Origin of the sequence: Nonomuraea sp. LP-02, from assembly GCF_036289125.1 — a bacterium.
GTDB classification, from domain to species: Bacteria; Actinomycetota; Actinomycetes; order Streptosporangiales; family Streptosporangiaceae; genus Nonomuraea; species Nonomuraea bangladeshensis.
This window is the reverse complement of record NZ_JAXCLK010000001.1, coordinates 7,617,223-7,673,591: the sequence shown is the minus strand read 5'-3', so window position 1 is coordinate 7,673,591 and position 56,369 is coordinate 7,617,223. Positions and strand designations below refer to the sequence as shown.

The 56,369-nt window shown below is 71.9% G+C and carries 54 protein-coding genes and 1 tRNA gene (2 of these 55 only partly in view); 27 read left to right on the top strand and 28 right to left on the bottom strand.

Features of this window, described 5'->3' with window-relative positions; all coding sequences use genetic code 11:
- Window positions 1–879: the 5' portion of a hypothetical protein gene (locus SMD20_RS36020; RefSeq protein WP_329589861.1), read on the bottom strand. It extends 273 nt beyond the left edge of the window; only the first 879 of its 1,152 coding nucleotides appear in the window; the start codon lies at window positions 877–879; the stop codon falls past the left edge of the window.
- Between the two features lie 89 nt (window positions 880–968).
- Between SMD20_RS36020 and SMD20_RS36015 the strand changes: the two genes are divergently transcribed.
- Window positions 969–2,969, top strand: a complete 2,001-nt coding sequence (locus SMD20_RS36015) for a thioredoxin domain-containing protein (protein WP_329589860.1) — start codon at window positions 969–971, stop codon at window positions 2,967–2,969.
- A 66-nt stretch (window positions 2,970–3,035) separates the two neighbouring features.
- On the opposite strand, the gene SMD20_RS36010 is transcribed toward SMD20_RS36015, so the two are convergent.
- Both SMD20_RS36010 and SMD20_RS36005 read right to left on the bottom strand, forming a co-directional pair.
- Window positions 3,036–5,120: a transglycosylase domain-containing protein gene (locus SMD20_RS36010; RefSeq protein WP_329589858.1), complete on the bottom strand. Its 2,085-nt coding sequence runs from the start codon at window positions 5,118–5,120 to the stop codon at window positions 3,036–3,038.
- 198 nt (window positions 5,121–5,318) lie between these two features.
- The gene (locus SMD20_RS36005; RefSeq protein ID WP_091087113.1) at window positions 5,319–5,807 is read right to left on the bottom strand and encodes an Lrp/AsnC family transcriptional regulator; all 489 of its coding nucleotides are present in this window, start codon (window positions 5,805–5,807) and stop codon (window positions 5,319–5,321) included.
- Between the two features lie 103 nt (window positions 5,808–5,910).
- Between SMD20_RS36005 and hppD the strand changes: the two genes are divergently transcribed.
- From hppD to SMD20_RS35985, 4 genes are all read left to right on the top strand, one after another.
- Window positions 5,911–7,020 carry a 4-hydroxyphenylpyruvate dioxygenase gene (gene hppD / locus SMD20_RS36000; protein ID WP_329589854.1) on the top strand — a complete coding sequence of 370 codons (1,110 nt, stop codon included), beginning with the start codon at window positions 5,911–5,913 and terminating at the stop codon, window positions 7,018–7,020.
- Window positions 7,021–7,231: 211 nt separating this feature from the next.
- Complete coding sequence (locus SMD20_RS35995) at window positions 7,232–8,650, top strand: M1 family metallopeptidase (protein ID WP_329589852.1); 1,419 nt, start codon at window positions 7,232–7,234, stop codon at window positions 8,648–8,650.
- Window positions 8,651–8,726: 76 nt separating this feature from the next.
- A complete protein-coding gene (locus SMD20_RS35990; protein WP_329589850.1) occupies window positions 8,727–9,272 on the top strand; it encodes an RNA polymerase sigma factor in 546 nt (181 codons plus the stop codon).
- Window positions 9,269–9,991 carry a hypothetical protein gene (locus SMD20_RS35985; RefSeq protein ID WP_329589848.1) on the top strand — a complete coding sequence of 241 codons (723 nt, stop codon included), beginning with the start codon at window positions 9,269–9,271 and terminating at the stop codon, window positions 9,989–9,991. The genes SMD20_RS35990 and SMD20_RS35985 overlap by 4 nt, the downstream gene beginning before the upstream one ends.
- Before the next feature lie 68 nt (window positions 9,992–10,059).
- Here the strand turns inward: SMD20_RS35985 and SMD20_RS35980 are convergent, their stop codons facing one another.
- Window positions 10,060–11,235 (bottom strand): FIST signal transduction protein, encoded by a 1,176-nt coding sequence (locus SMD20_RS35980; protein ID WP_329589846.1) that lies wholly within the window; start codon window positions 11,233–11,235, stop codon window positions 10,060–10,062.
- 172 nt (window positions 11,236–11,407) lie between these two features.
- Between SMD20_RS35980 and SMD20_RS35975 the strand changes: the two genes are divergently transcribed.
- The 4 genes from SMD20_RS35975 (at window position 11,408) to SMD20_RS35960 (ending at window position 16,127) form a co-directional block, all read left to right on the top strand.
- Window positions 11,408–12,805, top strand: coding sequence for a sigma 54-interacting transcriptional regulator (locus SMD20_RS35975; protein WP_329589844.1), 1,398 nt, complete (start codon window positions 11,408–11,410; stop codon window positions 12,803–12,805).
- Between the two features lie 62 nt (window positions 12,806–12,867).
- The gene (locus SMD20_RS35970) at window positions 12,868–13,629 is read left to right on the top strand and encodes a hypothetical protein (RefSeq protein WP_329589842.1); all 762 of its coding nucleotides are present in this window, start codon (window positions 12,868–12,870) and stop codon (window positions 13,627–13,629) included.
- Window positions 13,630–13,678: 49 nt separating this feature from the next.
- Window positions 13,679–15,637 (top strand): vWA domain-containing protein, encoded by a 1,959-nt coding sequence (locus SMD20_RS35965; RefSeq protein ID WP_329589840.1) that lies wholly within the window; start codon window positions 13,679–13,681, stop codon window positions 15,635–15,637.
- 34 nt (window positions 15,638–15,671) lie between these two features.
- Window positions 15,672–16,127 (top strand): GNAT family N-acetyltransferase, encoded by a 456-nt coding sequence (locus SMD20_RS35960; protein ID WP_329589839.1) that lies wholly within the window; start codon window positions 15,672–15,674, stop codon window positions 16,125–16,127.
- Here SMD20_RS35960 and SMD20_RS35955 read toward each other — a convergent pair.
- Complete coding sequence (locus tag SMD20_RS35955; RefSeq protein WP_329589838.1) at window positions 16,102–16,788, bottom strand: hypothetical protein; 687 nt, start codon at window positions 16,786–16,788, stop codon at window positions 16,102–16,104. The genes SMD20_RS35960 and SMD20_RS35955 overlap by 26 nt on opposite strands.
- Window positions 16,789–16,940: 152 nt before the next feature.
- On the opposite strand from SMD20_RS35955, the gene SMD20_RS35950 reads away from it, so the two are divergent.
- Genes SMD20_RS35950 through SMD20_RS35940 form a run of 3 tightly spaced genes read left to right on the top strand, consistent with a single transcriptional unit; the run spans window position 16,941 to window position 20,086 of the window.
- The gene (locus SMD20_RS35950) at window positions 16,941–18,164 is read left to right on the top strand and encodes a sensor histidine kinase (RefSeq protein ID WP_329589836.1); all 1,224 of its coding nucleotides are present in this window, start codon (window positions 16,941–16,943) and stop codon (window positions 18,162–18,164) included.
- Complete coding sequence (locus SMD20_RS35945; RefSeq protein WP_329589834.1) at window positions 18,161–18,859, top strand: response regulator transcription factor; 699 nt, start codon at window positions 18,161–18,163, stop codon at window positions 18,857–18,859. The genes SMD20_RS35950 and SMD20_RS35945 overlap by 4 nt, the downstream gene beginning before the upstream one ends.
- A 57-nt stretch (window positions 18,860–18,916) precedes the next feature.
- Complete coding sequence (locus SMD20_RS35940; RefSeq protein ID WP_329589832.1) at window positions 18,917–20,086, top strand: epoxide hydrolase family protein; 1,170 nt, start codon at window positions 18,917–18,919, stop codon at window positions 20,084–20,086.
- Between the two features lies 1 nt (window position 20,087).
- On the opposite strand, the gene SMD20_RS35935 is transcribed toward SMD20_RS35940, so the two are convergent.
- The gene (locus tag SMD20_RS35935) at window positions 20,088–20,510 is read right to left on the bottom strand and encodes a DUF6292 family protein (RefSeq protein WP_329589831.1); all 423 of its coding nucleotides are present in this window, start codon (window positions 20,508–20,510) and stop codon (window positions 20,088–20,090) included.
- 139 nt (window positions 20,511–20,649) lie between these two features.
- Here SMD20_RS35935 and SMD20_RS35930 point away from each other — a divergent pair, with 139 nt between their 5' ends.
- Window positions 20,650–20,775, top strand: a complete 126-nt coding sequence (locus tag SMD20_RS35930; protein ID WP_329589830.1) for a hypothetical protein — start codon at window positions 20,650–20,652, stop codon at window positions 20,773–20,775.
- A 10-nt stretch (window positions 20,776–20,785) separates the two neighbouring features.
- Window positions 20,786–21,217, top strand: coding sequence for a hypothetical protein (locus tag SMD20_RS35925; RefSeq protein ID WP_329589829.1), 432 nt, complete (start codon window positions 20,786–20,788; stop codon window positions 21,215–21,217).
- Between the two features lie 13 nt (window positions 21,218–21,230).
- On the opposite strand, the gene SMD20_RS35920 is transcribed toward SMD20_RS35925, so the two are convergent.
- Complete coding sequence (locus tag SMD20_RS35920; protein ID WP_329589828.1) at window positions 21,231–22,373, bottom strand: cystathionine gamma-synthase; 1,143 nt, start codon at window positions 22,371–22,373, stop codon at window positions 21,231–21,233.
- Window positions 22,374–22,688: 315 nt separating this feature from the next.
- Here SMD20_RS35920 and SMD20_RS35915 point away from each other — a divergent pair, with 315 nt between their 5' ends.
- Window positions 22,689–23,831 carry a sensor histidine kinase gene (locus SMD20_RS35915; protein WP_329589827.1) on the top strand — a complete coding sequence of 381 codons (1,143 nt, stop codon included), beginning with the start codon at window positions 22,689–22,691 and terminating at the stop codon, window positions 23,829–23,831.
- Between the two features lie 61 nt (window positions 23,832–23,892).
- Here the strand turns inward: SMD20_RS35915 and SMD20_RS35910 are convergent, their stop codons facing one another.
- Window positions 23,893–25,263 carry a cystathionine beta-synthase gene (locus tag SMD20_RS35910; protein ID WP_329589826.1) on the bottom strand — a complete coding sequence of 457 codons (1,371 nt, stop codon included), beginning with the start codon at window positions 25,261–25,263 and terminating at the stop codon, window positions 23,893–23,895.
- Window positions 25,264–25,390: 127 nt separating this feature from the next.
- Here SMD20_RS35910 and SMD20_RS35905 point away from each other — a divergent pair, with 127 nt between their 5' ends.
- From SMD20_RS35905 to SMD20_RS35895, 3 genes are all read left to right on the top strand, one after another.
- The gene (locus SMD20_RS35905; RefSeq protein WP_329589824.1) at window positions 25,391–26,374 is read left to right on the top strand and encodes an SGNH/GDSL hydrolase family protein; all 984 of its coding nucleotides are present in this window, start codon (window positions 25,391–25,393) and stop codon (window positions 26,372–26,374) included.
- A gap of 145 nt (window positions 26,375–26,519) precedes the next feature.
- Window positions 26,520–27,866 (top strand): outer membrane protein assembly factor BamB family protein, encoded by a 1,347-nt coding sequence (locus SMD20_RS35900; RefSeq protein WP_329589822.1) that lies wholly within the window; start codon window positions 26,520–26,522, stop codon window positions 27,864–27,866.
- A gap of 78 nt (window positions 27,867–27,944) precedes the next feature.
- A complete protein-coding gene (locus tag SMD20_RS35895; protein ID WP_329589820.1) occupies window positions 27,945–29,162 on the top strand; it encodes an acetyl-CoA C-acetyltransferase in 1,218 nt (405 codons plus the stop codon).
- 44 nt (window positions 29,163–29,206) lie between these two features.
- Here SMD20_RS35895 and SMD20_RS35890 read toward each other — a convergent pair whose 3' ends face one another.
- The 19 genes from SMD20_RS35890 to SMD20_RS35800 form a co-directional block, all read right to left on the bottom strand.
- Window positions 29,207–29,614, bottom strand: coding sequence for a PPOX class F420-dependent oxidoreductase (locus SMD20_RS35890; protein ID WP_329589818.1), 408 nt, complete (start codon window positions 29,612–29,614; stop codon window positions 29,207–29,209).
- A gap of 64 nt (window positions 29,615–29,678) precedes the next feature.
- Window positions 29,679–29,912 carry a DUF4287 domain-containing protein gene (locus tag SMD20_RS35885; protein ID WP_080045101.1) on the bottom strand — a complete coding sequence of 78 codons (234 nt, stop codon included), beginning with the start codon at window positions 29,910–29,912 and terminating at the stop codon, window positions 29,679–29,681.
- A gap of 166 nt (window positions 29,913–30,078) precedes the next feature.
- A complete protein-coding gene (locus SMD20_RS35880) occupies window positions 30,079–30,873 on the bottom strand; it encodes a Bax inhibitor-1/YccA family protein (RefSeq protein WP_329589814.1) in 795 nt (264 codons plus the stop codon).
- 170 nt (window positions 30,874–31,043) lie between these two features.
- Window positions 31,044–31,116 (bottom strand) — tRNA-Leu (locus tag SMD20_RS35875).
- A gap of 49 nt (window positions 31,117–31,165) precedes the next feature.
- Window positions 31,166–31,708 carry a peptide deformylase gene (locus SMD20_RS35870; RefSeq protein ID WP_329589812.1) on the bottom strand — a complete coding sequence of 181 codons (543 nt, stop codon included), beginning with the start codon at window positions 31,706–31,708 and terminating at the stop codon, window positions 31,166–31,168.
- Window positions 31,705–32,217, bottom strand: coding sequence for a glycine cleavage system protein R (locus SMD20_RS35865; RefSeq protein WP_329589811.1), 513 nt, complete (start codon window positions 32,215–32,217; stop codon window positions 31,705–31,707). The genes SMD20_RS35870 and SMD20_RS35865 overlap by 4 nt, the downstream gene beginning before the upstream one ends.
- A gap of 79 nt (window positions 32,218–32,296) precedes the next feature.
- Window positions 32,297–33,613, bottom strand: coding sequence for an NAD(P)/FAD-dependent oxidoreductase (locus SMD20_RS35860; protein ID WP_329589809.1), 1,317 nt, complete (start codon window positions 33,611–33,613; stop codon window positions 32,297–32,299).
- Window positions 33,614–33,705: 92 nt separating this feature from the next.
- Window positions 33,706–34,500, bottom strand: coding sequence for a uracil-DNA glycosylase (locus SMD20_RS35855; protein ID WP_329589808.1), 795 nt, complete (start codon window positions 34,498–34,500; stop codon window positions 33,706–33,708).
- 18 nt (window positions 34,501–34,518) lie between these two features.
- On the bottom strand, window positions 34,519–35,385 hold the full coding sequence (locus SMD20_RS35850; RefSeq protein ID WP_329589806.1) for a hypothetical protein: 867 nt from the start codon (window positions 35,383–35,385) through the stop codon (window positions 34,519–34,521).
- The gene (locus SMD20_RS35845; protein WP_329589802.1) at window positions 35,382–35,708 is read right to left on the bottom strand and encodes a PadR family transcriptional regulator; all 327 of its coding nucleotides are present in this window, start codon (window positions 35,706–35,708) and stop codon (window positions 35,382–35,384) included. Before SMD20_RS35845 ends, SMD20_RS35850 begins: the two co-directional genes overlap by 4 nt.
- 100 nt (window positions 35,709–35,808) lie before the next feature.
- Window positions 35,809–36,975 (bottom strand): hypothetical protein, encoded by a 1,167-nt coding sequence (locus SMD20_RS35840; RefSeq protein ID WP_329589800.1) that lies wholly within the window; start codon window positions 36,973–36,975, stop codon window positions 35,809–35,811.
- A gap of 177 nt (window positions 36,976–37,152) precedes the next feature.
- A complete protein-coding gene (locus SMD20_RS35835) occupies window positions 37,153–38,100 on the bottom strand; it encodes a Ppx/GppA phosphatase family protein (protein ID WP_329589798.1) in 948 nt (315 codons plus the stop codon).
- Window positions 38,091–38,579: a DUF501 domain-containing protein gene (locus SMD20_RS35830; RefSeq protein WP_329589796.1), complete on the bottom strand. Its 489-nt coding sequence runs from the start codon at window positions 38,577–38,579 to the stop codon at window positions 38,091–38,093. Before SMD20_RS35830 ends, SMD20_RS35835 begins: the two co-directional genes overlap by 10 nt.
- Window positions 38,569–39,078, bottom strand: a complete 510-nt coding sequence (locus tag SMD20_RS35825; protein ID WP_329589794.1) for an FtsB family cell division protein — start codon at window positions 39,076–39,078, stop codon at window positions 38,569–38,571. Before SMD20_RS35825 ends, SMD20_RS35830 begins: the two co-directional genes overlap by 11 nt.
- 60 nt (window positions 39,079–39,138) lie before the next feature.
- Complete coding sequence (gene eno / locus SMD20_RS35820) at window positions 39,139–40,416, bottom strand: phosphopyruvate hydratase (protein ID WP_329589792.1); 1,278 nt, start codon at window positions 40,414–40,416, stop codon at window positions 39,139–39,141.
- A 208-nt stretch (window positions 40,417–40,624) separates the two neighbouring features.
- On the bottom strand, window positions 40,625–41,566 hold the full coding sequence (locus SMD20_RS35815) for a MazG family protein (RefSeq protein WP_329589790.1): 942 nt from the start codon (window positions 41,564–41,566) through the stop codon (window positions 40,625–40,627).
- Window positions 41,567–41,569: 3 nt separating this feature from the next.
- Window positions 41,570–42,172 (bottom strand): SurA N-terminal domain-containing protein, encoded by a 603-nt coding sequence (locus SMD20_RS35810; RefSeq protein ID WP_329589788.1) that lies wholly within the window; start codon window positions 42,170–42,172, stop codon window positions 41,570–41,572.
- A gap of 30 nt (window positions 42,173–42,202) precedes the next feature.
- A complete protein-coding gene (gene mfd / locus SMD20_RS35805; RefSeq protein WP_329589786.1) occupies window positions 42,203–45,691 on the bottom strand; it encodes a transcription-repair coupling factor in 3,489 nt (1,162 codons plus the stop codon).
- A gap of 113 nt (window positions 45,692–45,804) precedes the next feature.
- Entirely contained in the window at window positions 45,805–46,167 is a 363-nt protein-coding gene (locus SMD20_RS35800; protein ID WP_329589784.1) for a signal peptidase I, read from the bottom strand.
- A gap of 62 nt (window positions 46,168–46,229) precedes the next feature.
- On the opposite strand from SMD20_RS35800, the gene SMD20_RS35795 reads away from it, so the two are divergent.
- The 3 genes from SMD20_RS35795 to SMD20_RS35785 all read left to right on the top strand — a co-directional run bounded on the left by SMD20_RS35795 (window position 46,230) and on the right by SMD20_RS35785 (window position 49,115).
- Window positions 46,230–46,949 (top strand): class I SAM-dependent methyltransferase, encoded by a 720-nt coding sequence (locus SMD20_RS35795; RefSeq protein WP_329589783.1) that lies wholly within the window; start codon window positions 46,230–46,232, stop codon window positions 46,947–46,949.
- A gap of 70 nt (window positions 46,950–47,019) precedes the next feature.
- Window positions 47,020–48,234: an adenylyl-sulfate kinase gene (gene cysC, locus SMD20_RS35790; RefSeq protein WP_329589781.1), complete on the top strand. Its 1,215-nt coding sequence runs from the start codon at window positions 47,020–47,022 to the stop codon at window positions 48,232–48,234.
- Complete coding sequence (locus SMD20_RS35785) at window positions 48,231–49,115, top strand: sulfite exporter TauE/SafE family protein (RefSeq protein ID WP_329589779.1); 885 nt, start codon at window positions 48,231–48,233, stop codon at window positions 49,113–49,115. The genes cysC and SMD20_RS35785 overlap by 4 nt, the downstream gene beginning before the upstream one ends.
- Here the strand turns inward: SMD20_RS35785 and SMD20_RS35780 are convergent.
- Window positions 49,112–50,206 (bottom strand): glycoside hydrolase family 26 protein, encoded by a 1,095-nt coding sequence (locus SMD20_RS35780; RefSeq protein WP_329589777.1) that lies wholly within the window; start codon window positions 50,204–50,206, stop codon window positions 49,112–49,114. The genes SMD20_RS35785 and SMD20_RS35780 overlap by 4 nt on opposite strands.
- 348 nt (window positions 50,207–50,554) lie before the next feature.
- Here SMD20_RS35780 and SMD20_RS35775 point away from each other — a divergent pair, with 348 nt between their 5' ends.
- The 6 genes in view from SMD20_RS35775 to SMD20_RS35750 are tightly spaced (each overlapping or abutting the next) and all read left to right on the top strand, a layout consistent with a single transcriptional unit that may run on beyond the window.
- Window positions 50,555–51,937 (top strand): hypothetical protein, encoded by a 1,383-nt coding sequence (locus SMD20_RS35775; protein ID WP_329589775.1) that lies wholly within the window; start codon window positions 50,555–50,557, stop codon window positions 51,935–51,937.
- Window positions 51,934–53,214 carry a hypothetical protein gene (locus SMD20_RS35770; RefSeq protein WP_329589773.1) on the top strand — a complete coding sequence of 427 codons (1,281 nt, stop codon included), beginning with the start codon at window positions 51,934–51,936 and terminating at the stop codon, window positions 53,212–53,214. Before SMD20_RS35775 ends, SMD20_RS35770 begins: the two co-directional genes overlap by 4 nt.
- Complete coding sequence (locus SMD20_RS35765; protein WP_329589771.1) at window positions 53,211–54,125, top strand: hypothetical protein; 915 nt, start codon at window positions 53,211–53,213, stop codon at window positions 54,123–54,125. The genes SMD20_RS35770 and SMD20_RS35765 overlap by 4 nt, the downstream gene beginning before the upstream one ends.
- Entirely contained in the window at window positions 54,122–54,976 is an 855-nt protein-coding gene (locus SMD20_RS35760) for a sulfotransferase domain-containing protein (RefSeq protein WP_329589769.1), read from the top strand. The genes SMD20_RS35765 and SMD20_RS35760 overlap by 4 nt, the downstream gene beginning before the upstream one ends.
- Window positions 54,964–56,256, top strand: coding sequence for a lipopolysaccharide biosynthesis protein (locus tag SMD20_RS35755; protein WP_329589767.1), 1,293 nt, complete (start codon window positions 54,964–54,966; stop codon window positions 56,254–56,256). Before SMD20_RS35760 ends, SMD20_RS35755 begins: the two co-directional genes overlap by 13 nt.
- Window positions 56,253–56,369: the 5' end (the start) of a sulfotransferase gene (locus tag SMD20_RS35750; protein ID WP_329589765.1), read on the top strand. It continues 768 nt past the right edge of the window; 117 of the gene's 885 nt are visible here — the first part of the coding sequence; its start codon is at window positions 56,253–56,255; its stop codon lies off the right edge, out of view. The genes SMD20_RS35755 and SMD20_RS35750 overlap by 4 nt, the downstream gene beginning before the upstream one ends.

Genomic DNA, 56,369 nt, shown 5'->3' with positions numbered 1-56,369 from the left:
GTGCTGGATGGCGCACAGGTTGGCGAGGGTGAGGTCCTCCTCGCTGAGCCGCCGTTCGAGGTCGGCGAACTCCACCAGCTCGTCCCCGCTCTCCGGCAGGTCCGAGATCGGGCCCGCGACGCCGGCCGCCACCGCCAGCCACAGCTCGCGGTCGTCGCGGGGCATCGGCCGGTCGTCGAGCCCCGCGCAGGCGCGCAGCACGTTCGCCGGGTAGCCGGGCTCGGCCAGCAGCTCGCGCAGGCGCGCCCCGGCCGCGTCCAGCTCGGCGGCGGGCGGCTCGGGCCGGCGCGGCAGGTCGCCGAGTATGCGGCGCAGCTCCGCCAGCGCGAACGCCTCCTCCTCGTCCCAGGCGGCGAACAGCTCCTCGTCCTGCTCGTCGTTGACCGCCTGCTCGGGGGTCCGGCCGTCGGGCAGCGGCGTGGCCAGCCAGCGCTCCTGCAGTTCCTCGTACGCCGCCCGCGCCTCGGGATCGCCCCCGGCCAGCGCGTCGGGGTCGATCTCGCCGGCCGCGACCCGCTCCTCCAGGTGGGCGACCAGCCGCCGGTGCATCTCGGCCGCCACCGGCCCGCGTTCGTCCTCCTCGGGCCAGACGAAGTAGCCGGGCGTCATCAGGATCGGTTCGGTGCCCGTGGACTCCAGCCAGCGCTGCACGTCGCCGACCGTGGCCACACCCGTCTCGATCGAGCCGAGCGCCGCCTTGGCGGACTCCCAGAACGCCCGTGACAGCGGGTTGCCGGCCGCGAGCATCGCCCGCCGCAGATCGGGCAGCGCCACCAGCGCCACGCCCGAGGGCACGGCGAGCAGCGCTCTGGCGACGTCCCTGCGCGTCAGGCCGCCCGCCGGCCGGTGGGCGAGCGCGCAGACGAAATCCACATCCACCCTCCGTAACCTACGCCGCCCGGGGCCACGGCGCTGGCGGTCACCGGAGTCCTCGGGCCCGCGGTTTAGGGTGGTCCGAGGAGGTCGTGATGAACCACTTGGCAGGCTCCACCAGCCCCTACCTGCTCCAGCACGCCGGCAACCCGGTCGACTGGTGGCCGTGGGGCGAGGAGGCGTTCGCGGAGGCCCGGCGGCGGGACGTGCCGCTGCTCATCAGCGTCGGCTACTCGGCCTGCCACTGGTGCCACGTGATGGCCCATGAGAGCTTCGAGGACCCCGGCACCGCGCGGCTCATGAACGAGCACTTCGTCAACGTCAAGGTCGACCGCGAGGAGCGGCCGGACGTCGACGCCGTCTACATGGGCGCCACGCAGGCCATGACCCGCCAGGGCGGCTGGCCGATGACGGTGTTCGCGACGCCGGACGGTCATCCGTTCTACTGCGGCACCTACTTCCCGCGCCCCCACTTCCAGCGCCTGCTGCAGGAGGTCCACAGGGTGTGGACGGGCGACCGGGAGTCGGTGCTCAGCCAGGGGGCGAAGGTCGTCGAGGCGCTCAACGACAACACCGCCCTGCCCTCCGGCCCGCTGCCCGGCGCGGAGACGCTCGCGCGGGCGATGGACAACCTGCGGGAGTCGTTCGACCCGGTCCGTGGTGGTTTCGGCGGCGCGCCGAAGTTCCCGCCGTCCATGGTGCTGGAGTTCCTGCTGCGCTCGGGCGAGCGCGAGATGAGCGCGCGGACGCTGGAGGCCATGGCCCGCGGCGGCATCTACGACCAGCTCGGCGGCGGCTTCGCCCGCTACAGCGTGGACGCCGGCTGGGTCGTCCCCCACTTCGAGAAGATGCTGTACGACAACGCGCTCCTGCTGCGCGTCTACACCCACTGGTGGAAGGCGGGCGGCGGCGACCTCGCCCGGCGCGTGGCACTGGAGACGGCCGACTGGCTGCTGCGCGAGATGACCACCCCCGAGGGCGGCTTCGCCTCGGCGCTCGACGCCGACAGCGAGGGCGTCGAGGGCAGGTTCTACGTCTGGACGCCCGACCAGCTCGGCGAGGTCCTGGGCGCGGACGACGGGCGATGGGCGACCGGGCTGTTCGAGGTCACCGGCACCTTCGAGCACGGCACGTCGGTGCTGCAGCTCCCGCGCGACCCCGACGACCCCGCGCGCTACGAGCGCGTACGCGAGCGGCTGCTGGCGGCCAGGGATCGCCGCGTGCGCCCCGGCCGCGACGACAAGGTCGTGGCCTCCTGGAACGGCCTGGCCATCGCGGCGCTCGCCGAGACAGGCGTGGTGTTCGAGCGGCCCGACCTGGTGGCCGCCGCAGAACGCGCGGCGGAGCTGCTGGCCCGCGTCCACGTGGTGGACGGCCGGCTGCTGCGCACGTCCAGGGACGGCCGGGCGGGAGCGAACGCCGGGGTGCTGGAGGACCACGCCAACCTGGCCGAGGGCCTGATCGCCCTCTACGGCGTCACCGGCGAGGCCCGGTGGCTGCGGCTGGCGGGCACGCTGCTCGACGTCGTGCTCGATCGCTTCGCCGACGGCAAGGGCGGCTTCTACGACACGGCGGACGACGCCGAGCGGCTGTTCCAGCGGCCCCAGGACCCGACGGACAACGCCACCCCGTCCGGCCAGTTCGCGGCGGCCGGCGCCCTGCTGTCGTACGCGGCGCTGACCGGCTCGGCCCGGCACCGTCAGGCCGCCGAGGCGGCGCTCGGCACGGTGTCGGTGCTGGCCCCGGGGCACGCGCGCTTCGCCGGCTGGGGCCTCGCCGTGGCGCGGGCGGCGCTGGACGGGCCAGCGGAGGTGGCGATCGTGGGCGCGCCCGACGATCCCCGGCGCGCGGCGCTGCACCGGGCGGCGCTGCTGGCCGACGTGCCGGGGCTGGTGGTCGCGCTCGGCGACGGCGACGCCCCCATGCGGGGCGGCACGGGCGAGGCGCTGGCCCCCGCCGAGGGCGTGTTCCCCGCCCTGCTGGAGGGGCGCGGCCCGATCGACGAGGCGCCCGCGGCCTACGTGTGCCGCGGCTTCACCTGCCGCCTCCCGGTGACCACCGTGGACGACCTGCGCGCCCAGCTGACAGGCGACTGACCCCGGCCGCATGGCCACCGCCGGCACCGCAGCAGCGGCCCAGGCCCGCTCAGCCGCCGGGCGTGCTCAGTTGTCGGGCGTGCTCGGTTGTCGGGGGACCGTGCGGTCGGAGCCGTTGCCGGGGGTCTGGTCGTTGCGGGTGAAGGGCTGGTCGGACTCCTGGGAGGACGGCGGGTCCGACTGCTCGGACTGGTCGCCGCGTCTGCCGAAGTCGTTCTGGCCGTTCTGGTCGTTGCGGCCGTCCTGGACGCTGTCGCCGGGGCTCTCGCCGGTCGGCCAGCCGTCGGAGGACGGCTCGTCAGGCTCGGTCGACGGGATGGTCCAGCCGTCGTCGGACGGCGGCGAAATGTCCTGCTGCGGCTCGTCCCCCCGGTCGTCACGGAAGGGGGAGTAGTCGTCCCAGCCGTAGTCGGACGGCTCGGGGAACTCCTCGACCGGCTTGCCCGCCATCGCCTCGGTCATGAACGCCCGCCAGATCTGCGCGGGGAGCTGCCCGCCGAACTGGGTGCCGTAGCCGGGGACCGTCACGGTCTTGTTGTCGTCGCGGAACATGTTGACCGCGACCGCGAGCTGCGGCGTGAACCCGTTGAACCAGACCGAGCGGGAGTCGTCCGTGGTGCCGGTCTTGCCGGCCACCGGACGGTCGTAGAGGCGGGCGGCGGTGCCGGTGCCGTATTTGACGACCTGCTGCATCGCGTACGTCGTGTCGGCCGCGGCCTGCTCGCCGATCACCTTCGTCGAGACCGGCTCGACGACCTCCTTGTGCCCCTCGCCGTCGGTGACCGACTTGAGCACGTGCGCCTCCACGTGCACGCCCTTGTTGGCGAACGTGGAGAAGCCGGAGGCGTTCTGGACGGCGCTGACCGAGGAGACGCCGAGCGGGAAGGAGGCCGCGTCCTTCTGGGTGAGCTGGGCGGCCGGGATGCCGGCCTTCTCGGCGGTCTGGGCCACCTTGTCCAGGCCGACCTTCTGCCCGAGGTCCACGAACGCGGTGTTGACCGAGTTCTGGGTGGCCTGGACCAGGTCGATGCGCCCGTAGGAGCGCCCGCTGTCGTTGGGGATGGGCTTGTCGGCCGAGGCCACCCGCAGCGGCGAGTTGCCGTCGACCTGGGTGGACAGGTCGAAGCCGTTGTCGAGCGCGGCGGCCAGGGTGTACGGCTTGAACGTCGAGCCCGCCATGACCTTGGCCGAGAAGGCGTTGTCGTAGGAGTAGCGCTCGGGGTCGCCACCGTAGAAGGCGACCACCTCGCCGGTCGCGGGATCGACGGCGGCCAGCCCGGTGCGCACCTTCTGTGAGGTGCCGTCCGGGATCGTCGCCTTGACCGCCCGCTCGGCGGCCGTCATGAGCTTCTTGTCGAAGGTCGAGACGATCTTCAGCCCGCCGCTGTTGATCTCCTCGTCGGTGTAGCCGCGCCGGTTGAGCTCGTCGGTGACCTGCTGGAGCATGTAGCGGGCCTGGCCCTTGAGCTCGAACGGCTTCTTCGGCGCGACCAGCTCGGGGAACTTCTGGGCGGCAGCCTCCGCGGCGCTCAGCGCGCCGGTATCGCGCATGGCGTCGATCACCGACTTCCAGCGGTAGCGCGCCGCCTGCAGGTCGGCGCCCTCGGGGTCGGCGAAACGGCTGGGCTGCTGGATGACGGCGGCCAGGTAGGCGCCCTCGGCCACGTCGAGGTCCTCGACGTCCTTGCCGAAGTAGGCGCGGGCGGCCGACTGCACGCCGTTGGCGCCGCGGCCGAAGTAGATCGTGTTGAGATACTGCTCCAGCACCCAGTCCTTCGGCTTGGACTGATCGACCTTCATCGCGATCAGGATCTCTTTGAACTTGCGGGTGACCGAGCGTTCCTGGCTGAGGCCGCTGTAGTAGTTGCGGACGAGCTGCTGGGTGATGGTCGAGCCGCCCTGGAGCTGCTGCCCGGTCACGGTGGACCACAGGGCGCGCGCGGTGCCCTTGGCCGAGACGCCGCCGTCCTCGTAGAACGAGCGGTTCTCGGCCGCGATGACGGCCTCGCGCACGTGCTGCGGCACCTTGTCCAGCTCGACCACCTTGCGGTCGACGCCCTGCCGGGCGAGGACGGTCTTGCCGTCGCGGTAATAGATCACCGAGCCCTGCGCGGTGGCCTGTTTCTGGGTGGTGTCGGGAATAGGAGTCATGGCCCACGCGACGGCGAAAAGGCCGACGAGTACGAGGATTCCCGCTCCCGAACAAATCAGCAGAAGCCGAAGTATCCGCTTTTTCGGCATTCCGCCTCCTCCACCGCTCCGCACCTTCGACCCCCTAGTCGCAAGCCTGCAAGCTGGGCGAATGCCAAGGGTAAACGATCGATTTCGGTGCCCCGTCCCACAGCGATACTACGTCGAACGGCTCTCGCGACGCGGAACATCGGCGACCAAGGGCAGCACTCGGTAAGGAACCGGGGTGTCCAGGGCAATGATCGAATTAGTCCGCAACACGCCTTGGACATCCACTATTTGATCGATAACTCGCTGCAGATCCGCATTCGTCCGTGCGACCACCCGGCAGAGCAGATCGCTGGCGCCGGTGATCGTGTGCACCTCCAGCACCTCGGGGATGCGCGCCAGCCGGTCGGCGACCGGATCGTGCCCGGAGACCTGGCGGATCTCCATCGTGACGAAGGCGGTGACGCCGTAGCCGAGCGCGGCGGGCGACACGTCGGGGCCGAAACCGGTGATCACCCCGCGGGCGGCCAGCCGGTCGAGCCGGGCCTGTACGGTGCCGCGGGCCACCCCGAGGCGGCGCGAGCACTCCAGCACGCCCAGGCGGGGCTCGGCGGTCAGCAGGGCGATGAGCCGGGCGTCGAGGTCGTCGATCGTCGTCATGCTGTACAGAAGTAGCGGACAACTCCGCTCAACGCTAGGCAGATTGTCCACTCTTTCAAGTAACTCTTGCGCAACTCGTCCAGACATATCGAGAGTTGGGGGCATGAGCGATGTTTTTCCGGTCAACGGCATGGACGCCGTCGTGTTCGCGGTGGGCAACGCCCGCCAGGCGGCCCACTACTACTCCACCGCGTTCGGGATGAAGCTGGTGGCCTATCGGGGGCCGGAGAACGGCAGCCCCGAGACGGCCGCGTACGTGCTCACCTCGGGCAGCGCCACCTTCGAGTTCCGCGCCTCGATCCGGCCGGGCACCGATCTGGCGCGCCACGTGGCCGAGCACGGCGACGGGGTGATCGACCTGGCCATCCAGGTGCCCGACGTGGAGGCCGCCTACCTGCACGCCGTCGAGCAGGGGGCGAAGGGGCTGGAGGAGCCGTACACGCTGGAGGACGAGCACGGCAAGGTGATGCTGGCGGCCATCGCGACGTACGGCGAGACGCGGCACACGCTCGTCGACCGCGCCAACTACAGCGGCCCCTACCTGCCCGGCTATGTCCCCGCCGAGCCGCTGGTCGCCCCGCCCGCGACCCGGACCGGCCGGCTCTTCCAGGCGGTCGACCACTGCGTCGGCAACGTCGAGCTGGGCAAGATGGACGAGTGGGTGGAGTTCTACCGCAAGGTCATGGGCTTCACCAACATGGCCGAGTTCATCGGCGACGACATCGCGACCGAGTACTCCGCGCTCATGTCGAAGGTCGTGGCCGACGGCACCCGCAAGGTCAAGTTCCCGCTCAACGAGCCGGCCGTCAGCCGCAAGAAGTCGCAGATCGACGAGTACCTCGAGTTCTACGGCGGCCCCGGCGTGCAGCACATCGCGCTCGCCACCAACGACATCATCACCACGGTCGACCACATGAGGGCGGCCGGGGTGCGCTTCCTCGACACGCCGGACTCGTACTACGACGACCCCGAGCTGCGCGAGCGCATCGGGCAGGTGCGGGCGCCGATCGAGGAGCTGAAGAAGCGCCGCATCCTGGTGGACCGCGACGAGGACGGCTACCTGCTGCAGATCTTCACCCAGCCGGTGCAGGACCGGCCCACCGTGTTCTTCGAGCTGATCGAGCGGCACGGCTCGCTCGGGTTCGGCAAGGGCAACTTCAAGGCCCTCTTCGAGGCCATCGAGCGCGAGCAGGAACGCAGGGGCAACCTTTAGTTTGTCGCGACGTGTCCCGGGCGATCAGAAGACCATGGGACCGTCGCCACCGTTAGGCCCGAGGACGCCGCCGCATGTCCGTGCGGCGGCGTCCTCGTCACGTACCCCGTTGAACCCTCCCGTACGAGAACCCGCAGACCAGGCCCTGTCGCAGCCAGTGCCTTACGGAGCGTAATATTCTGGTCACGGATCGAAGGGGGCTGATTCGGGGATGCGTTACGATAGGCGCTCACTCGCGGTCTTGATGGCGCTGGCCGGCGCGCTCGCCTGCACAGCGGCCGACCAGCCGCCCCCGTCCACCGACCCCACGGCCGCCGCGATCGCCGACGGCCGCGCGGGCGCCCCCGGCATCGGCGACCCCGCCTTCCCCCTGGACGGCAACGGCGGCTACGACGTCGCCCACTACGCCATCGCCATCGACTACACACCCGCCGACAGGCAACTGCGCGGCGTCACCACCGTCACCGCCGCCGCCACCCAGGACCTGTCCAGCTTCGACCTCGACCTGACCGGCTACAACGTCAGCGGTGTCACCGTCGACGACGAGGCCGCCACCTTCAGCCGGCAGGGCCAGGAGCTCAGGATCCGGCCGGCACGCCCGATCTCCGACGACGACCGCTTCACCGTCCGGGTGTCCTACGCCGGCACCCCGCAGCCGGTCGTCAACTCCGCCAACCTCGGCACCTACGGCTTCATCCCGACCCGCGACGGCGCGTTCGTCACCGCCGAGCCCGACGGCGCCAAGACCTGGTTCCCGTCCAACGACCACCCCGCCGACAAGGCCACCTTCGACTTCGCGATCACCGTGCCCGCCGGGCTCACCGCCCTGGCCAACGGCGAGCTGAGCGGCCGGCCCACCACCGTCGGCGGCAAGACCACGTGGCGCTGGCACGAGAGGCAGCCGATGGCCACCTATCTCGCCACGGCCACGCTCGGCACGTTCGACCTGCGCGAGGGCCGCACCGCCGCCGGCATCCCGCTGCTGGCCGCCGTCGATCCGGCGTTCAAGAGCTCGCTCGACAAGCTCTACACCGTCTCCGGCGAGGTCACCGACTACTGGTCCACGGTCTTCGGCCCCTATCCGTTCGGCTCGACCGGCGGCGTCGTCGACGACTTCTCCACCGGCTACGCCCTGGAAAATCAGACCAAGCCGATGTACGGCGGCTTCGCCCCCGACGAGGCCATCATCGCCCACGAGCTGGCCCACCAGTGGTTCGGCGACAGCCTCAGCATCCGGCGCTGGAAGGACATCTGGCTCAACGAGGGCTTCGCCACCTACGCCGAGTGGCTGTGGGCCGAGCACAAGGGCACGGGCACCGCCGAGGCCATCTTCCAGCGCAATCACGCCCGCCCGGCCGGCGACCCGATCTGGGCCTACCCGCCGGGAAACGCCAAGCCCGACGACCTGTTCAACCAGTCCGTCTACACGCGCGGCGCGATGACCCTGCACGCCCTGCGCAAGGCCATCGGCGACGAGACGTTCTTCAAGCTGCTGCGCGCCTGGACCGCCGAGCACCGCTACGGCAACGTCACGACCGAGCAGTTCATCGCGCTCGCCGAGAAGATGTCGGGCAAGGACCTCGGCCCGCTCTTCGACGCCTGGCTCTTCCAGGCCCGCCGCCCCGCCTGACCAGGGCGGCAACGCTTTCCGTCGCCCGGCCCAAGTAAAGGTGTAAGGCGAACGACGGAAAAGGAAGTGGCGGGCCATGCGCCTCAACGAGGACCCCGCGGCCTTCGAGGCCTTCTACCGCCGCCATGTGGACGCGGTGCTGAGGTTCGTGACCAGACGGGTGAGCGACCCGCACCTGGCCGCCGACCTCACGGCCGACATCTTCGTGGCGGTGCTGGACTCCGCGCACACCTACGTTCCCGGCCGCGGCAGCGAGGCCGCCTGGCTGTACGGCATCGCGCGCAACGTCGTGTCGGCCCAGCACCGGCGGGCGGCCCGGGAGTCCCGGGCCGGCAGCCGGCTGGCCGGTCGGCGGCTGATGGACGACGACGACCTCACCCGGATGGAGGAGCGGATCGACGCCGGGCGCCGGATGCGCCACGCCTGGGAGGCCCTGGCCGGGCTGCCCGAGGGCGAGCGCGCGGTGCTGGAGCTCGTCGCGATCGACCAGCTCAGCCTCAAGGAGGCCGCCGCGGCACTCGGGATCCGTCAGGTGACCGCCCGGGTCAGGTTGCACCGGGCCAGACGAGCCCTGCGAGACGTCGCTTCGCCGGCATCCGTGTACCTGGAAGGACAGGCATGAGCAGCTTCGAGGAGCGCCTTCTCAGTGCACTCAAGACGGAGATCACCACGAGAACGGCGGACGACATGATGACGAGCACTCCCCCCGCCCGGAGCGAGCGGCGGCACGGACGGCGGCTGGCGGTGGCCGTCGCGGGTGTGGCGGCGGCGGCCGCCGCGGTCGTGACGCTGAACGCGACCGTGTTCCAAGGGCCCGCGTACGCGGTCACCCAGGCGCCGGACGGGACGGTCAGCGTCCGGATCAGCGCCTTCACCGACCCCGGCGGGCTGGAGGCCGAGCTGGGCCGCCACGGCGTCAAGGCGGTCGTGGACTACCTGCCCGAGGGGCAGACGTGCCGGCCGGAACGCGGCCGGCCGGGCGGCCCGCACGGCCGCTTCAGCAGCGACATCCGGCGGGACGGGGACGCGATCTCCTTCTCCATCACGGAGGGTCAGGTGCCGGCCGGGTCGACGCTCGTCCTGGCCGTGACCAAGGGCCCCGACGGCGACCGTGGCATGCCGTCCGCGACCTCGCTCCAGGTGGTCGAGGGTGAGGTCGCGCCCTGCGCGGCCACCTCCCTGCCGCTGCCGTCACCCGGACCGGGCGGCACGGACGACGGCGCCGGCTTCACCACGCGCGAGGACGACGGCTCCGGCCCCACGACCCGTGAGGACGGCGGCTCCGGCCTCGTCACACGCGAGAACGACGGCTCCGACGATCCGGCCCAGCGCACCGAGTGAGACCCTCACCGCCGCTCCGGCCCCGCCGGGGCGGCGGTCAGGCCGGGCCGGCCCCGCCGGGGCGGCGGTCAGGCCGGGCCGGACGTGCTGGAGAAGACCAGGACGGAGGCGGTGAACCCGTGGACGTGGTTGTGCCCGGCGACCGGCCCGACCTCCCCGGCCGCGAAGAAACCCGCCACCCCGATCGGCCCGAGCGTGTCGCGCAGCGCGACGGGGTCGTGGTCGGCGGTGCCGAACATGGCCGAGCCGCGCCCGTTGCAGGAGAACAGCAGCGCCCCGTCGACCCGGCCGAGCTGCTCGCGGTGGGCGTCCAGGACGTCGTACAGGTCCTCGTCGGCGGTGGCGGCGTCACGCACCTGGAAGCGTACGGTCCGGCCGACCTCCACGATGTCGCCGATGGCGACGGCCTCGCGTTCGGGGTCGATGCCGATCACACCGCGGATGAGGAAGTCGCCGCGTTCGTGGCGCTCGGCGTACTCGTCCATGGCGATGCCGATCTGCAGCCCGGCGGCGACGAGCTCGCGGTCGTCCTCGTCTAGGTCGCTGACGATGTCCTCAAGCCGGGCCAGCGCGGGCTGCCCGGCCAGTTCGAGCAGCAGGTTCTCCTCGGACGCGGTCACCACCATGCTGGGGCCGATCGGCCGGCAGCCCTGGCTGACGACGGTGCTGACCTGCAGCGGCCCGCCGAGCAGGACGCCGATCGCGCCTTCCAGATAGACCTTGCCGTCCGCGAACAACCTGACCGAGCCCCGCCCCTGCAGGCCGTTGGCCAGCCCGCCGATGAGCGGGAGGTCTCCCAGCACGTCCACCGAACGTTCGACGAAGGCGTCAGTAGGAAAGCTGTACGGGTCGGCCAGCAGGATCGCCACATGGTCGTCGGCGCTGCGCTCGGGCACCCCGACGACCACGAACTTGTCCTCGGCCGCCAGCGTGTCCAGCGCGAACGTGGTGAGTCTCGCCCCTTCCAAGGTCGCCGCCCAGGCGCTCACGGCGGGCGTCAGTTCCACCCCCTGCCCGTCACCGATCACCCCCGTGGCGCTGCAACCGATCACGTGCGCACCGGGCGCGAGCTCCATCGCGGCCTGTCCGGCCCTCGCGACGTCGTCGGGATCGTCGCCGCAGATGAAGAAGCAGACCAGGTCGGCTTGGCCGCTGAGCCTCGACAGGGCCCGGCCGACGGCGTTCTGCGCGGCCACCACCAGGTCGGAACCCACGGCGAGGCCGTCGGCGAAGCGACTCGTCATCAAGGCCACACGTCTCGCCTCCCTCAACATGTCCAAGTTCCCTAGGTCCGGATTCTCCCCACTAAAGGGACAAGCACGCACACGAACCGTCACTCAATAGTCAAGATCCGAAATCTCCCCTGGTTGTGGAAGGCCCTGCCACATTCCCCTCAAGGGACGTAGTCTCGATCCCGTGCATCAGCCACAGCCACGAATTCTCCGCGAGCTGCGGGAGAGCGGACACGTCCACCGCACCGTGAAAGCCGAGGTCAGGGCGAACCTGCTGGCCAAGCTGCGGGCGGGCGAGCCACGGTTCCCCGGCATCGTCGGCTTCGACGAAACGGTCCTGCCGCATCTGGAGCGGGCCCTTCTCGCCGGACACGACCTGGTCCTCCTGGGCGAGCGCGGCCAGGGCAAGACCCGGCTCATCCGCACCGTCACCGGGCTGCTCGACGAATGGACGCCGGTGGTCGAGGGGTGCGAGATCAACGACCATCCGTACGCGCCGGTCTGCACGCGCTGCCGGACGATGGCGCGGGAGCTGGGCGAGGAGCTGCCGATCGCCTGGAAGCACCGCGACGAGCGCTACGGCGAGAAGCTGGCCACGCCCGACACCAGCGTGGGCGACCTGATCGGCGACATCGACCCCATCAAGATCGCCGAAGGCCGCACCCTCGGCGACCCCGAGACCGTCCACTACGGGCTCGTGCCACGTACCAACCGGGGCGTCTTCTCCGTCAACGAGCTGCCCGACCTGGCGGAACGCATCCAGGTGTCGCTGCTCAACGTGCTGGAGGAGCGCGACATCCAGGTCCGCGGCTACAACCTGCGCCTGCCGCTCGACATCCTGCTCATCGCCAGCGCCAACCCCGAGGACTACACCAACCGCGGCCGGATCATCACCCCGCTGAAGGACCGCTTCGGCGCCGAGATCCGCACCCACTACCCGCTGACCGTCGAGGACGAGCTCACGCTCATCCGCCAGGAGTCCGTCCCTGACATCGGGGCCGACATCCCCGAGCACCTGGTCGAGGTGATCGCCCGCTTCACCCGCCTCGTACGCGAGTCCACCGCCGTGGACGCCCGTTCCGGCGTCTCCGCGCGCTTCTCGATCGCCGCCGCCGAGACGGCCGCCGCCTCCGCGGTGCGCCGGTCGGCCATCGCGGGCGAGGAGCAGGCCGTCACCCGCGTGGTCGACCTGGCCTGCGTGGTCCACAGCCTGCGCGGCAAGGTGGAGTTCGAGGTCAGCGAGGAGGGCAGGGAGACCGAGATCCTGGCCCACCTGCTGCGCCGGGCGACGGCGGAGACGTTCCGCAACCGGCTGGGCGGCGCGGACCTGTCGGCGGTGACCGACAAGTTCGCCGAGGGCGGCCAGGTGGAGTCCGGCGAGCTGGTCCCGGCCGGCGAGCTGCTGCACCGCATGGGTCCGGTGACCGGCCTCGCCAAGATCATGTCGAGGCTGGGCATGGGCGCGGGCGAGGAGTCCCCCGGGCACGCGGCGGCGGCGCTGGAGTTCGCGCTGGAGGGGCTCTACCTCATGCGGCGCCTGTCGAAGGAGGACCTCGACGGAACGGCCGTCTATCGCACGTGAACACGGGCGCGTTTTCCCGCGTCAAAATGGGTGACTGATCGTTCCTGACGGGGGAGCCACCCATGCGCCGTTCGCTTGCCTGCGCCACCGCCGCCGTACTCACCGCGGGCGCCTTCGCCGTGCCCGCGCGGGCCACCACGCCCAGCACCTCGCCCAAGGTCGCGTACGGCTACGCCTGGCCCGACGGCAAGGGTCACCTCCGGATCGTGCCGAAGTCGGCCGCGCTCGTGAAGCAGCAGGGCTTCCTCGGCTACCGGCTCACGACGCTCGCCGGGGCCAAGGAGGTCCGGCTCGACTACACCAGGGCCGCCGTCGGCCGGGTGACCGTGGCCTGCGACCTGAAGGAGACCGAGGGGCAGGTCGCGCTCGACGCGAAGGGGCTCGGCCGCACCCGGTGCAAGCCTGCCGACCTGGCCGCCTCGCTGGGGCGCGGGGCGACGCCGATGCGCGTGGAGTACCAGGACGGGCGGGCCGTGCGGGTCAACGAGATCCTGATCTCCAACTGGCCGAACTCGCGCACCGCGCGCGGCACGATCGAGCGGGTGGACGACCGTACGGTGCTGTTCGCTACGGGCGGGAAGACGTACAAACTGGGTTACTCCTACATGACGTACTTCTACCGGACCACGGCCCGCTGCAAGGACGGCTGGCTGGCGGGGCGGCCGGTCAACGCCGACCGCAACGGTCTGGGCAAGCGGGCGTGCGGCCCGGACGACCTGGCCAGAGCCCTGCGCTCGGTCGAGCACCCCGTGCTCGCGAAGCTGCGCTTCTCGCCGGAGGTCGGCGGCGTCGACGAGGTCTGGGAGGTCTACGGGGACGCGTAGGACCGACCCCGCAGCGAAAACGGGCATTCCGGGTTAGCGTGGTGGGGTGATGGCCTACCGCTATGGCGAGTACCACGACGGCCCCGACCCTCTCGCTCCCCCCTACGACGTACGGGCGGCGCTGGACGAGATGGGCGACGCGATCCTGTCGGGCTCGACGCCGGTTCACGCCCTGCGCGACCTGCTCAAGCGCGGCCTGCCCGGCGCGCAGGACCGGCGCGGCCTCGACGACATGCTCAGGGAGGTCCGGCGGCGCCGCCGTGACCTGCGCGAGCGCGGGCGGCTGGACGGCACGCTGGAGAAGGCGCGGGCGCTGCTGGACAAGGCCATCGGGCAGGAACGGGCCGAGCTGTTCCCCGACCCGTCCGACGACGCGCGGATGCGGGAGGCGGGGCTCGACGCGCTCCCCGACGACACCGCGAGCGCCATCCAGGAGCTGAGCACGTACGACTGGCGCTCCGGCGCCGCCCGCCAGACCTTCGAGGAGCTGCGCGGCCTGCTGCGCCGCGAGGTCCTCGACACCCAGTTCCGCGGGCTCCGCGACGCCCTGGCCAACCCCGACCCGGAGGCCATGGAGCGCGTCCGCCAGATGATGGCGGACCTCAACGACATGCTGGACAGGGACGCCCGCGGCCAGCACACCCAGGCCGACTTCGCCGCGTTCATGGACAAGTACGGCGACCTGTTCCCCGAGAAGCCCCGCAACCTCGAAGAACTGGTCGACATCCTGGCCCGCCGCGCCGCCGCCACGCAGCGCATGCTGGCCTCGATGACGCCGCGCCAGCGCGAGGAGCTGAGCAACCTCATCAACCAGACGCTGGAGCAGGCCGGGCTGTCGGACCAGATGCGCCGCCTCGGCGAGGCCCTGTACGCCCGCCGCCCCGACCTGGCCTGGAACGCCCCCGAACGCCTCACCGGCGAGGAGCCGCTCGGCATGGGCGACGCGGTGACCGCGCTGGAGGAGCTGGCCGACCTGACCCAGCTCGAAACGGCGCTGCGCCAGGACTATCCGGGCGCGCGGCTCGACGACGTCGACGAGGCCGCCGTACGCCGCGCGCTCGGCCGCTCCGCCGTGGACGACCTGGAGGCGCTCAAGCGCATCGAACGCGAGCTGGAGGAGCAGGGCTACCTGCTGCGCCGCCGCGGCAAGCTGGAGCTGACCCCGAAGGCGGTGCGCCGGCTCGGCGAGACCGCGCTGCGCCGGGTGTTCTCCTCGCTGGACGCGGGCCGGCGCGGCGACCACGACCAGCACGACGCCGGCTCGGCGGGAGAGCTCACGGGCTCGTCGCGGCCGTGGCGGTTCGGCGACGAGCAGCCGATCGACGTGGTCCGCACCCTGGTCAACGGCGTACGGCGGGGCGGGGTGGCATCAGGGGGCGGCGCGGCGGTGCGCCTGTCCGTGGACGACTTCGAGGTGGCCGAGACCGAACGCCGGACGGCCGCGGCGGTGTGCCTGCTGGTGGACCTGTCGTACTCGATGGCCCTGCGGGGCACCTGGGCCGCCGCCAAGCAGACCGCACTCGCCCTGCAGGCGCTGGTGGCCTCGAAGTTCCCGCAGGACGCCGTGCAGATCATCGGCTTCTCCAACTACGCGCGGGTGCTGCAGCCGGACGAGCTGGCCGGGCTCGACTGGGACATGGTCCAGGGCACCAACCTGCACCACGCCCTGCTGATCGCCGGCCGCCACCTCGACCGCCATCCCGACTTCGAGCCGGTGGTGCTGGTCGTCACCGACGGCGAGCCGACCGCGCACCTCATGCGCAACGGCCGCTCCGCCTTCGAGTGGCCGCCGTCGCACGAGACGCTGGAGCTCACCCTGGCCGAGATCGACAAGATGACCCGGCGGCGGGCCACGCTCAACGTCTTCATGCTGGCCGCCGACGACCGGCTGAAGGAGTTCGTGGACGAGGTCGCGCGCCGCAACGGCGGCCGGGTGTTCTCGCCGAGCGCCGAGCGGCTGGGCGAGTACGTCGTCAGCGACTTCCTCCGGGTGCGCCGCGCCCGCTGACTTTCTGTCGGTGGCAGCTGCCAGACTCCCGGTCATGACGGACGTACGGCTCAGAGAAGTGGTGGAGGACGACCTGGAGGTGTTCCTGGAGCAGGAGCACGATCCGGAGGCCGTCCGGCGCTCCCGGTTCCCCGCCCGGCCTCGGGAGCGCTTCCTCACCCACTGGCGCACCCGGGTCCTCGGCGACCCGGCCAACCGGGTGCGCGCGATCGAGGTGGACGGCCGGCTCGCCGGCAACCTGGTGGCCTGGTGGGAGGAGGACCGGCGCTTCATCGGCTACTGGATGGGGCGCGAGTTCTGGGGGCGCGGCATCGGCACCCGCGCGCTCGGCCTCTTCCTCGCCGAGGAGCCGGCCCGCCCGCTCTACGCCGACCCGCACGCGGGCAACACCGCCTCGGTGCGCCTGCTCGAACGGCACGGCTTCCAGCGGGAGGGCACGGTCCGGCACGACGACGACGAGCACGTCATGCTCGTGCTGCGCTCGGGGTGACCGCGGCGGGCTGCTCACCCGCCCACTCGGCGTCCGTCATCCGGATCAGCTGCACGCCGGCGTACCCGAAGGCCACCAGCAGGATGACCGGCCCGCCGAGGCCGAGCACCATGTTCCACTGGCTGGCGCCCACCAGCCAGATCACGAGGCCCGCGAGCACCGCGACGGGGAACCACCATCCGGCCCGCCCGCCCCAGGCGTAGGCGACCGCGACCAGCACCAGGCCGAGGAACGAGCCGATCATGCCGGGCAGCTGCCAGGCGAAGATCATCGCCGGCTGCGCGGCGTCCTGCATGAGCTTCTCGGCCTGCTCCACCGGCAGGGCCTGGAAGAGCACGATGTCGAAGAAGTCGGAGATCATCAGGGACGAGAAGTTGATCAGCCCGAGGACCGTCACCGCGCCCGCGAGGTTGGCCAGCACCACGCCCCTGCGCCGGACGAGGTGCACCAGCCCGATCACGCCCGGCACGAACAGCACCCAGCAGTAGTGCAGCAGGGTGGCGCTGACGCCGACGGCGGCGGGGTTGTCGGCGTAGACGAGGGGGTCCTCGACTCCAGGCTCGCTGGGGTCGGTGATCATGCCGAGGAGCAGGCAGAGGGGGGCGAGCAGGAGGCTCACCCCGGCCGCGGTGCGGCGGAAGGCGCTTGCGTTGGTAAGCATGGGGTGGACCGTACGAAGCGGTCGCCCGGCCCGTCGTCAAAGCAGCCTTTGACCGGGGGTCCCCCGCGCGACGGATTCTCGGCACCACCCATTCCCCGTGGCCGGAGGGCCTCCTGGAACGGTGCATCCGGTGCGGCGGTTACCCTCGCCTCATGCTCCGCCGGCTTTCCCGCCCACCTGCCGTCGCCACCGCCCCCGCCGCGCCCCCTGACACTCCCGCGGCCCTCGCGGCGGCCGGCGGAGGGCGGGTCCCGGCGTTCCTTCCCTCCTCGCCCGTCGACTGGCTCGTCGCCGTGGTGGTGGCGCTGTTCGCGGTCGCCGAGGAGCTGAGCGAGCGCGGCATGGCGCCCCAGCGCGAGCAGGCCGCCTGGTGGGCGGTGGCGGGGGTGGTGGCGGCGGCCGGGGTGCTGTTCCGGCGGCGGGCCCCGTTCGCCGTCCTGGCCGGCTACTCCGCCGCGAACGTCGCCCTGTTCACCCTCTCGGCCTCCCCCGCCGCGGCCTGGCAGTTCTACACACAGCTCGTGCTGCTGTTCACCCTCCTGTCGGAGGTGCCGCTCCGCAGCCCCAAGGTCGCCGTCGGCGCGGTCGCGACCGGCGCGTACGTCGTCGGCATGCTGATCCACAGCGTCACCCCGCCCGGCCCCGGCGACTTCGCCGTGGCGCTGGTGATGACCGCCATCGCGGCCGGCGCCGGCCTCGCCGTACGCCGCCACCGGGTGCTCGCCGTCCAGGCCGCCGAGCGCGGCGAGCTGCTGGCCCGCGAGGCCGTCGCCGAGGAACGCGCCCGCCTGGCCCGCGAGCTGCACGACATCGTCGCCCACAGCGTCAGCGTGATGACCATGCAGACCGGCGCGGTACGCCTGATGCTCGCCCCCGGCCAGGACCGCGAGCGCGAGACGCTGACCACGGTCGAGGAGACCGGCCGCGCCGCCCTCGACGAGCTGCGCCGCATGGTCGGCCTGCTCCGCACCGCCGACGACGACCGGCTGAGCCCGCGCGCCGGTCTCGGCCGCCTCGACGACCTCCTCGACCAGGTGCGCGCGGCGGGCCTCGACGTGACCCTGGAGGTACGCGGCGAGCCGGTGCCGCTGGCCGCGGGCCTCGATCTGTCCGCGTACCGCATCGTCCAGGAGGCCCTGACCAACGCGCTCAAGCACGCCGGCCCGACCAGGGCGGCGGTGACGATCGACTACCGTCCCGGCGAGCTGCGCCTGTCCGTCGCCAACGAGGCCCCGGCCCGCAGGCCGCCCAGCACGCCCGGCGGCGGCCACGGGCTGATCGGCATGCGTGAGCGGGCGGCCCTGTTCGACGGCACCCTCACCGCCGCCCCGCTGCCCTCGGGCGGCTTCGAGGTGCGGGCGGTGCTCCCCCTGTGAGTGAGCCGGCCGAGCCGCGGCCGATCGGCGTCCTGATCGCCGACGACCAGGCCATGATCCGCGCCGGGCTCCGGCTGATGCTGGAGACCCAGCCCGACCTCGCCGTCGTGGCCGAGGCCGCCGACGGCCGGCAGGCGGTGGAGCTGGCCCGCGCCCACCGCCCGGACGTCGCGCTCCTCGACATCGCCATGCCCCACGTGAACGGCCTGGAGGCCGCCCGCCGCATCCTGGCCGCGAACCCGGCGCCCCGCGTGATCATGCTCACCATGTACGACACGGACGACAACCTCGACCGTTCCCTCCACGCGGGCGTCAGCGGCTTCCTGCTGAAGGGCTCGCCGCCGGAGCACCTGTTCGCCGCCGTGCGGAGCGCCGCCAGGGGCGAGATCCTGCTCGATCCGGCGGTGACCGGCCGCGTCGTGGACGCCTACCGCCGTACGTCGCCGCCCCCACAGACCCTGCCCCCGCAGACCCCGCCCGGCTCGGCGCTGACCGCCCGCGAGCAGCAGGTGCTCCGGCTGATCGCGCAGGGCCTGTCCAACGCCGAGATCGCCGCCGCTCTCGCCATCGCCGAGGCCACGGTGAGCACCCATCTCAACCGGCTGCTGGCCAAGCTCGGCCTCCGCGACCGCGCCCAGGCGGTGCGCCACGCCTACGAGACGGGCCTTATCCGGCCCGGTGAGCCGCCGGCCTGACCCCCGGGTGCCGAACGAGGAAGCGTCTCGTCCGCGTTCGGGGTGAAGCTGGGAGGCATGAACGATGCGATTCACCCGTTCCGGGTCGACATTCCGCAGGCCGACCTCGACGAGCTCGCCGCCCGCCTGGCGAGCACCCGGTGGCCCGGCGAGCTGCCCGGCGTCGGCTGGTCGTACGGCGTGGCCCAGGGCCACCTCGAAGAGCTGGTGCGCTACTGGCGCACCGGGTACGACTGGCGCCGCCACGAGGCCCGGCTCAACTCCTTCCCCCAGTTCACCACGACGATCGACGGCCAGAACATCCACTTCCTGCACGTACGCTCCCCCGAGCCGGACGCGATCCCGCTGATCATCACGCACGGCTGGCCCAGCACCGTGTACGAGTTCCTCGACCTCATCGGCCCGCTGACCGACCCGCGCGGGCACGGCGCGGGTCGGTCAGCGGGCCAGGCTCCCGCCTTCCACGTCGTCATCCCGTCGGTGCCCGGGTTCGCGTTCTCCGGCCCGACCGGGGAGACCGGCTGGGGCGTGAACCGGGTCGCGCGAGCCTGGGCGGAGCTGATGCGCCGCCTCGGCTACGAGCGCTACGGCGCCCAGGGCGGCGACTTCGGCAGCATGGTCTCGCCCGAGCTCGGCCGCCACGCGCCGGACAAGGTCATCGGCGTGCACGTGAACGCGCTGGCCAACGCCTCGACGCCGACCGACCCCGACGACCTGGACCGGCTGTCGGAGGCCGAGCGGGAGGTCGCCCGCGAGCAGGAGGCGTGGTGGTACACGCACTCCGGCTACGCCACCCAGATGTCGACCCGGCCGCAGACGCTGGCGTACGCGCTCAACGACTCCCCCGCCGGGCAGCTCGCCTGGAACCTGGAGTGGTACGTGGACTGGGACCCGGCGAACAAGGTGCAGACCCCGGTGGACCGCGACGTCCTCCTCACCGACGTGACGATCTTCTGGCTGACCCGGACGACGGGCTCGGCGGCCCGGCTCTACTACGAGGGCGGCGACGAGGGGTGGGGCAAGCGCCCGGCCCCGTCAGGTGTGCCGACGGGAGTGGCCAACTTCCCCGGCGACAAGGCGCTGCGGGGGCTGGCCGAGCTGTCGCACTCGATCGTGCACTGGTCCACGCCGCCGCGCGGCGGCCACTTCGCCTCGGTGCAGGCCCCCGACCTGCTGGTCGAGGACATCCGTACGTTCTTCGCGACCGTGACGGACAGCCGGCGATAGGTCAGGCGTCCACGAGGCGCGTGTAGAAGGCCAGAGCGAGGTCGAAGCCGTCACGGCAGTTGCGGTGGGAGCGGTAGCAGGGGCGCCAGGCCGTGCTGGCGCCCACCCCGGCGCGCGCGTCGGCCAGCGCCCCGGGCACCCGCTCGGGACGCGGCAGCAGGCCGTTGCCGAGATAACGCACGCCCGCCAGCTCCGTGTGGGAGCCACGGCCGCCGGCCACGAAGGCGCCGAGGCGCCAGCCGCTCTCCTCGTCCCACACCAGCGCTTTGCCGTCGGCCAGCTTGAGCGTGGCGTCACGCGGATCGCAGGGGCCCTCCCACCAGTCCGCCACCTCGGCTCCGAGCTGATCGACGACCTGGCGCACGTAACTGACCGGCTGCTCCAGCCACTCGTCGCTGTACGGCTCGACATGCCTGATGGCCACGGACGGCACCCCCTTGTGCCCAAACGGTAAGGAAAAAGGAACGGTTCCCAACCCTACCCGCGCCCAACTTATTCCGTTGCACGGCCGTCTAGTCATTCCGGACGATATTTACGGCGTACACGGGGAAGGAGGCGAACCCATGATTGCCATGATTCTTCTCATCGTCATGATGGCCGTGACGGTAGCGGCCATGGAGCTCATCACGCGCTGTCCGGTCACCGGCAAAGAGAGTGTCGAGTCACCCGCCGAGATCGTCGGCGACTAGTCTCTCCGGCATGTCCACCCTGCTTCTCTGGCTCCACATCGGCTTCGCGATCTTCACCGTCGGCCCGGTGACCGCCGCGACCATGGCCGCGCCCCGCCTCATCCGCACCAAGAACGCACCCGCGCTGCAGAACATCCAGCGCCTGACGCGGGTCTACAGCATCGGCACGCTCGGCGTGTTCGTGTTCGGGCTGGTGCTCGGCATCGTGATGGGCGGAGGTGTGCTCGGCAAGTGGTACATGACGGCCTCGATGACGCTGTTCATCGTGGCGGCGGTGCTGCTGGTGCTGATCGACCGTGACCTCCGCGCCGCCGTACACGCTCTCACGAGCGAGGACCCCGCCGACGACGCGAAGGTGCAGAGCGGACGGATCGCCGCGATCAGCGGAGTGGTGTCCGTGATTTGGCTGGTGATCCTCTTCCTGATGATCGTCCCCACCTGACGGGACGCGCCGCTCAGCCGGCGAGCGCCTGCGAGAGGTCGGCGAGCAGGTCGTCGATCGTCTCGATGCCGACCGACAGCCGCACCAGGTCGGCGGGCACCTCCAGCGGCGAGCCGGCCGCCGACGCGTGCGTCATCCGCCCCGGGTGCTCGATCAGCGACTCGACGCCGCCGAGCGACTCCCCCAGCGTGAACAGCTTGGCCCGGTCGCACACCGCCACGGCCTCCGCCTCGCCCCCGGCCACGCGGAACGACACCATGCCGCCGAACCGCCGCATCTGCTTGGCCGCGATCTCGTGCCCCGGGTGCTCGGGCAGCCCCGGGTAGAGGACCTCGGTCACGCGCGGGTGCGCGAGCAGCAGGTCGACCACGCGCTCGGCGTTGTCGCAGTGGCGGTCCATGCGTACGCCGAGGGTCTTGAGCCCGCGCAACGTCAGCCAGGCGTCGAACGGCCCGGCCACCCCGCCCATGGCGTTCTGGTGGTAGGCGAGCTCCTCGCCGATCCCGGCGTTCGCGGCGACCAGCGCGCCGCCGACCACGTCGGAGTGGCCGCCGACGTACTTGGTGGTGGAGTGCACGACGACGTCGGCGCCGAGGGCGAGCGGCTGCTGCAGGTAAGGCGAGGCGAACGTGTTGTCCACCACCAGCAGCGCCCCGTTGTCGTGGGCGAGCCGCGCGAGCGCGGCGATGTCGGCGACGCCGAGCAGCGGGTTGGTCGGCGTCTCGACCCAGACGACCCGCGTCTTCTGCGTCATGGCGGCGGCCACCGCGTCGAGGTCGTGCAGCGGGACCGGGTCGTAGTGGAGGTCCCAGCGCTCGTGAACCTTCGCGAAGAGCCGGTAGGTGCCGCCGTAGGCGTCGTTGGGAATGATCACGTGGTCCTGCGGCTTGCAGACCGTACGCAGGAGGGTGTCCTCCGCGGCCAGCCCCGACGCGAACGCCAGCCCGCGCGCGCCGCCCTCCACGGCCGCCAGCGCCTCCTCCAGCGCCGTGCGGGTGGGGTTGGCCGAGCGGCTGTACTCGTATCCGGAACGCAGGCCGCCCACGCCGTCCTGCTTGTAGGTGGACGTGGCATATATGGGCGGCACGACCGCGCCGGTCAGCGGGTCGGGCTCCTGACCTGCGTGGATGGCCAGCGTCTCAAAACCGTTGCTCATACGCCAACGGTAACGGACGTTCGGACAGCTCCAGGATGGGCGGCGGGCCAGGGGCCCTGGAGGTCAGGCGGCGTCGTCCGGCTCGCCCTCAAGTCGGGAGATCAGCAAAGGATCGGCCAGCGCGAGCAGCAGCGCGACGACCAGCCCGACCCCCAGCAACGCGAACCCGATGGCAATCATGTCCGTCCCCTTTCGACCTCTCCAGCATCGGCTCCGGCCCCGCCCCGCCGCCTCCGCTGAAGGGCCGGTCCGTGACCCCCGCGCTCGGCCGAACGGTTGATACGGGAGGTCCGACCTGAGACCTAGGCTCGAAGCGTGGGTGAGACGAAACGCCTCCTGTACTGGGTGCGGCGGCTGAGCGAGTTCGCGATGCTCGGCTGGCTCGGCCTGATGCTCCTGCTCGACCTCGCGATCGCCGCCTCCACCGGGGGGCTGCAGTGGCTGGTGCCGGCGTGCGGCGTGGCGGGCATCGTGGCCGTGGCGCTGCGGCGGCGGCACCGCGCCGACGGCTTCGCCGTCGTGCTGGCCCTGTCCTTCGGCGCGTCCATGGCCATCGGGACCACGGACCTCGCCGGCGTGCCCGGCATGGCGGAGACCGGGTCGCTGCTCATCCTCGTCGTCGGCGTACTGCGGCACGTCGAGCCGGTACGCCTGGCGGCCGCCCTCGCCTGCGCCGGGCTGATCGTGCTCATGGCGGAGGCCGTGGGCCGCGACTACCACGGGGCGGGGCTCGCGTTCTCGTTCCTGCTGTTCGCCAGTTGGTCGATGGCCGCCGGAGCGGGCGGTTACCTGCGTTTCCAGCGGGAACGGCGGGCGGAGGCCGTCCACTCGGTACGCCGGGCCGAGCGCCTGGAGCTGGCCAGGGAGCTGCACGACCTGGTCGCCCACCACATCACCGGGATCGTGGTCCAGGCCCAGGCCGCCCGTACGGTCGCCGAGGCCAGCCCGCAGGCGGTGCTGCCCGCCCTGGACGCGATCGCCACGGCCGGGTCGGACGCGCTGACCTCGATGCGGCGCATGGTGACGGTGCTGCGCGCCGAGGAGGAGGCGGGCCGCAGGCCCGGCACGACCCTGGCCGACCTGCGGATGCTGACCGACCGGTTCTCGGCGGACGGTCCGAAGGTGGCCTTCGAGATCGGCCCCGGCCTGGACGACCGGACGCTGCAGCCCGAGGTCATGACGACCCTGCACCGGGTGCTCCAGGAATCGCTGACCAACGTGCGCAAGCACGCCGCGCGGGCCGCCTGGGTGGAGGCGGACCTGCGCCGCCACGAGCGGTCCGTGGTGCTGCGGGTGCGCAACTTCGGCTCGGCGTCGGACCCGCGCGTGTCCCGCTTGGGCGGCGGCTTCGGCCTGGTCGGCATGGCCGAACGGGTGGAGGCCCTGGGCGGCCGGCTCTACGCGGGCCCGTCGAAGGAGGGCGCCTGGGAGGTCGTCGCCGAGTTCCCCCTGACCTGACCAGTGCCCTCAGAGCCACCCTGGGCCGCCCGGTGGCGGGCCCAGGGCGGCAGGGACGGGCTCAGTGGTTGGCGAGGAAGGCGAGCAGGTCCTGGCGGGTGATCAGCCCGGACGGCTTGCCGTCCTCGAGCACGACCGCCGCATCCGCCTTCTCCAGCGCTTCCACCGCACGCGCCACAGGTTCACCACTGCCGATCGTGGGTAGCGGCGCGGACATATGATCGGCGATCGGGTCTTCGGAGGAGAGCCTGCCGTGGTAGAGGGCTTCGAGGAGGTCGCGCTCGACGATGGAGCCGACGACCTCGGCCGCCATGACCGGCGGTTCCTCCTTCATGACCGGGAGCTGCGACACGCTGTACTCGCGCATGATCGAGATGGCCGTGCCGACCGTCTCGTGCGGGTGGGCGTGCACGAACTCCGGCAGGCCCGGCCCCTTGCGCGCCAGCACGTCGGCGACGAGGCCCTCGTCGGAGCTGGTCGTGAGGAAGCCGTAGTCGGCCATCCAGTCGTCGTTGAAGATCTTCGACAGGTAGCCGCGGCCACCGTCGGGCAGCAGCACGACGACGGTGTCGCCCTCCTTGGCCCGCGCCGCCACCTGGAGCGCCGCGACGACGGCCATGCCGCACGAGCCACCGACCAGCAGCCCCTCCTCGCGGGCGAGGCGGCGGGTCATGGTGAAGGAGTCCTTGTCGGAGACCGCGATGATCTCGTCGCAGATCGTGGTGTCGTACGTGGCCGGCCAGATGTCCTCGCCGACGCCTTCCACCAGGTAGGGCCGCCCGCTGCCGCCGGAGTAGACCGAGCCCTCGGGGTCGGCCCCGACGACGCGCACCCGGCCGCCGGAGACCTCCTTGAGGTAGCGGCCGGTGCCGCTGATCGTGCCGCCGGTGCCGATGCCGGCGACGAAGTGGGTGATGCCGCCCTCGGTGTCGGCCCAGATCTCGGGTCCCGTGGAGTGGAAGTGGGACTCGGGGTTGTCGGGGTTGGAGTACTGGTCGGGCTTCCAGGCGTTGGGCACCTCGCGGGCCAGCCGGTCGGAGACCGAGTAGTAGGAGTCGGGGTGGTCGGGCGAGACGGCGGTCGGGCAGACCACGACCTCGGCGCCGTAGGCCCGCAGCACCGCGATCTTGTCCTGGGCGACCTTGTCCGGCACCACGAACAGGCACCGGTAGCCCTTCTGCTGGGCCACGATGGCGAGCCCCACCCCGGTGTTGCCGGAGGTCGGCTCGACGATGACGCCGCCGGGCCGCAGCGCGCCCGACTTCTCCGCGGCCTCGATCATGCGGACCGCGATGCGGTCCTTCACGGATCCGCCCGGGTTGAAGTATTCGACCTTGGCGAGCACCTGGGCCGGCAGGCCCGCGCTCACTTTGTGCAGCCGGACGAGCGGGGTGTTCCCCATGAGGTCGACCAGGGAATCGTAAACGCGCACCGAGGTGTTCACCTTCTTTGCCGAAGCTTGATCAGCTATCCGAAGGCTCAGACCCGGTCGGGGTGGCAGGCCCTCGGTTAGTTTCCTAGCAAACGCTACCGCCGAGTTCGACCAGGGAGGGACGTACGTGGTCTGGGCAGCTGGCATGGCGCGCGCCGCACGCAGGATCGCCACCGCGGCGGCGCTCGGAGGAGGCGGGCTGACGGCACTGGGAGCGACCGCGTACGGGCTGCTGGTCGCCGAGGGACTGCTGGCGCGCAAGGCCATCGGCCGGCCGCACGGCATGGACGGACCCCCTTCCGACGGCACGTACGGCATGTTCCCCGGCAGGGCGATCAAGCTGGCGATGCTGGGTGACTCCACGTCGGTGGGTCTCGGCATGACCGACCCGGCGCAGACGCCCGGCGTGCTGCTCGCCAACGGCCTGGCCGCGGTGTCCGAGCGCCCGGTGCGGCTGCTCGTGGCCGGCCGGTCGGGCGCGTCGTCGGCGGAGCTGGGCGAGCAGGTGGACCGGGCGCTGGCCATGGAGCCGGACGTGGCGGTGATCTTCGTGGGGGCCAACGACATCATCACCCAGACGCCGCCCGCGATCGCCGTGCGTCATCTGACCAAGTCGGTGCGCAGGCTGCGGGAGGCGGGCGTCGAGGTGATCGTGGGCACCTGTCCCGACCTCGGCACAGTGCGTCCCATCGCGCAGCCGCTGCGGTGGGTGACCCGGCGGTGGAGCCGGCAGCTCGCGGCGGCCCAGACGGTGGCGGTGGTGGACGCGGGCGGCCGTACGGTGGCCTTCGCCGACACGCTCGGCCCGGAGTTCGCGACAAATCCGACAGAAATGTTCGGACCCGATCGTTTCCATCCATCTGCCCGAGGTTACGCGCAGGCCGCTTACGCGGTGCTACCGTCAGTGTGCGCTGCGTTGGGGTTGTGGCCTGAGCCGCGCCCCGCACGCGGCGAAGAACTGCAACCGATCTACCTCGCGGCGGCCACGGCCGCGGAGGAGCCCGGCACCGAGGTCACCGCGACCCGGGTCGACGGGCGGGCGACGGGGCTGCACGGCAAGTGGGCCGCGTTGTTCCGCCGGAGGCTCGGCGAGCAGCTCAACGACGCCTGACACTCCCGGTTCAGGCCCGGCGAGCGGCTCGGCGCGCGGCCGGGGCCCGCCCCCGTTCCGGCGTGGCGTGCCCTCGACCGCGCCCCGCGCCGGTCACCTTCCGCGCCCGAGCCGTCACTCGTCGTCCCTTTGGAAGGTATCGCCCGTGCTCCGGCCCCTCTGGAAGCCGTCCGTCGCCCTAGCCGCAACCCTCGCCGTCGCCGGGTGCGCCGGCAGCGACGCGGCCACCACCCCCGCCTTCCCCACCTGGCACAACGCGCAGGTCCACGTCGTCAGCCGGCTGGCCGAGGCGGCCGGGGTGGTGACCACGACCTCGATGAAGCCCGACGGCTCGCTGGAGACGGTGGCCGTCCGGCTGAGCGACGGCCGGCGGCTGTGGGCCTATCCGGCCACGATGGCCGGCCGGCTGCCCGGCATGGGCGTCTCCGCCCCCGCGATCGTCGAGACCGGCGGCGGCGAGGGTGTGGTCGTGGCGCTCGACCCGGCGCGCAAGGGCCGGTGGAAGGCCACGCTGGTGGCCCGCGACGCGCACTCCGGCGTGCAGAAGTGGACCCGGCCGGTCCACTCCACGTTCGGGCCGCAGCGCTGCGGGCCCTACGTCTGCCTGTCGGAGCACACGGCGCTGGCCAAGGCCCGCACGGTGGTGCTCGACCCGGCCAGCGGCAAGCCGGTGTGGAAGCTGCCGGGCATCTCCGAGGTCGAGTGGTCCGACCAGGCGCGGGTGCTGCTGCTGCGGCTGTCGGACGATCCGATGGTGGAGTCGTACGAGCTCAAGACCGGCAAGCTGCAGTGGCAGCAGCCGATCGAGCAGGCGCTCGGGCCGGGCGTCGACCTGTCGGGCGGCTGGGCGTTCGGCGCGGCGGGCGACGACCTGGTCGGCTACGTCGCCCCCTACACCGACCCGAGCACCAGGCGGCTGTCCACGTTCGGGCTGTTCTCGCTGCGCAGGGCCGACGGCACGATCAACTGGATCCGCCCGTCGGTCGTCCGCGTCTACCCCAGCGGCAACCCCGGCTACGCGCCCGTGGTGCGGCCGGTGGACCGCCAGGGCGCCTACGGCGGCTTCGCCCGGCTCGACTCGATGTCGGGGCGGGTGATGGGGCAGGTCGGCGCGGCCGACGTGCCAGGCTCCGGCTGGTGGCTGGCCTTTCCCGAGCGCATGGACAAACTGGGCTTCCTCACCCACGGCGCCAAGGGCTCGGTCTACGACCTGACCTCCGGCAGGCCGGCTCCGGTGGAGGAGGAGCGGAGCTGGTCCTTCTGCGTCACCGATCCCAAGCCGCTGCCGCTGAAGGGCCAGCCGCCGGGCTTCTACTCGACGGCGGCCCTCTGCGAGTACGACCTCGCCACCGGCGAGCGGGTCACCACGGCGGGCCCGCCCCCGGCGTGGTTCACCGGCAGCATGGCGGGCTGGCGGCTGTGGCGCGACGAGAAGGGGGCCCTGCACGCGATCAACGACCACACCGAGAGCGCGCCGGGCATGTACGGGTAATTCCTTCCGGGGGGCGGCGGGGCTTGCGCGAAGAACTGGAATATAGTTCTACTATTAGCCGCCGACAAAGGAGGGGCCATGCCCGAGGCAGTCATCGTCGCAACCGCGCGTTCGCCCATCGGACGAGCCTTCAAGGGGTCGCTCAAGGACATCAGGCCCGACGACCTGACCGTGCAGATGATCCAGGCGGCCCTGGCCAAGGTGCCCCAGCTCGATCCGCACACGATCGACGACATCATGCTGGGGTGCGGCCTGCCCGGCGGCGAGCAGGGCTTCAACATGGCCCGGGTGGTGGCGGTGCTGCTCGGGCTCGACGACGTGCCCGGCACCACCGTGACCCGCTACTGCTCCTCCTCGCTCCAGACCACCCGCATGGCCTTCCACGCCATCAAGGCGGGCGAGGGCGACGTGTTCGTCTCCGCGGGCGTGGAGACCGTCTCGCGCTTCGTCAAGGGCAACTCCGACTCGCTGCCCGACACGCACAACCCGCTCTTCCTGGACGCCCTCGCCCGCACCAAGTCGTTCACGCAGGGCGGCAAGACCTGGCACGACCCGCGCGAGGACGGCGACATCCCCGACGTCTACGTCGCGATGGGCCAGACCGCCGAGAACGTCGCCCAGCTGCGCGGCGTCAGCCGCCAGGAGCAGGACGAGTTCGGCGTGCGCTCCCAGAACCTCGCCGAGAAGGCGCTGGCCGACGGCTTCTGGGCCAAGGACATCACGCCCGTCACGCTGCCCGACGGCACCGTGGTGAGCGGGGACGACGGGCCGCGGCCCGGCACCACGTACGAGAAGGTCGCCGGTCTCCCGCCGGTCTTCCGCCCGGACGGCACGGTCACGGCCGGCAACTGCTGCCCGCTCAACGACGGCGCCGCCGCCGTGGTGATCATGAGCGACGTCAAGGCGGCCGAGCTGGGCATCACGCCGCTGGCCCGGATCATCTCCACCGGCGTCTCCGGCCTGTCGCCGGAGATCATGGGCCTCGGCCCGGTGGACGCCACCCGCCAGGCGCTGGCGCGGGCCGGGATGGCCATCGAGGACGTCGACCTGGTCGAGATCAACGAGGCGTTCGCGGCCCAGGTCATCCCGTCCTACCAGGAGCTGGGCATCGAACTCGACCGGCTCAACGTCAACGGCGGGGCCATCGCGGTCGGCCACCCGTTCGGCATGACCGGCGCCCGGATCACCTCCACGCTCATCAACGGCCTCCAGCACCACGACAAGACCATCGGCCTGGAGACGATGTGCGTGGGCGGCGGCCAGGGCATGGCCATGCTCCTGGAGCGCCTGAGCTGACGTAAGAGCTCCGGCGCCCGGCCGCGGGCCGGGCGCCGGACCGCTCAACCGCTCCGGTCGGGGCCGGCGGAGACCGGCGTGATGCGCAGCAGGACGCGCCGATCGCGGACCATCGCGGCGCGGTAGTCCTCCCAGTCGGGATGCTCGCCCGAGATGTCGCGGTAGTACGTGATCAGCGGCTCCATGGCCTCGGGCAGCGAGAGGACCTCGGCGGTGCCGTCGACCTGGATCCAGTCGCCGTAGAAGGCGCTCGTGAAGGCGCACAGCGACACGTGGGGGTCGTGCCGCACGTTGCGGGTCTTGAACGCCGTCTCGCGCGTGCTGACGACGATGTGCGGCCCCTGCACGCCGACCGTCACCGGCGACATCTGCGGGCGCCCATCGCGATGTCGGGTGAGCAGGACGGCGTTGTGGTTGTCGCGGAGGAAGGCCACTGCCTTGTCGAGGTCCATGACCTCATGGTGACGCATGACGACGCGCCCGCGCTTACGGCACGGGCGCGGGTCGGTGACGGGCTTAGATGAAGCCCATCCGGTTACGGCGGTGCCGCTCGTGCTCGTGAACGATGGCGGCGGCGTAGCCGTGGGTCAGCCCGTGCTCGTCGGCGAGCCAGTTGGCCCGCTCGTCGCACCTCAGGAATGACGGGCCGTTGTCGATGGCTTGGAACCACTCGGGGAGTTCGCGTCCCGTTATCGTGGGGACCCTTGCGATCAGCTTCGTCTGCGTCTCCGGTGAGTGGTTCAAGGACATGGGCACCTCCGCGGATTAAGGTCCTTTGCTTGACACTGCAACACCATCCACCGAAAGGCAAGCCCCTGGCTGCCTGGAATCCGTGACGGCACGTAGATTTTCGGTCGCACAAAGAGAGGGCCCCGCGTGAACGCGGAGCCCTCGGAGGTGACGACGATGCCTACGCTCAGTCACCGTCACTGAAATAGCTGACGAAGCGCAGAACCTCCAGGTAGATCCAGACGAGGCTCAGCGTCAGGCCGAACGCGCACTGCCAGGCGAACTTCTCCGGCGCGCCCTGGCGGACGCCCTGCTCGACCGAGTCGAAGTCGAGCAGCAGGAAGAAGCAGCCGATCAGGATCATGACGATGCTGAACACCCAGCCGATGGGGCTGTCGGTGCGCAGCCCGAGGCCGACGCCGTCGTTGAAGAGGCTGACCAGCAGGTTGACCAGCACGAGGCCCAGGGCCGCCATGGCCGCCGCGATCGTGAACTTCACCAGCTTGGGCGTCACCCGCACGATCCGCAGCGCGTAGACGGCCAGCACGGCGCCGAAGGCGAAGGCCGTGCCGAGCACCGCCTGCAGCACGATGCCGCTGATGGCGCCCTCGAAGAGCTGGCTGATCTTGCCCAGGAAGATGCCCTCGAAGAAGGCGTAGCCCAGGATCAGCGCCGGGTTGGTGCTCTGCGTGAACGAGGCGATCAGGCCCAGGACCAGCGCCACGACCGCGCCGACGATCGCGAACATGGGCGGCACGTTGAGTATCCAGGCCGCCGCGGCGGCGAGGACCAGCGTGCCGAGGGTCAGGAACCCGCGCACCACCACGTCGTCGAGGGTCATGGTGCGGAACGCGGGCCGGCTCGGGGGTGCGTACGACGGGGAGTCGTACATGTTCTGCAGCATGTCAGGAGACGGGGCCGGCCCTGACCATGCTCCCGCCTGTCGGCGGGTCTTGCTGAAAACGGGGTTCTTGCTCTCCATCGCTGCCTCCTGTGTCGCCGAGCCTACGGGGCCTGGCGGCACCTTGGTCAACTCGCGCTCAGATCGGGTTCGTGGGGGACTTCGGCAGCGATGACAACGAACGTGGCCGTCGCGGAGTTCCCAAGGTCATCCACCGTGTCGAAAAACGTATTTCCAATGGTAGAAGCAGGTGCCCCCGGCGGGATTCGAACCCGCACGTCAACCCTTTTAAGGGGTTTGCCTCTGCCATTGGGCTACGGGGGCGCCGCAATCATACGAAACGGACCATGCTTCCGAGGAGCACAACTTCGCATCAAGAGTCACAACTGTGAAGTTCGATGTGAAGTGATAGGGCTCCTGGCACTCTGTCCAAGAAGAGTAGACCGTCCAGATGATCCAGTTGGTGCTGAATGCAGCGGGCTTCGAAGGCATCGGCTTCGATGGTGACGGCCTCCCCCGTGCCTGGCAAATGCGCATGTACGGTGATTCGGGTGGCGCGCAGCACGTCCGCCGTGAGTCCGGCGATCGACGCGCACCCCTCACGCCCATGATCCCAATGAGAGGCCCCGACGAGGCGCGGATTGGCCAGAACGCACTCTCCGGCGTACGAACGGCTCCGGGGGTGCCGTCCGGTGTCGAAGGCGATCAGACGGCGGCTGAGGCCGATCTGAGGGGCCGCGAGCCCCGTCGTGGCCGGCAGGCCGCGCAGGGTGGCGAGGAGATCGGCGGCGGCGGCCACGACGCCGGGGTCGGTCGGGTCCACCGGCGCGGCCACGGCGGACAGGGCGGGGTGAGGCGCCCACAGGAGGTCTTTGGCCGTTCCCCGGGAGCCGAGGTCCGGGGCCGGGCCCGTCACAGCAGGTCCGGTTCTACGGGGCGGAAGGTTATCTCGGCGTCGAGGCCGGCCCCGACGGCCGCGAGCCTGCGCATGAGGGCCGCCACGTCCACCTCCTTCGGCAGCTCGACGTCGGCGATGAGCACATAGAGCCGCCCGGTGAGCCGCGTGCTCATGCCGGTGATGTTGCCGCCGTCGGCGGCGAGCACGGCGCTGACGGCCGAGACGATCCCGGTCCGGTCCGGGCCGTGGACGGTGAGGACGTAACCGAGGCCGTCCCCTTCCTCGCAGAAGTGCCGGCGGGCTTCGATGGCGGAGGCGGTCACCACGAGGTCGGAGGTCCGCAGCCGCTTGAGCACCTCGTCGCAGTCGAGGGCGCCGGAGACCAGGAGCATCATGGCCACATGCCCGCCGAGCAGCGTCATGGTCGAGTCCTGGATGTTCGCCCCGCAGTCGGCGAGCGAACCGGTGACGGCGGCGATCACGCCGGGCCTGTCCACGCCGAGCACGGTCACCGCTGAAAGCCCCACCGGTGCTACCCCTTTCCGCTTGCGCCAGGGGTGCCGGAACGCCCCGGCCGTCGCGGCCGGGGCGCTTGCCGTACCCGGGCTAGCGGCGCATCGTCGCGACGGCGGCCCTGAAGCCCTCGCGCGGGTGCTCCATCTCACCGAGGGAGATCGTCTCGCGCTTGAAGAACAGGGCCAGGGTCCAGTCGACGACGACGCGGACCTTGCGGTTCAGCGTAGGCACCCGCGACAGATGGTAGGTGCGGTGCATGAACCATGCAGGGAATCCGCGAAGCTTGACGCCATAGACATTGGCGACACCCTGATGCAGGCCGAGGCCGGCGACCGATCCGACATACTTGTGGCGGTATTCCGCCAATTCCTGGCCGCGCAGGTGGCGGACGATGTTGTCGGCCAGCACCTTGGCCTGGCGCACCGCGTGCTGGGCGTTGGGCGCGCAGTACTGCCCGGGGTTGGTGACGTCGGGCACGCCCGCCGCGTCGCCTGCCGCGAAGGCGCCCGGGCTGGCGTGCACGGTCAGCAGCGCGGTGGTCTTGATCCGGCCGCGCTCGTCGAGCGGCAGGTCGCTGTCGTTGACGACCGGGCTGGGCTTGACGCCCGCCGTCCACACCAGGGTCTCGGCGTCGAACTCGGCGCCGTCGGAGAGCACCACGTGCCCGCCCTCGCAGGACTCCAGCCGGGTCTCCAGCCTCACGTCGATGCCGCGTTCGCGGAGCTGTTCCAGCGTCCACTTGCCCATCTCGGGGCCCACCTCGGGCAGCACCCTGTTGGTCGCCTCGACGAGCACCCAGCGGATGTCGGAGGGCTTGATGTTGCGGTAGTAGCGCACGGAGTCCTTGGCCATGTCCTCCAGCTCGGCCAGCGCCTCCACGCCCGCGAAGCCCGCGCCGACCACCACGAACGTCAGCGCCCTGCGCCGCACCTCGGGGTCCTCGGTCGACTCGGCCACGTCCAGCAGGTGCAGCACGCGGTTGCGCAGCGCGATGGCCTCGCCGACGGTCTTGAAGCCGATGCCGATGTCGGTCAGGCCGGGGATGGGCAGCGTGCGGGAGATGGACCCGGCCGCCATGACGAGCACGTCGTAGGCGATCTGGCGCGGCTCGCCCTCGGCCGGCTGGAAGGTCACCACGCGGTCGCCGTGCTTGACGGTGGTGACGGTGCCGTTCAGGATGCGTACCTTCGGCAGGACCCGCCGCAGCGGCGCCACCAGGTGCCGGGGCGAGAGGTTGCCGGCCGCCGCCTCCGGGAGGAACGGCTGGTACGTCATGTAGGACTGGGGATCGATGATCGTGATGTGCACCTCGCCGCCGCGCAGCTCGCGAGAGAGCTTGCGCTGCAGCCGGAGCGCCGTGTAGAGGCCGACGTATCCACCGCCGACGATGAGAATGTGCTTGTTCATCTTGAGGCCCCATCCCTCGTCTGCTTGTGAAAGCATTCACAAGGTTATGTCAGGGGGAGATGAAGAAGCCACCCCGGGCATGGTGGGACGCGTCACAGTGCCATTGACCTGGCCTTCTCGAAGATCGAGTCCAGCATCTGGGCGGTGACCCGGCCGGTGAAGGTGTTCTGCTGGCTCGGGTGGTAGCAGCCGAGCAGGGTGACCGGCGCGTCGCCGTACCGGACCTCCACCTCGGCGCCGTGCCCGAACGGCGGGCGGCCGCGCGGCAGCTCGTAGCCCGCCTCCCTGAGCGCCGGCCACATGGCCTGCCAGGCGTAGCCGCCGAGCGCCACCACTACCCGCACGTACGGCGCGACCAGCGCCAGCTCCCGCGCCATCCACGGGAAGCAGGCGGCCTTCTCCTCGGGCGTGGGCTTGTTCGCGGGAGGCGCGCAGCGCACCGAGGCCACCACCCGCGTGCCGATGAGCCGCTGGCCGTCGCCCGCGTACGTGCTGGTCTCCCGCTCCGCCAGCCCGGCGCGGTACAGCGAGGCGAACAGCCAGTCGCCGCTGCGGTCGCCGGTGAAGATCCGGCCGGTGCGGTTGCCGCCGTGCGCGGCCGGGGCCAGCCCGACCAGCAGGACGCGCGGCCGCTCGGCGCCCCAGCCGGGAACGGGACGGCCCCAGTACGTCTCGTCCGCGAACGCGCGCCGCTTCACCGTGGCCACCTCCTCCCGCCACTCCACGAGGCGGGGACAGGCCCGGCAGACCGACTGCCTGGCGGTGAGCTCCGCGAGGTCGTCGCTGCCGGCGGCGAGGCGGCGCACGCCGTCGGGGTCGTGCGCGACGGGGGTGTCAGCGGTGGCGGGATCGCCCGGCCAGCCGGTGCCCGGTGGTACGAAGCTCATGACATCGATGGTGCCTGATCATTTCGTACGCTCCGGACTCGGCGTGGGGCAGGCGGTCGGCGTGGGCGAGGGCTCCGGTTCGAAGCTCTCCTTCTTGAGCGGCAGCGGGTAGCGATTGAGCACCGGCTCCCCGCACGAGCGGTCGACGGTGTAACCCTGACTCTCCGGGTCGGTGATGACGGGGTTGCCGTCCTGGTCGTAGAGGTAGACGTCGGTGAGCGGGGTGCCGTCCTTGGCGTACGGCCGGATGTTCGCCACGCCGTCGGAGCTCGACGAGTTCATCAGGAGCACCCTCGAGACGGGCTGGGCGGCGTAGGCGACGGGCGCGGGATCGGCGCCGAGCGGCTTGACCGCGGTCAGGCCGGCGATCAGGGCGATCGCGGCGAGCGCGTTGAGCCCGCCGGCGAGCAGGGCGGCCGGGCGGCCACCGCGCCGCCGGCCGAACCACACCGACGCCCACACCAGAACCGCCACCACGGCCCAGTCGGCCGGGTTCTCGGGGACGGCGCGGCCGTAGCCGTAGAGCGAGACCAGCAGCATGGCCAGCAGGTAGCCGCGCAGCACCCACCAGCCGGGCCGCAGCTCGGGCAGGAAGGCCGTGAGGCTCCGGTAGGGCCCGTGGCGCAGCAGGGCCGTGTGCGCCCGGCTCGCCCACGCGCGCGGGCGGAACCGGCGGGCGCGGCGGCTCTGCGCGCGGCCCCCGTAGGCGGCCATGAGCTCCTCGGCGTAGACGGCCGGCGGGCCCAGCCGGTCCTCCAGCGGCAGGCCCGGCGACTCGGCCGCGATCTCGGCCAGATGGTCGTCCAGGTCCTCCAGCAGTTCCTCGCGGTCGGGGTGGTCGCCCACGGCCTCGCGTACGGCCCGGGCGTACTGGGCGGGGGTCATCCTCGTCCCTCCTTCAGCAGGGATGCCATGGTGGCCACGAACGAGTTCCAGGTATTGGCCTGGGCGGCGTACATGCTTCTGCCGGTCTCGTTGAGCCCGTAGTACTTGCGGTGCGGCCCCTCGTCGGAGGCCATCACGTAGGAGGTCAGGGCGCCCGCCTTGAAGAGGCGGCGCAGGGTGCCGTAAACGGAGGCGTCGCCGACCTCCACGAGGCCCGCCTCCCTGAGCCTGCGCACGACGTCGTAGCCGTAGCCGTCGCGCTCGTCGAGCACCGCCAGGACGGCCAGGTCGAGCACGCCCTTGAGGAGCTGGCTGCTGTCCACGCCATGCACACTACTGTGCAATGCGCGGTAGTGGCAAACGAGAAACCGGGTGGCGCACAAGGCGGCCACCCGGTTCTTCGAACTAGGTCGAACCCGTCGCTCAGGCGGCGGAGGACGGAGCCGGAGCGTCCGTCGCGGGCGCCTGCGTGGCGGGCGCCTGCGTCGTCACGACCTTGCAGGCCGCGTACGACTGGAAGATCGACTCGGTGTTGTTCGGGCCGCTCACCGTCAGGCTGACCCTGCCGCCCTTGGTGGCCTCACCGACCAGCGCGCTCTCGGGCAGCGTCACGGTCTTCGAGTCGGAGCCGCGGAAGAACGACTCGCCCGAGGACACGGAGACACCGTTCACCCGCCAGGTCCAGGAGACCTTGGCCGAGCCGGTGGTGCTCACGGTGGCGTGCGCGCCCAGCTTGCACCCGTCGTGGTTGGTGGCGGTCACCAGACCGGACACCGCGACCTTGCTCACGGGAGCGGGAGCCGGGTCCTTGCACCAGACCGAGTACGAGGCCCGGTTGGAGTAGGCACGGTCGGGACCGAGGATCTGCAGCTGAGCCCAGCCACGGTGGCTCTCGCGCGGCGAGAAGCCGAAGCCGACCTTGGTGGCGTGGCGGACCTTCACCTTGCCGTAGTCGACGGCGTCACCGTTGAGCACCCAGCGGTACTTGACCCAGGTCGGCCGGTCGGCCTTGATCAGGCCGGTGAAGCCGATCTTGTTGCCGGGGCTGCAGACGCCGACGTAGGAGTCGGGGTTCGCCCAGGCGCTCGCCGACACCGAAGCGTGGCCGGGGAGGTGGATGTCGACCTTCGGCTCCCTCTCCTGCTCCGCCTCGGCGCAGGATACGGAGAAGTAGCCCTTCTTGGTGACGAACTTCTTCGGGGAGAGGACCTGGACGGCCTCCCAGCCCTTCACGTCCTCCTTGAAGGTGATCGACTGCCGGACGGTCACCGACTTGGTGCCCTTGCCCTTGAGCTTGATCACGCTGACCTTGCTCTTGGACCCGTCACCGTGCAGCCAGCGGTAGGCCAGATCGGTCTTGCCCTTGAGGGACACCTTGATCTTCGCCGAGAAGCTGACCTTGACGGGACAGTCGCCCTCGAACTTGCCCGGCTTGGCCTTGGGCGCGGTCGCCGAGACCTTGACACCGGTCTTGCCGGCCGTGGCCGCCTGCGCGGGACCGGCGACGAGCCCGGCGGTCAGGGTGGCGAGCACCGCGGCCGACGCGCCGAACGCCGCCGCCCTGCGAGCGGTTAACCCAGAGAACTTCATGGTGAGAGTGCTCCATTCCGTGTGAGGGAAAAGGACGCGCTCGGGAACGGTCGCCACGCCGACACTTTCCGTGCACGGCAATATGGCAAAGCCCCCGTAATGCTCCTTCACCTAAGCACAAATATGATTGCACACTCAACACGGACGAAGATCCGTAATGTCCGTATTTCGCGACACCTAACGGGCAAGCGACCAGGCAATACCATCCAAGATGTCGTGTTCACTGACAATGACCTGCGAAAACGCAAAACGGCGGACGATCCGGTCCAGAATGAGCGCGCCCGCCCCGATGACGTCGACCCGGCCCGGATGCATCACCGGCAGCGCGGCCCGCTCACCATGCGTCATCTCAAGCAGCCGCCGCGTCACCTCGTGCACCTGCCCGGCCGACAGGCGCGCGTGGTGAATGCGCTCCGGCTCGTACGCGGGCAGGGCGAGCGCGATGCCCGCGACCGTCGTCACGGAGCCGGCCAGACCCACGAGCGTGTGGGCACGGCGGACCGGCACCTCCGCCTCCACCCGGTCCAGCGCCGCCTCGATGTCGGCCACCACGGCCTCCAGCGCCCGCGCGGGCGGCGGGTCGCCGGCGTCCTTGAGGTGCCGCTCGGTCAGCCGCACGCAGCCGATGTCCACCGACAGCGCCGCCTCGGCGTGCCGCTCGCCCACCACGAACTCGGTGGACCCGCCGCCGATGTCCACCACCAGGTAGGGGGGCAGCGGGCCCTCGGGCACCTCGGTCTCCGGCGACAGCCGCACCAGGCCCCTCGTCGCCCCGGTGAACGACAGCTCGGCCTCCTCGGCCCCGGTCACGACCTCGGGCTCGACGCCGAAGATCTCGCGCACCCCGGCCACGAAGTCCTCGCGGTTGGCGGCGTCCCTGGTCGCGCTCGTCGCCACGACGCGGGTCGCGCTCGCGTCGTGCCGCTCGATCAGCTCCTGGTAGCCGCGCATGGCCTTGAACGTGCGCTCCAGGGCGTCGGGCGCCAGCCGGCCGGTCCGGTCGACGCCCTGCCCGAGGCGGACGATCTCCATCCGCCGCTCGACGTCGTCGATCTGGTCGTCGCCGACGTCCGCGATGAGCAGGCGTACGGAGTTGGTGCCGCAGTCGACGGCGGCTACACGCATGGTCCGTCACTCCACCACTCGGGGAGGGCGTCCAGCGCCTCCCTGCCGATCGGGTTGACACCGGGCGCCGCCAGCTCGTGCGCGACGAGCGCGTGCAGGCACTTGACCCGCTTCGGCATGCCTCCGGTGCTCTGCATGTCGCGCGGGAGCGGGTCCAGGCCCTCCTCCTCGGCCGCCGCGTCCCGCCTGGCCACGTAGTCGTCGTGCGCGGCCTGGTAGGCGGCGGCCAGCTCCGGGTCCGTGGCGAGCCGCGCCTGCATCTCGCGCATCAGGCCGGAGCCCTCCAGCGTGCCGATGGCCGAGGCCGCCTTCGGGCAGGTCAGGTAGTAGAGGGTCGGGAACGGCGAGCCGTCGGGCAGCCGCGGCGCGGTCTCCACCACGTCGGGATTGCCGCACGGGCAGCGGTGCGCCACCCCGCGCAGCCCTCGGGGCGGCCGGCCGAGCTGCTGCCGGACGACCTCGACGTCTTTACTGTCCAACGCTTTCCTTCTTCGTCGGCCCAGGAGTGGACCCAGTAGTGGGCCCGGTGGTGGGCTCGGTGGTGGGCTTCGTGCTCGGGGTCGTACTCGGCTGGGCGGTGGGGGCCGTGACGGCCCGGCGGCCGGTGCCCGCGTCGGCGGCCTCCACGGACTCCCACAACGTCTGGTACCACGGCGGCGCCGTCGCCGGCTGCTTGACCGTCGTCCGCCGCTCGTCCTCGCCGGGCTCCATCACGACGAAGCACTTCTCGCCGGGCCCGCAGTAGTGCAGCCGTTCCTTGGCCGTCTTCTTGATCCAGTTGGGGTCGTTGGCCTGCTGGTCCCTGGCCAGCAGCGCCTGCTTCTCCGCCTCGACCCTGGCCTTCTCCGCGCGCAGCTCGGAGATGCTGCGGCGCAGGCTGATGTACTCGCGCACAGGGTAGGCGAGGCTCATCGCGATCGCGCACACCACGACGGCCAGGATGGCGGCCCGCCCGGTGAGCTGCGGCCTCTTCGCCACTGCTGCCACACCCCCCTTTCGGAACGACTCGCGGGAGTACCCGCGAGTCGTCACTCGAAACTAGCGCCGGAAACGCGGGAACGCCGAACGACCCGCGTAGCGGGCGGCGTCGTCGAGGAGCTCCTCGATGCGCAGCAGCTGGTTGTACTTGGCGACCCGGTCGGAACGGGCGGGCGCGCCGGTCTTGATCTGCCCGCAGTTGACCGCCACCGCGAGGTCGGCGATCGTCGTGTCCTCGGTCTCGCCGGAGCGGTGGCTCATCATGCACCGGTAGCCGCTGCGGTGGGCGAGGTCGACGGCGTCGAGCGTCTCCGACAGCGTGCCGATCTGGTTGACCTTGACCAGCAGGGCGTTGGCCGCGCCCGCCTCGATGCCGCGCTCCAGCCGCTCGGGGTTGGTGACGAACAGGTCGTCGCCGACGAGCTGCACCTTGTCGCCGAGCGAGGCGGTGATGGCCTTCCAGCCCTCCCAGTCCTCCTCGTCGAGCGGGTCCTCGATGGACACCAGCGGGTAGTTGGCGACCAGGTCCTCGTAGAAGGCGATGAGCTCCTGCGCCGACAGGCCCTTGCCGTCGATCGTGTAGACGCCGTCCTTGTGGAACTCGGTGGCGGCCACGTCGAGGGCGAGCGCGACGTCCTCGCCCGGCGTGTAGCCGGCCCGCTCGATGGCGACGAGGATCAGGTCGAGCGCGTCGCGGTTGGAGGGCAGGTTGGGGGCGAAGCCGCCCTCGTCGCCCAGGCCGGTGGCGTAGCCCTTCTCCTTGAGCACGCTCTTCAGCGCCTGGTAGACCTCGGTGCCCATCCGCACGGCCTCGCGGAAGGTCTCCGCGCCGATCGGCGCGATCATGAACTCCTGGATGTCCACGTTGGTGTCGGCGTGCGCGCCGCCGTTGAGGATGTTCATCATCGGCACCGGCAGCACGTGCGCGTTGGGGCCGCCCAGGTAGCGGAACAACGGCAGCTCGGCGCTGTCGGCGGCGGCCTTGGCCACGGCCAGCGACACGCCGAGGATGGCGTTGGCACCGAGCTTGGACTTGTTGGGCGTGCCGTCCAGATCGATCATGATCTGGTCGATGATGCGCTGGTCCTCGGCCTCAATGCCGCCGATCTCCTCGAAGATCTCGTCGGTGACGGCGAGAACGGCCTTCTCCACGCCCTTGCCGCCGTAACGCTTGCCGCCGTCACGCAGCTCGACCGCCTCGAACTGGCCGGTGGACGCCCCGCTCGGCACGGCCGCGCGGCCGGTGCTGCCGTCGTCGAGCACCACCTCGACCTCGACCGTGGGGTTGCCCCGGGAGTCGAGGATCTCGCGAGCGTATACGACCTCGATGGTAGCCACGGGATGCGCTCCTAAATCGGAAGACGATATGCCTTCAGAGCCTATCGGTCCGGCCCGCCGAGGCAGGTCGCCGGTCAGGCGCGTGGCGATTCAGTCGGTCAGGCGCGTGGCGATTCAGTCGGTCAGCGCGTGGCGATTCAGTCGGTCAGCGCGTGGCGATTCAGTCGGTCAGGCGCGCGGCGGGTCAGTCGGTCAGGCGCGCGGCGGGTCAGCGGCGCTCCCACGCGTGGACGCGGTCGCGGTAGGCGCGGGCCGCGGCGCGCAGCTCCGCCTCGGCGTCGAGCCCGGCCTCCCCGGCCCGGCGGACCAGGTCGAACAGCTCGCGGGCCACGCCCTGGCCGACCCCGGCCGCCAGCGACTCGGGCGCGCCGGCCCGCTCGGCCCTGCGGATGAGCTGGGCGGCGAGCGACAGCGCCGGCTGGCCCATCGGTACGCCGTCGAGCGCCGACTCGCGTCCCTTCGCCGCCCGCTCGGCCGCCTTGATGGCCTCCCAGTTGTCGTTGACCTGGTCGGCGCTCTCGGCCCGTACCGAGCCGAAGACGTGCGGGTGGCGGCGTACGAGCTTGTCGACGATGCCGGCCGCCACGTCGTCGACGTCGAAGTCCTCGGCCACCCTGGCGTGGAAGACGACCTGCAGCAGCAGGTCGCCCAGCTCCTCGCGGAGCGCCCGGTGGTCGCCCTGCTCGATGGTCTCCAAGACCTCGTACGCCTCTTCGAGCAGGTAGGGCACCAGCGACTCGTGCGTCTGCCCGCGATCCCACGGGCACTCGGTGCGCAGCCGGTCCATCACCGCGACGAGGTCGAGCACCCGCGCGCCCGGCAGGTCGTACGAGCCGGGCACGACCTCGATCAGCGGCGGGTCGGCCATCGCCACGGCGGCGTGCCCGACCGCCCGCATGAACTCCTCGTCGCCGGTCTCCGAGCCCGACCCGGCCAGCCACACCACGGTCTCGCCGGCCGCCCGCGCGGCCAGCGCCCGCGGGTCGGGCTCGACCACCTCGACCTCGACGCCGGCCTCGGCGAGGTAGGGGAGCTGCGGGTGCGCCGCGTTCCCTGTCAGCACGGGACCGGAGCGCAGCGCCTCCCACGCCTGATGGCTCAGCAGCCCGGGGGCGACCCTGGGCGAGGTGGTGACGACGACGAGCGGCACGGGCTAGCCCTGCGGGGTCTGCGCGGCGGCGTCCGACTGCTTGCCGAAGCGGCCCGCGTCCACGAACGGCCCGGGGTTGGCCTGCGAGCGCTGCGGGTTGAGCGTGCCGTAGCGCGGGTTGACCACCGGCTTGATCGCGTTGAACTCCTGGGCCAGCCGCTGCTGCCCGCTCTCGCCGCCGAACTGCTGCTGCAGCTTGGCCAGCCCCACCATCGCCCGCCCGTAGTCGCGCGCGTCGGACGGCACCACGCCCTGCGACAGCAGGTTGATCTCGGCCGACTGGAACTGGCCGGGATCCTTGATCGCCGCGTCGACCTCGGTCTCGCTGACCTGCACGTTGTAGCGGGTCAGCAGCTGCTCGGTGACGGCCACGTTGAGCAGGCGCTGGAGCACGACATGGCTGACCGGGACCCCGCCGAGGTCCGCCTCGCTGAGGTTGTTGCGCTGGAGCGCCGCCTTGTACGCCTGCGCGTCCGCGTTGACCTCGCTCACCGTGATGCGGTCGTCGCCGACCACGGCCGCGGCCCCGACAGGGGAGGGGGAAGAGCAGGCGGTCAGGGCCAGGCCCGCCGCGGCGGCGGCAACCGCCACTCGTATCGACTTCACATGCGTCCCTTTCCGACCGAAAAACCGCCGCTAGCTTACCCGTGCGGGCTCAAGGAACAGTGCCTCGACCAGGTCTCCGCACCATTTGAGCAGGTCGAGGTCGCGCAGAGGCTGCCCGCCGAGCGGTTTGGTCTTCGGGATCGGCACCAGCAAAGTCTCCGCGGCCTGCTTGTAGACCGCCTTCTTGTAGAGCCGGTCGAGCCGGACCTGCTGCGACTCGCGCAGCCGCGCCGGGCCGAACTTGATGTTCTGGCCCTGCAGCGTGACGTCGGTGAGCCCCGCCCTGCGCGCCCTGATCCGGAACGCGGCCACCTCCAGGAGGTTGTCCACCTCCACCGGCGGCTTGCCGTAGCGGTCGGTCAGCTCCTCGCGCACCTCGGCGATGTGGCTCTCCTCGGCGATGCCGGCGATCCGTTTGTACGCCTCCAGCCGCAGCCGCTCGGAGGTGACGTAGTCGTGCGGGATGTGGGCGTTGATCGGCAGCTCGACCTTGACGTCCGGCGTCTCCTGGGGCGCCTCGCCGCCGTCGAGCTTGGCCTTCTGCTCCTGCACGGCCTCGGCCATCAGGCGGACGTAGAGGTCGAAGCCGACGCCGGCGATGAAACCGGACTGCTCGGCCCCCAGCACGTTGCCCGCGCCACGAATTTCGAGGTCCTTCATCGCGACGTACATGCCGGCGCCCATCTCCGTGTGCTGCGAGATGGTGGCCAGGCGCTCGTGCGCGGTCTCGGTGAGCGGCTTCTCCGGCGGATAGAGGAAGTAGGCGTAGCCGCGCTCGCGGCCCCGCCCGACCCGGCCGCGGAGCTGGTGGAGCTGAGACAGGCCGTAGTTGTCCGCCCGGTCGACGATGAGGGTGTTGGCGTTGGGCACGTCGAGTCCGGACTCGACGATCGTGGTGGAGACGAGCACGTCGTACTCGCGTTCCCAGAAGCCGACCATGATCTTTTCGAGCTGGTTCTCGTTCATCTGGCCGTGGGCGACCGCGATGCGCGCCTCGGGCACCAGCTCGCGCAGCCGCGTCGCGACCCGGTTGATCGAGGCGACCCGGTTGTGGACGAAGAACACCTGGCCGTCGCGCATCAGCTCGCGCCGCACCGCCGCGGCGATCTGCTTCTCCTCGTACGGCCCCACGAACGTGAGGATCGGGTGCCGCTCCTCCGGCGGCGTGAGGATGGTCGACATCTCGCGGATGCCGGTCAGGCCCATCTCCAGCGTGCGCGGGATCGGCGTCGCCGACATGGCGAGCACGTCCACCTGCGTGCGCAGATGCTTCATGGCCTCCTTGTGCTCGACGCCGAAACGCTGCTCCTCGTCGATGATGATCAGGCCCAGGTCCTTGAAGCGCACCTCGGGGCTGAGCAGCCGGTGGGTGCCGATCACGACGTCGACCGCGCCCGTACGCAGGCTGTCGAGGGTGGCCTTGACCTCGCCGTCGGTCTGGAAGCGGGAGATCGGCTTGACCGTGACGGGGAAGCTGGAGAACCGCTCGGCGAAGGTGGACATGTGCTGCTGCACCAGCAGCGTGGTCGGCACCAGCACCGCGACCTGCTTGCCGTCCTGGACCGCCTTGAACGCCGCCCGCACCGCGATCTCGGTCTTGCCGTAGCCGACGTCGCCGCAGATCAGCCGGTCCATCGGGACGCCGCGCTCCATGTCGCGTTTGACCTCGTCGATGGCGGCGAGCTGGTCACCGGTCTCGGCGTAGGGGAAGGCGTCCTCCATCTCGCGCTGCCAGGGCGTGTCGCCGCCGAAGGCGTGGCCGGGCGAGGCCATGCGGGCGGAGTAGAGCCTGATCAGCTCGCCGGCGATCTCCTTGACCGCCTTCTTCGCCCGCGACTTGGCCTTGGCCCAGTCGGCGCCGCCCATGCGGTTGAGCGTGGGCGCCTCGCCGCCGACGTAGCGGGTGACCTCGTCGAGCTGGTCGGTGGGGACGTAGAGGCGGTCGCCCTTGGCGTACTCGATGACGAGGTATTCGCGGGTCGCGCCCTGCACCGTGCGCTGCACCATCTCGACGTAGCGGCCGACGCCGTGCTGCTCGTGCACGACGTGGTCGCCGAGCTTGAGCTGCAGCGGGTCGACCATGTTGCGGCGGCGCGAGGGCAGCCGGCGCATGTCCTTGGTGGACGCCTTCTGGCCCACGAGGTCGAGATGGGTGAGCACGGCCAGCGACGGCGTGACGAAGCCGTGCTCGATCAGGCCGGTGCTGACGTGCACGACCTTGGGCTCGGGCGCCTTGTCGAGGTAGGGGCGCAGCCTGGCGGGCACGTCGACGCCCTTGAGCAGCTCGACCATGCGCTCGGCCGGGCCGTGGCCCTCGCTGAGCAGCACGACCGCCTTCTCCTCCGCCAGCCAGCCCTTGATGTCGGCCAGCGCCTTGGCGGTGTCGCCGCGGTAGGCCTCGCTGTCGTGGGCGTCCAGCTCGACGCCGTTGCCGAACGGCGCCATCGTCCACCACGGCTGCCCGAGCACGTCGGCGTGCTGACGGATCTCCTCCAGCGTGCGGAACGCGGCCGCGTCGAGGTCGATGGGCGCCTCGCCGCCGGCCGCGGCGTTGATCCAGGACGCCTCCAGGAACTCCTGCGAGGTGCGTACGAGCTCCTCGGCCCGCCCCCTGATCCGCTCGGGGTCGCAGACGAACACCGCGGAACGCACCGGCAGGTGGTCGAGCAGCAGGTCCATCTCCCCCGCCAGGGCCGGCGCGAACGCCTCCATGCCCTCCACCGGGCTGCCCTCGGCGAGCTGGTCGAGCACCTCGGCCAGCGCGGGGTGCTCCTCGGCCAGCTCGCGGGCGCGGCGGCGTACGTCGTCGGTCAGCAGCAGCTCGCGGCACGGCGGCGCGAACAGGCCGTCCTCGGCCGCCTCCAGCGAGCGCTGGTCGGCCACCTTGAACCAGCGGATCTCCTCGACGGTGTCGCCCCAGAACTCCAGCCGCAGCGGATGCTCCTCGGTGGGCGGGAAGACGTCGAGCAGGCCGCCGCGCACGGCCACCTCGCCGCGCCGCTCCACCATGTCGACCCGGTGGTAGCCGTTGCCGACGAGCTGGGCCACGACCTCGTCGAGGTCGGCGTCGTCGCCGGCGCGCAGCCGGATCGGCTCCAGGTCGCCGAGCCCCTTGACGATGGGCTGCAGCAGCGCGCGGACCGGGGTGACGATCACGCTGAGCGGCCCGGCGGCGGTGTCGCCCTTGACCGGGTGGGCGAGCCGGCGCAGCACGGCCAGCCGCTGCCCCACGGTGTCGCTGCGCGGCGACAGGCGCTCGTGCGGCAGGGTCTCCCAGGCGGGGAAGACCGCCACGGAGCCGGGCTCGACGAGGCTGGTCAGCGCCGCGGCGAGGTCCTCGGCCTCGCGGCCGGTCGCCGTGACCGCGAGCACGGTGCGCTGGTCGTGCGCGGCCAGCGCGGCCACGCCGAACGGCCGGAGCGCGGACGGCGCGATCAGCGCGACGTCGCCGCCCTCCTCCAGGGCGGCGGTCAGCCTCGGGTCGGCGCGAACAAGGTCAAGCAGTCCGGAAAGACTCATCAGATACGCCCACAGCCCCACGACGGCATCACGATCACCCCCGGCCATGCCAGGTCCCGGGGGTGTGCTTCCCAGACTACTCGCCGCCAGACCTCTCCACTCGCCGCCGGACCTCAGCCGACGCGGTAACCGGCCACGGAGGGCCAGCGCACGGTGAGCACGGTGGACAGCTCCTCGGCCCGCCAGGAGTGGTCGACGCCCCTCCCCCACACCACGTAGTCGCCCGGCTCGGACAGCAGGACGCTGCGGCCGGGCAGCTCCACCCGGAAGCGCCCGCTGACGAGCACGAGCAGCGCGGTGCGCACCTCGCCGCGCACCCAATCCGCCCGGACCTCGCCCGGCCGGTGGACGCCCCACTTGATCTCGACCTCGTCGCTGTGCCGCGGATCGCCGGGCGGCCTGAAGTGGCCGAGCAGCCAGCCGTCGTCGGCCGCGCCGTCCGCGACCGCGTTGCCGACGTAGATTTGGTCGCTCATGGGGCAGGACGCTAGCAGCGATATGCGTTACCAATACCGACCGCATGACTACTGTAGGTCACATGTCTGAGGTGCGATCGGTCGCCCAGCGGGGCGATCTCTTCGATCAGCGGGTCCGCGAGCACTGGACCGGCCAGCTCGGCAGACGGCTCGACGTGCTGGTCGCAGGGTGCGCCCACGACGAGCCGCTGGCGCCCGAGCGGGTCGAGACCAGGTGCACGGGGGTCGACGAGGATCATCCGGCGATCCGCAAGGTGCTGGAGGAGCGGGCCGACCTGGTGGCCTGGTCGCTCGGCGACCTGCGCGGCGTGCCGCTGCCGCCCAGGTCCTACGACCTGATCCAGCTCTCGTTCCTGCTGGAGCGGGTCAGGCACGCCGAGCTGGTGCTCGACCGGCTGCTGCAGGCGCTGCGGCCGGGCGGGCTGGTGCTGCTGCGCATGCGTGACCGCGGGTCGGCGTACGGGCTGCTGGACCGCCTCACGCCGGGCTGGCTGCGCCGGGCGCTGTGGCGGGCGGTGATGCGGCCGGGCACGCCGGGGCCGTTGCCGGCCGTGTACGAGCCGCTGACCTCCGCCGACGGCATGCACGCGTTCTGCCTGAGCCGCGGACTCATGATCACCGACGAGGAGCGGCGGACGAGCGGCCCGGCCCGGTCGGGCCGGCTGGGCCGGGCCGCGATCGCCGCGGTCTCCCGGCTGACCAGCGGCCGCTACCCCGCCGGGCACGACGAGATCACCATGGTCATCAGGAAGCCCCAGCACCACTTCGCCAGGGTGCTCTAGCGGCCTGCTTGAATGAGTCGGTACACTCCTTTCCTACCAAGTCAGTCGGATTAGTTGGGATGTAGGAACCGTGGAGTGGACCCCCGAGCCGCACGAGCTGGCCGACCTCGAGCTGCTGCTCTCCGGCGCGTTCGCGCCGCTGACGGGGTTCCTGGGCCACGACGACCTGCACGCGGTGCACGAGCGCGGCACGCTCGCCGACGGCACCCCGTGGCCCGCGCCGGTCACCCTCCACCTGCCCGCCGAGGTCTCCCCCGGCGACGAGGTGACCCTGCTGGACCCCGAGGGCCTGCCGCTCGCGACCCTGACGGTGACCGCGCGGGAGGCCGACGGGCTGGTCTCGGGCCCGGTCAAGGGCCTCGGGGCGCCGGAGCACGGGCCCTTCGCCCGCCTGCGGCGCACCCCGGCCCAGGTCAGGGAGGAGCTCGGCGGGCGCGCGGCGCTCGCCGTCACCATGCGCGGGCCGCTCGACGACCTCTCCGAGATCGTCGCCACCGCCAAGGAGCTGGACGCGCTGATCATGCTGCTCCCCCTCGCGTACGGCGAGGGCGGCCCGGCCGTCGTCCGCGCCGCCCTGCGCGCCAAGGAGCAGCTTCCCCCCGGCACGCTCGTGGTCTCCGTGCCGCTGGCCCCGCGCGCCGAGCCGGAGATCGACCTGGAGCTGCGCGAGCGCGTCGCGGCGGCGTACGGCGCCGTCGAGCACTTCGCCGGCCCCGACCCGGTCACCATCCCGGGGCCGCCGCACCGGCGCGGCCTCGTCGTCTTCTTCACCGGCCTGTCGGGCTCCGGCAAGTCCACCATCGCCCGCGGCCTCCGCGACGAGCTGCTGGAGCTGGGCGGCCGCGCGCTCACCTACCTCGACGGCGACGTGGTGCGCCACCTGCTGTCGAAGGGCCTGACCTTCTCCAAGGCCGACCGCGACCTCAACATCCGCCGCATCGGCTTCGTGGCCGCCGAGGTCGCCAGGCACGGCGGCCTGGCCATCTGCGCGCCCATCGCCCCCTACGCCGCCACGCGCGCCGAGGTGCGGGCGATGGTCGAGGCGGTCGGCGCGGACTTCCTGCTGGTGCACGTGGCCACGCCGCTGGAGGAGTGCGAGCGGCGCGACCGCAAGGGCCTGTACGCCAAGGCCCGCGCCGGGCTCATCCCCGAGTTCACCGGCATCTCCGATCCCTACGAGGAGCCGGACGACGCCGAGCTGGTCATCGACACCACACATCTGTCGATCGAGGCGGCGGTCTCCCGTGTGCTGGAGACGCTGCGGTCCGGAGGCTGGGTACGTTGATCGATCTCGCCCTCGTCGGCGGTTCCTTTCTCGTCGCCATCGTGGTCGGGCTGACCGGCATGGGCGGCGGGGCCCTCATGACGCCGATGATGATGTTGTTCTTCAACGTGCCGCCGCTCGCCGCGGTCTCCAGCGACCTCGTGGCCTCGGCCGTGATGAAGCCGGTCGGCGGCTTCGTACACCTGCGCCGGGGCACGGTCAACCTGCGTCTGGTGGGCTGGCTGTGCGCGGGGTCGGTGCCGGCGGCGTTCTGCGGGGTGTTCCTGGCCCGTGCGTTCGCCGTCAGCGACGCGGTGACGTACGCGCTGGGCGTCGCGCTGCTGCTGGCCGTGGCGGGCATGGCGGTCAAGACGCTGCTCGGCGGGCGGGGCGGCACGGCGAGCGCCCACGACATCGTCGTGCGCCCGATCCCTACCCTACTGGTCGGTATGGTAGGCGGTCTGGTCGTCGGGATCTCCTCCGTCGGCTCCGGATCGCTGATCATCGTGGCGCTGCTCGCGCTCTATCCGGCGCTCAAGGCCAACCAGCTCGTCGGCACCGACCTGGTGCAGGCCGTGCCGCTGGTCGCCGCCGCCGCGCTCGGCCACCTGCTGTTCGGCGACTTCCAGCTGCACCTCACGCTCTCGCTGCTCATCGGCTCGCTCCCCGGCGTCTACCTCGGCGCCAGGATCTCCTCGCGCGCACCGGGCGGCCTGATCCGCGCGCTGCTGGCCATCGTGCTGCTGGCCTCGGCGCTCAAGCTGCTGGACGCAAGCAACATCGTCACCGTCCTGGCCCTGGCCGCCGCCACCGCGGTCATCGTCGTCGGGTGGCGGCTGCGGCGGCGCAGGGCGGCCGCACCGGCCGAGCCGGACGCGGCCATGAGCCCGGCCGCCCGCTAGGGACGCGGCACCGGCGTCGAACGGAAGTAGGGGTCGCGCGCGAGCCGGGTGAAGGCCCGCCCGGCCCCCGGGTCGGAGTCGAAGGTGGTGTCACCGCGCGGCGCCTGCGGCGAGTCGAAGTACAGCAGCGCCTTGATCTGCGGGTAACGCTTGATCTCCCGCCCCACCGACTCGAAGAACCGCCGCTTGAACGAGGGGTCGCGCGGCCGTCCGAACACCCCCCACTCGGCCACCATCACCGGCTTGCCGGGGAAGCGGAGCTGCATCCACCGGTAGAACCCCGGCCACTGGGCGAACTCCTCCTCCTCGCGGGTCTTGTTGACCAGCCTGTCGAAGTCCTTCACCCGGTCGTCGGCGTAAGGGTCCATGGCGACCCAGTCGACCACGTCGTCACCGGGGTAGAGCTGCTCGAACCACGGCTGGGCCGCCCAGTTGGGCGCCCCCATGTACGTCATCACGAAGACCGCGTTCCTGACACCCCTCTCGCGCAGCCGCAGCACGACGTGCCGGTACATCGCCGCGTAGTCGGCGGCCCGCATGCCCGAACCCGGCGCCTCGTCCACGTCGTTCTCCGGCTCGTGGTGCAGCGTGAGGAAGAACCGCTCGGGGAAGGCGCTCCGCAGGTGGGCGGCCAGCCGGTCGATGCGGCGGTCTATCTCGCCGCGGGCGACCTCGGCCCAGGTGTGGTCGAGCGCCGGCTTCCAGTTGACCATGAGCAGCCGCGGCCTGGCCGGATCGCGGGCCAGCCCGATCTCGGCCCGGGTCGGGAACAGCTCGCCGCCCCGGTGGTAGACGTGCACCACGTCGGCGGGCGCCCCCATGCGGGTCTCGGCCCCCCGCAGTGCCTGCTCGACCGGCACGCCGGTGAAGATCTCGGGCGCCAGCCCCCACCAGGCGCCGCAGGACGGGATGAGCCGGGCGGTGGCCGTACAGGACGGCGCTCCGGTCACCTGTCTGGCGGGGCCGGCCGCATCGCCGGCCTCCGCCGCGGACGCCGCTGTTGAGCCGGCGGGTGCGGCCGACCCGGCCGTGCCCGCCGTGCCCGCCGCGCCCGCCGTGCCGGTCGCGCCGGAGCAGGAGCTGAGCGTCACGATCGCGGCGAACGCCGTGACCGTTCTGGAAGTAATTCCCCGTAGTTGCAAAATTGTCCACCCTCCTGGTCGAAGGACCCCCGTCCTGTCACACCTGAACCTTGCCATGTCATTCCACGAACTTCAGCCGGAGTGGCGAGTATCCGCAGGTCGTCCTGGGTAAAGCAACGCCCGAATTTTCATGGAATATCGCTTTATGGAGGCCCTTCTTTGCCGCCGTAACGGAAAAATCTCTGCGGATTCAGGCCCGGTGCTGATCGTCCGCCCTATAGTGGGCGCACGCCTCGGCCCGTGACGCTGCGTCGCCGGGCGGCGACGACGCGCACACCCCTCCAGGAGGCCGCTCCCATGACCCAGCCGCCGGACGTCCATGCCCGCCGCTCCGGCAGCGACCTGGAGGACCACCTCGCGCTGCTGCGCCGGCAGTGGCTGGTCCTCGTGGGCTGCGTCGTGGTCGGCGGCACCGTCGGGCTCGGGCTCATGCGGCTCACCCCGTCCGCCTACACCGCCGTCACCCAGGTGCAGGTCATGCCCATCGGCGCCCAGGAGCCCGGCAACCAGGTCACCGCCCGCCAGCGCGAGTCGCTCAACCTCGACACCGAGGCCCAGGTCGCCGCGTCGGCCGTGGTCGCCGGCCGGGCCGCCAAGGCGCTCGGCCTCACCACCGCGGAGCCCGCGGAGGTCACCGTGCCGCCCAACTCCTCGGTCCTCGCCATCGCGGTCACCACCGCCGACCCCCGGACCGCCGCCGTCCGGTCCACCGCGTACGCCGACGCCTACCTCGCCCACCGCCGCGACAGCGCACTCACCGCGCTGGCCGAGCAGCAGCAGGCGGTGCTGGGCAAGCTCAGGCAGGTCAACGCCGGGCTCGACGCGACCATCCGCCGGCTCGCCCTGCTCGTCAGGGGCACGCCCGACCACACCATCGCGCTCCAACGGCAGAGCGTGCTCAACAGGCAGGCCGCGAGCCTCGCGCTCAAGTACGACGCCCTCCGCACGGTCGCGGTCACCCCCGGCGCGGTCATCAGCCCCGCCGTGCCGCCGTCCGAGCCCAGCTCCCCCAGCCTGCCTCTCTACCTCGGCACCGGCCTGATGGCGGGGCTGCTGACCGGCGCCGCCGCCGCCCTGATCCGCGACCGGCTCGACACCCGGCTGCGCCAGGCCGCCGACATCGAGCGGCTGACCGGCCTGCCGGTGCTGGCCGACCTGTCCTGCGTCACCGAGCCCGGCGGGCTGCTCGAGCTGTCCTACGCCGTCGAGCCCGGCGTGCTGCACGAGCTGGCCTGCGCCGTCGTCGCCGCCTGCCCGGGCAAGCGGCTGCTGGTCTGCACCCTGCCGGCCGACCTCAGCTCCTCCTCGCCGATCGAGCCGCTCGCCGTCAGCGCCCCGCTCACCGTGCTCGACGGCACCGACGTACGCGACCTCGCGCGGGCCGACGCCGCCCTGCTGCTCGTCGGCCTCGGCCACGTCACCGCCCCCGAGGTCACCGCCGCCGCCCGCCGGCTCGGCCGGCACGACGTCCCGATCATCGGCGTGGTCGCCGTCACCGACGTGGTGCCCACGTTCGTGCCGCTGCTGGAGCCGCGCCCGCACACGCCGCTCGGCAAGCTGGTGGCCACCGGCGAGTTCCCCACCACGACCTCCGCCGAGCTGGGCATCAGCACGTCCGCCGAGACGACCCCCCTGCCGCACATGCCGCCGCTGCGCAGGTCCCGGCCGGGACCGCCGTGAGCCGCGCCGCCTGGCCGATCGCGGCGCTGCTGGTCGGCTACCCGCTCTGGTGGGCGCTCGGGTTCGGCGGCCTGTCGGTGATCGTCCTGGCCTGGCCCATGGCGGTGCTGCTCTGGCGGCGCAGGCCGATCCTGGTGCCGCCCGGGTTCTGGCTGTGGATGCTGCTGCTGGCCGGCTACCTCGTGAGCGCGCTGATGCTGGCCGAGTCGCCGCCCGGCACCTACGGCGAGCTCGGCCCCGGCCGGCTCATCGGCTGGACGATGCGGCTCGCGCTCTACGTCAGCGTCCTGATCATGGTGCTCTACCTCGGCAACCTGACCGAGCGGGAGCTGCCGCAGCTCCGGCTGGTACGCATGCTGGGGGTGCTGTTCGCCACGACCGTGGCCGGCGGGCTGCTCGGCGTGCTGGTGCCGGGCTTCGCGTTCACCTCGCCCGTGGAGCTGCTGCTGCCCGACTGGCTGAGCGGCAACGCCTTCGTCCAGAACCTCATCCACCCGACCGCCGCGCAGACCCAGAAGGTGCTCGGCTACGCCATGCCGCGCCCCGAGGCGCCCTTCGAGTGGGCCAACGCCTGGGGCAGCAACGTGTCGGTGCTGCTGGTCTGGGCGGTGGTCGGCTGGTGGGTGCACGGGAGCCGGCGGCAGCGCGTCCTGCTCGCCGTACTGGCCGCCCTGGCCGCGGTCCCCGTCGTCTACTCGCTCAACCGGGGCCTGTGGATCGGGCTCGGCCTGGCCGTCGTCTACCTGATCGTCCGGGTGGGCGGGCGCACCAGGCTCGCGCTGTGCGCAGCGACGGCCGCGGCGGCGCTGGCGTTCGCGCTCAGCCCGCTGGCCCCGCTGGTCGCGCAGCGGCTCGACCGGCCGCACTCCAACGACATCAGGGCCTTCACCGTCACCGCCACGCTCGCCGCCGCCGCCCACTCGCCGGTGATCGGCTACGGCAACACCCGCAACGCCACGGGCAACGGCCGCACCGTCACCACCGGCCGCACCGGATGGTGCCCGGGCTGCGGCCATCCGCCGCTCGGCAGCGACGGCCAGCTCTGGCTGCTGCTGATGACGCAGGGGCTCACCGGCGCCGCGCTCTACGTGGCGTTCTTCGTGAGCGCGATCCGCCGCCACTGGGCCGACCGCAGCCCCGTCGGGCTGGGCGGGGTGCTGGTGATGGGCCTCGTACTGCTCTACATGTTCGTCTACGACGGCCTGGTCACCCCGCTCATCCTCTACCTCATCTCCTTCGCCCTCCTGTGGCGCAACACCCGCCGAGGTCCCGCATGAACGACGCCGCCGTCCGTCTCGGCTACCTGGCCGACACCGTCCGGCTGCTCTATCCAGGGCCGGGGTCACCGCGGGCCTACACCGTGCTGCCGCACGCCGCCGTGCCCCGCCGGCTGGCGCCGCGACGGTGGTGGCACGTCGGGTCGCCGGTCATGGTGCCCGGCGAGGGGTCGATCGCGGCCCACCTGGGCGAGGTCTTCGGGCGGCCGGTCGAGACCGTCCTGCACGTCCGGCCGGCCCGGCGGGCCAACCGCAAGCCGGTGCTGGAGGTGCGCTCGGGCGGGCGGCTGCTGGCGTACGTGAAGGTGGGCGACACCGCGCGTACCCGCGCGCTGGTCGCCGCCGAGGCGGCGGCCCTGCGCCGGGTCGCCGGGCTCGGCCTGCGCACGGTGGTCGCGCCCGAGGTGCTGCACCTCGGCGACTGGCGCGGCCTCGCGGTGCTGGCGGTGTCGCCGCTGCCCGTACGCCGCCGTCGCCGCGCGCCCCGCCCGCTGCTGCTGGCCGCCATCGCGGAGATCGCCGCAACGGGCCACGCCGCGGGTCATGCCACCGGGGCCGCCTGGCACGGGGACTTCGTGCCCTGGAACGTCTGCCCCGCCCCCGGCGGCCGGCTGCTCGTCTGGGACTGGGAGCGTTACGCGACCGGCGTCCCCTACGGCTTCGACGCCCTCCATCACTTCTTCCACCGCGCCCTGCGCCGGCTGCCGCCTCCCGACGCCGCGCGCGCCTGCGTGGCGCGGGCGGCGCGCGAGCTCGCCCCGCTCGGCGTGCCGGCCGCCACGGCCCGGCAGAGCGCCCTGCGTTACCTCATCGCCCTGGCCGACCGGTACGCCGCCGACGGCCACGAACCGCTCGGCCCGCCGCACGCCTGGCTCAACCCGGCAGTCGACCACGAGGAGTCGCTCCTATGAGGGCCGTGAAGCGGTCGGTCCTGTCGTTGTCACGGGCGGCGGGCCGGTTGACCGCCGGGGCCCGGCTGCTGCCGGGGTTCCTGATCACGGGTGGTCAGCGGTGCGGCACGACGTCGCTCTACCGGGCGCTGGCGAAGCACCCGCTGCTGCTCAAGCCGGTGCTGCACAAGGGCGTGCACTACTTCGACGTGGCCTACTGGCGCGGGCTGCCCTGGTACCAGGCGCACTTCCCGCTGCGGGCGGGGGCGGCGCTGCTCACCCACCGGTACGGCGGCCGGGCGCTGGCCTTCGAGTCGTCCCCCTACTACCTGTTCCACCCGCTGGCCGGGGAGCGGATCGCCGCCGACCTGCCCGGGGTCAAGCTCGTCGTGCTCGTCCGCGACCCGGTCGAGCGGGCCCGCTCGGCCCACGCGCACGAGCTGGCCAGGGGGTTCGAGACGGAGCCGCGGTTCGAGCGGGCCGTCGAGCTGGAGACGACCCGGCTCGACGGGGCCGAGGAGCTGCTGCGCGCCTCGCCGCACGCCCGGCACCACTCCCACCGCCACCACGCCTACCTCGCCCGGGGCCGGTACGCCGACCAGCTCGACCGGCTGGAGCCGCTGTTCGGCCAGGACCGCATCCTCGTGCTGGACAGCCACCTGTTCTTCCAGCAGCCCGAGCACGTCTACGACCGGGTGCTGGAGTTCCTGGGGGCGCCGCACCTGGGATATCCGGAGTTCGAACGCCACAACGGGCGTCCCCGGCCGCACCCGCTGCCCGACGGGCTGGGGCGGGCGCTGCGCGACCACTTCGAGCCGTACGACGCCCGGCTGGTGCGCTGGCTGGGCGCGGAGCCGTCGTGGCGGCGGTGACCCCGGCCCGCCTGGTCGCGGGGCTGCGACGGCGGGGCGGCGTGGCGCGGGGCGGGGCGGCGGGGCTGGCGGCGGCCGGGGTGTCGGCGGCGGCGCAGTTCGCGCTGGTCGTGGTGGTGACGCGGGCGGTGAGCGCGGCCGAGGCCGGGGCGTTCTTCGCGGCCACCGCCGTGGTGCTCATGGCGGCCGGCGTCGCCAAGCTGGACGCGGGGAACGGGCTGGTGTTCTTCATCGCGCGCGCGAAGGCGGCCGGTCATCACGGCATGTCCGGATATATCAGGGCGGCGATCGGTCCGTGCGCGGTGGCGGCCGCCGTGGCCACCGCGCTGCTGTGGCCACGGGTGGGGCCGGTCGCGGCGATCGTGCCGGTCGTCGTGCTCGGCGACGTGCTGCTGGCCGCCACCCGCGGCTTCGGCTCGCTGCGGCCCACCGTGCTGCTGGACGGCATGGCGCTGCCCGCCGCGCAGCTCGTGCTGGTCGCCGCCGTGGCCCTCGCCGGGCGGCCGGAGTGGCTGCCGCTCGCGTGGGGGCTCCCGTACGTGCCGGTGCTGGTCCTCGCGGCCGTCGCGGTGCGGAGGCGGACGCCGCGCGGCCCCGGCCTGCCGGGGACGGGTCGTGAGCTGTGGCGCTACACCGCTCCCCGGTCGTTCGCCGGCGCGATCCAGGCCGTCTTCCAGCGGCTGGACGTCGTGGTCGTCGCGCTGCTCGCCGGGCCCGCGCAGGCCGCCGTCTACACCGCCGCCACCCGGTTCAAGGTCGTGGGCCAGCTCGCGAACCAGGGGCTGACCCAGGCCGTGCAGGCCCGGCTGGTGAGCGCGCTGGCGCGGGGCGAGCTGGCGCGGGCCAGGGAGCTCTACCAGACGGCGACCGTCTGGCTGGTGCTGCTGACCTGGCCGGTGTGGCTGGCGTACGCGGTGCTGGCCCCGTGGCTGCTGGCGGTGTTCGGGCCCGCGTACGGCACGGCGGCGCCGGTCGCGCTGGTGCTCGCGGGCACGATGATGGTGGCCACGGCCTGCGGGATGGTGGACGTCATGCTCACCGCCGCCGGGCACACCGGCATGAGCCTGCTCAACCTGCTGGCGGCCGTCGCCTGCACGCTGGTCCTGGACCTGGCGCTGGTGCCCGCCCACGGGGCGCTCGGCGCGGTGGCCGGGTGGTCGGGCGGGGTGCTGGTGAAGAACCTGCTGCCGCTGTGGCAGCTCCACCGGCGTTACGGGCTGCGCCCGTTCGGCCGGCACACGCCGGCGGCGCTGCGCCTCCACACCTGGGCCGCCATATGAGCGCCGCGCCCGTGCTGGTCACCGGACTGCCCAGGAGCGGCACGAGCTGGGCGGGCAAGATGCTGGCGGCCGGCGGCGGGCTGGTCTACGTCAACGAGCCGCTCAACCCCCAG

Bases quoted from the DNA above. Each gene is read 5' to 3' on its own strand.
- SMD20_RS36015 (WP_329589860.1), top strand. From the start codon at position 969: ATGAACCACTTGGCAGGCTCCACCAGCCCCTACCTGCTCCAGCACGCC.
- SMD20_RS36010 (WP_329589858.1), bottom strand. From the start codon at position 5,120: ATGACTCCTATTCCCGACACCACCCAGAAACAGGCCACCGCGCAGGGC.
- SMD20_RS36005 (WP_091087113.1), bottom strand. From the start codon at position 5,807: ATGACGACGATCGACGACCTCGACGCCCGGCTCATCGCCCTGCTGACC.
- hppD (WP_329589854.1), top strand. From the start codon at position 5,911: ATGAGCGATGTTTTTCCGGTCAACGGCATGGACGCCGTCGTGTTCGCG.
- SMD20_RS35995 (WP_329589852.1), top strand. From the start codon at position 7,232: ATGCGTTACGATAGGCGCTCACTCGCGGTCTTGATGGCGCTGGCCGGC.
- SMD20_RS35990 (WP_329589850.1), top strand. From the start codon at position 8,727: ATGCGCCTCAACGAGGACCCCGCGGCCTTCGAGGCCTTCTACCGCCGC.
- SMD20_RS35985 (WP_329589848.1), top strand. From the start codon at position 9,269: ATGAGCAGCTTCGAGGAGCGCCTTCTCAGTGCACTCAAGACGGAGATC.
- SMD20_RS35980 (WP_329589846.1), bottom strand. From the start codon at position 11,235: ATGACGAGTCGCTTCGCCGACGGCCTCGCCGTGGGTTCCGACCTGGTG.
- SMD20_RS35970 (WP_329589842.1), top strand. From the start codon at position 12,868: ATGCGCCGTTCGCTTGCCTGCGCCACCGCCGCCGTACTCACCGCGGGC.
- SMD20_RS35965 (WP_329589840.1), top strand. From the start codon at position 13,679: ATGGCCTACCGCTATGGCGAGTACCACGACGGCCCCGACCCTCTCGCT.
- SMD20_RS35960 (WP_329589839.1), top strand. From the start codon at position 15,672: ATGACGGACGTACGGCTCAGAGAAGTGGTGGAGGACGACCTGGAGGTG.
- SMD20_RS35955 (WP_329589838.1), bottom strand. From the start codon at position 16,788: ATGCTTACCAACGCAAGCGCCTTCCGCCGCACCGCGGCCGGGGTGAGC.
- SMD20_RS35950 (WP_329589836.1), top strand. From the start codon at position 16,941: ATGCTCCGCCGGCTTTCCCGCCCACCTGCCGTCGCCACCGCCCCCGCC.
- SMD20_RS35940 (WP_329589832.1), top strand. From the start codon at position 18,917: ATGAACGATGCGATTCACCCGTTCCGGGTCGACATTCCGCAGGCCGAC.
- SMD20_RS35930 (WP_329589830.1), top strand. From the start codon at position 20,650: ATGATTGCCATGATTCTTCTCATCGTCATGATGGCCGTGACGGTAGCG.
- SMD20_RS35925 (WP_329589829.1), top strand. From the start codon at position 20,786: ATGTCCACCCTGCTTCTCTGGCTCCACATCGGCTTCGCGATCTTCACC.
- SMD20_RS35920 (WP_329589828.1), bottom strand. From the start codon at position 22,373: ATGAGCAACGGTTTTGAGACGCTGGCCATCCACGCAGGTCAGGAGCCC.
- SMD20_RS35895 (WP_329589820.1), top strand. From the start codon at position 27,945: ATGCCCGAGGCAGTCATCGTCGCAACCGCGCGTTCGCCCATCGGACGA.
- SMD20_RS35890 (WP_329589818.1), bottom strand. From the start codon at position 29,614: ATGGACCTCGACAAGGCAGTGGCCTTCCTCCGCGACAACCACAACGCC.
- SMD20_RS35885 (WP_080045101.1), bottom strand. From the start codon at position 29,912: ATGTCCTTGAACCACTCACCGGAGACGCAGACGAAGCTGATCGCAAGG.
- SMD20_RS35880 (WP_329589814.1), bottom strand. From the start codon at position 30,873: ATGGAGAGCAAGAACCCCGTTTTCAGCAAGACCCGCCGACAGGCGGGA.
- SMD20_RS35860 (WP_329589809.1), bottom strand. From the start codon at position 33,613: ATGAACAAGCACATTCTCATCGTCGGCGGTGGATACGTCGGCCTCTAC.
- SMD20_RS35855 (WP_329589808.1), bottom strand. From the start codon at position 34,500: ATGAGCTTCGTACCACCGGGCACCGGCTGGCCGGGCGATCCCGCCACC.
- SMD20_RS35850 (WP_329589806.1), bottom strand. From the start codon at position 35,385: ATGACCCCCGCCCAGTACGCCCGGGCCGTACGCGAGGCCGTGGGCGAC.
- SMD20_RS35840 (WP_329589800.1), bottom strand. From the start codon at position 36,975: ATGAAGTTCTCTGGGTTAACCGCTCGCAGGGCGGCGGCGTTCGGCGCG.
- SMD20_RS35835 (WP_329589798.1), bottom strand. From the start codon at position 38,100: ATGCGTGTAGCCGCCGTCGACTGCGGCACCAACTCCGTACGCCTGCTC.
- mfd (WP_329589786.1), bottom strand. From the start codon at position 45,691: ATGAGTCTTTCCGGACTGCTTGACCTTGTTCGCGCCGACCCGAGGCTG.
- SMD20_RS35800 (WP_329589784.1), bottom strand. From the start codon at position 46,167: ATGAGCGACCAAATCTACGTCGGCAACGCGGTCGCGGACGGCGCGGCC.
- SMD20_RS35795 (WP_329589783.1), top strand. From the start codon at position 46,230: ATGTCTGAGGTGCGATCGGTCGCCCAGCGGGGCGATCTCTTCGATCAG.
- SMD20_RS35775 (WP_329589775.1), top strand. From the start codon at position 50,555: ATGACCCAGCCGCCGGACGTCCATGCCCGCCGCTCCGGCAGCGACCTG.
- SMD20_RS35765 (WP_329589771.1), top strand. From the start codon at position 53,211: ATGAACGACGCCGCCGTCCGTCTCGGCTACCTGGCCGACACCGTCCGG.
- SMD20_RS35760 (WP_329589769.1), top strand. From the start codon at position 54,122: ATGAGGGCCGTGAAGCGGTCGGTCCTGTCGTTGTCACGGGCGGCGGGC.